The 57,534-nt window shown below is 58.7% G+C and carries 53 protein-coding genes, 1 tRNA gene and 2 riboswitches (2 of these 56 cut by a window edge); of the genes, 27 read left to right on the forward strand and 27 right to left on the reverse strand.

The features are described 5' to 3' along the window. On the reverse strand, positions 1-886 hold the 5' portion of the coding sequence (locus A6F69_RS00590) for a metal-dependent hydrolase family protein (RefSeq protein WP_067596478.1). It extends 392 nt beyond the left edge of the window; only the first 886 of its 1,278 coding nucleotides appear in the window; it begins with the start codon at positions 884-886; the stop codon falls past the left edge of the window. 137 nt (positions 887-1,023) lie between these two features. Between A6F69_RS00590 and A6F69_RS00595 the strand changes: the two genes are divergently transcribed. Next, complete coding sequence (locus A6F69_RS00595) at positions 1,024-3,093, forward strand: S9 family peptidase (protein WP_083984618.1); 2,070 nt, start codon at positions 1,024-1,026, stop codon at positions 3,091-3,093. Positions 3,094-3,169: 76 nt separating this feature from the next. Here A6F69_RS00595 and A6F69_RS00600 read toward each other — a convergent pair whose 3' ends face one another. After that, the gene (locus A6F69_RS00600) at positions 3,170-4,105 is read right to left on the reverse strand and encodes a MipA/OmpV family protein (RefSeq protein ID WP_067596479.1); all 936 of its coding nucleotides are present in this window, start codon (positions 4,103-4,105) and stop codon (positions 3,170-3,172) included. Positions 4,106-4,163: 58 nt separating this feature from the next. Further along, positions 4,164-4,754 (reverse strand): DUF2585 domain-containing protein, encoded by a 591-nt coding sequence (locus tag A6F69_RS00605; RefSeq protein WP_067596480.1) that lies wholly within the window; start codon positions 4,752-4,754, stop codon positions 4,164-4,166. A 113-nt stretch (positions 4,755-4,867) separates the two neighbouring features. Here A6F69_RS00605 and crtY point away from each other — a divergent pair, with 113 nt between their 5' ends. Genes crtY through A6F69_RS00635 form a run of 7 tightly spaced genes read left to right on the forward strand, consistent with a single transcriptional unit; the run spans position 4,868 to position 12,744 of the window. Continuing rightward, the gene (gene crtY, locus A6F69_RS00610) at positions 4,868-6,076 is read left to right on the forward strand and encodes a lycopene beta-cyclase CrtY (protein ID WP_067596481.1); all 1,209 of its coding nucleotides are present in this window, start codon (positions 4,868-4,870) and stop codon (positions 6,074-6,076) included. Then, positions 6,073-7,635 carry a phytoene desaturase gene (locus A6F69_RS00615; protein ID WP_083984620.1) on the forward strand — a complete coding sequence of 521 codons (1,563 nt, stop codon included), beginning with the start codon at positions 6,073-6,075 and terminating at the stop codon, positions 7,633-7,635. Before crtY ends, A6F69_RS00615 begins: the two co-directional genes overlap by 4 nt. An 8-nt stretch (positions 7,636-7,643) precedes the next feature. Then, complete coding sequence (locus A6F69_RS00620) at positions 7,644-8,225, forward strand: LOG family protein (RefSeq protein ID WP_067602122.1); 582 nt, start codon at positions 7,644-7,646, stop codon at positions 8,223-8,225. A gap of 14 nt (positions 8,226-8,239) precedes the next feature. Further along, a complete protein-coding gene (locus A6F69_RS00625) occupies positions 8,240-9,169 on the forward strand; it encodes a phytoene/squalene synthase family protein (RefSeq protein ID WP_425388056.1) in 930 nt (309 codons plus the stop codon). Between the two features lie 10 nt (positions 9,170-9,179). Then, positions 9,180-11,072, forward strand: coding sequence for an acetyl/propionyl/methylcrotonyl-CoA carboxylase subunit alpha (locus tag A6F69_RS00630; RefSeq protein ID WP_067602125.1), 1,893 nt, complete (start codon positions 9,180-9,182; stop codon positions 11,070-11,072). Next, positions 11,069-11,200 carry a hypothetical protein gene (locus A6F69_RS13230; protein WP_281179640.1) on the forward strand — a complete coding sequence of 44 codons (132 nt, stop codon included), beginning with the start codon at positions 11,069-11,071 and terminating at the stop codon, positions 11,198-11,200. Before A6F69_RS00630 ends, A6F69_RS13230 begins: the two co-directional genes overlap by 4 nt. After that, positions 11,197-12,744 (forward strand): acyl-CoA carboxylase subunit beta, encoded by a 1,548-nt coding sequence (locus A6F69_RS00635; RefSeq protein WP_067596483.1) that lies wholly within the window; start codon positions 11,197-11,199, stop codon positions 12,742-12,744. Before A6F69_RS13230 ends, A6F69_RS00635 begins: the two co-directional genes overlap by 4 nt. A gap of 9 nt (positions 12,745-12,753) precedes the next feature. Here the strand turns inward: A6F69_RS00635 and A6F69_RS00640 are convergent, their stop codons facing one another. Further along, entirely contained in the window at positions 12,754-14,016 is a 1,263-nt protein-coding gene (locus A6F69_RS00640) for a multidrug effflux MFS transporter (protein WP_067596484.1), read from the reverse strand. 112 nt (positions 14,017-14,128) lie between these two features. On the opposite strand from A6F69_RS00640, the gene dinB reads away from it, so the two are divergent. Next, positions 14,129-15,259 carry a DNA polymerase IV gene (gene dinB, locus A6F69_RS00645; protein ID WP_067596485.1) on the forward strand — a complete coding sequence of 377 codons (1,131 nt, stop codon included), beginning with the start codon at positions 14,129-14,131 and terminating at the stop codon, positions 15,257-15,259. Between the two features lie 5 nt (positions 15,260-15,264). Here dinB and A6F69_RS00650 read toward each other — a convergent pair whose 3' ends face one another. From A6F69_RS00650 to A6F69_RS00665, 4 genes are all read right to left on the reverse strand, one after another. Further along, positions 15,265-15,747, reverse strand: a complete 483-nt coding sequence (locus tag A6F69_RS00650; protein WP_067596486.1) for an NUDIX domain-containing protein — start codon at positions 15,745-15,747, stop codon at positions 15,265-15,267. Then, complete coding sequence (locus A6F69_RS00655) at positions 15,735-16,361, reverse strand: 6-phosphogluconolactonase (protein ID WP_067596487.1); 627 nt, start codon at positions 16,359-16,361, stop codon at positions 15,735-15,737. The genes A6F69_RS00650 and A6F69_RS00655 overlap by 13 nt, the downstream gene beginning before the upstream one ends. A gap of 82 nt (positions 16,362-16,443) precedes the next feature. After that, positions 16,444-16,908 (reverse strand): Dps family protein, encoded by a 465-nt coding sequence (locus A6F69_RS00660; protein WP_067596488.1) that lies wholly within the window; start codon positions 16,906-16,908, stop codon positions 16,444-16,446. A 148-nt stretch (positions 16,909-17,056) separates the two neighbouring features. After that, the gene (locus A6F69_RS00665) at positions 17,057-17,608 is read right to left on the reverse strand and encodes a hypothetical protein (RefSeq protein ID WP_067596489.1); all 552 of its coding nucleotides are present in this window, start codon (positions 17,606-17,608) and stop codon (positions 17,057-17,059) included. Between the two features lie 116 nt (positions 17,609-17,724). Between A6F69_RS00665 and A6F69_RS00670 the strand changes: the two genes are divergently transcribed. Genes A6F69_RS00670 through A6F69_RS00685 form a run of 4 tightly spaced genes read left to right on the forward strand, consistent with a single transcriptional unit; the run spans position 17,725 to position 21,404 of the window. Then, a complete protein-coding gene (locus tag A6F69_RS00670; RefSeq protein ID WP_067596490.1) occupies positions 17,725-18,519 on the forward strand; it encodes an SDR family oxidoreductase in 795 nt (264 codons plus the stop codon). After that, positions 18,516-19,556, forward strand: a complete 1,041-nt coding sequence (locus A6F69_RS00675) for a glutathione S-transferase family protein (RefSeq protein WP_067596491.1) — start codon at positions 18,516-18,518, stop codon at positions 19,554-19,556. The genes A6F69_RS00670 and A6F69_RS00675 overlap by 4 nt, the downstream gene beginning before the upstream one ends. Beyond that, the gene (locus A6F69_RS00680; protein WP_067596492.1) at positions 19,553-20,620 is read left to right on the forward strand and encodes an NAD(P)-dependent alcohol dehydrogenase; all 1,068 of its coding nucleotides are present in this window, start codon (positions 19,553-19,555) and stop codon (positions 20,618-20,620) included. The genes A6F69_RS00675 and A6F69_RS00680 overlap by 4 nt, the downstream gene beginning before the upstream one ends. Before the next feature lie 13 nt (positions 20,621-20,633). Further along, positions 20,634-21,404 carry an enoyl-CoA hydratase gene (locus tag A6F69_RS00685; protein ID WP_067596493.1) on the forward strand — a complete coding sequence of 257 codons (771 nt, stop codon included), beginning with the start codon at positions 20,634-20,636 and terminating at the stop codon, positions 21,402-21,404. 2 nt (positions 21,405-21,406) lie between these two features. On the opposite strand, the gene A6F69_RS00690 is transcribed toward A6F69_RS00685, so the two are convergent. Beyond that, positions 21,407-21,480 (reverse strand) — tRNA-Gly (locus A6F69_RS00690). A gap of 167 nt (positions 21,481-21,647) precedes the next feature. Here A6F69_RS00690 and A6F69_RS00695 point away from each other — a divergent pair. From A6F69_RS00695 to mmsB, 6 genes are read left to right on the forward strand one after another with little or no spacing between them, the layout of a single operon-like run. Further along, positions 21,648-23,144, forward strand: coding sequence for a CoA-acylating methylmalonate-semialdehyde dehydrogenase (locus tag A6F69_RS00695; RefSeq protein ID WP_067596494.1), 1,497 nt, complete (start codon positions 21,648-21,650; stop codon positions 23,142-23,144). A 16-nt stretch (positions 23,145-23,160) separates the two neighbouring features. Continuing rightward, positions 23,161-23,475, forward strand: a complete 315-nt coding sequence (locus A6F69_RS00700) for an I78 family peptidase inhibitor (protein ID WP_067596495.1) — start codon at positions 23,161-23,163, stop codon at positions 23,473-23,475. Positions 23,476-23,533: 58 nt separating this feature from the next. After that, positions 23,534-24,679, forward strand: a complete 1,146-nt coding sequence (locus tag A6F69_RS00705) for an acyl-CoA dehydrogenase family protein (RefSeq protein ID WP_067596496.1) — start codon at positions 23,534-23,536, stop codon at positions 24,677-24,679. Next, complete coding sequence (locus A6F69_RS00710; protein WP_067596497.1) at positions 24,676-25,719, forward strand: enoyl-CoA hydratase/isomerase family protein; 1,044 nt, start codon at positions 24,676-24,678, stop codon at positions 25,717-25,719. The genes A6F69_RS00705 and A6F69_RS00710 overlap by 4 nt, the downstream gene beginning before the upstream one ends. Continuing rightward, a complete protein-coding gene (locus tag A6F69_RS00715; protein WP_067596498.1) occupies positions 25,716-26,510 on the forward strand; it encodes an enoyl-CoA hydratase-related protein in 795 nt (264 codons plus the stop codon). Before A6F69_RS00710 ends, A6F69_RS00715 begins: the two co-directional genes overlap by 4 nt. Positions 26,511-26,548: 38 nt before the next feature. Next, a complete protein-coding gene (mmsB, locus tag A6F69_RS00720) occupies positions 26,549-27,415 on the forward strand; it encodes a 3-hydroxyisobutyrate dehydrogenase (protein WP_067596499.1) in 867 nt (288 codons plus the stop codon). Here the strand turns inward: mmsB and A6F69_RS00725 are convergent, their stop codons facing one another. Then, complete coding sequence (locus tag A6F69_RS00725) at positions 27,416-28,144, reverse strand: Nmad3 family putative nucleotide modification protein (RefSeq protein WP_067596500.1); 729 nt, start codon at positions 28,142-28,144, stop codon at positions 27,416-27,418. It abuts the gene before it with no gap. 75 nt (positions 28,145-28,219) lie between these two features. On the opposite strand from A6F69_RS00725, the gene A6F69_RS00730 reads away from it, so the two are divergent. Beyond that, on the forward strand, positions 28,220-29,020 hold the full coding sequence (locus A6F69_RS00730) for an NTP transferase domain-containing protein (protein ID WP_067596501.1): 801 nt from the start codon (positions 28,220-28,222) through the stop codon (positions 29,018-29,020). Between the two features lie 16 nt (positions 29,021-29,036). Then, complete coding sequence (locus tag A6F69_RS00735; protein WP_067596502.1) at positions 29,037-30,341, forward strand: lipopolysaccharide biosynthesis protein; 1,305 nt, start codon at positions 29,037-29,039, stop codon at positions 30,339-30,341. Here the strand turns inward: A6F69_RS00735 and gcvPB are convergent, their stop codons facing one another. From gcvPB to A6F69_RS00795, 12 genes are all read right to left on the reverse strand, one after another. Further along, a complete protein-coding gene (gene gcvPB / locus A6F69_RS00740) occupies positions 30,342-31,937 on the reverse strand; it encodes an aminomethyl-transferring glycine dehydrogenase subunit GcvPB (protein ID WP_067596503.1) in 1,596 nt (531 codons plus the stop codon). It abuts the gene before it with no gap. After that, the gene (gcvPA, locus tag A6F69_RS00745; protein WP_067596504.1) at positions 31,934-33,295 is read right to left on the reverse strand and encodes an aminomethyl-transferring glycine dehydrogenase subunit GcvPA; all 1,362 of its coding nucleotides are present in this window, start codon (positions 33,293-33,295) and stop codon (positions 31,934-31,936) included. Before gcvPA ends, gcvPB begins: the two co-directional genes overlap by 4 nt. Before the next feature lie 21 nt (positions 33,296-33,316). After that, entirely contained in the window at positions 33,317-33,688 is a 372-nt protein-coding gene (gene gcvH / locus A6F69_RS00750; protein ID WP_067596505.1) for a glycine cleavage system protein GcvH, read from the reverse strand. A gap of 3 nt (positions 33,689-33,691) precedes the next feature. Further along, positions 33,692-34,813 (reverse strand): glycine cleavage system aminomethyltransferase GcvT, encoded by a 1,122-nt coding sequence (gene gcvT / locus A6F69_RS00755; RefSeq protein WP_245638256.1) that lies wholly within the window; start codon positions 34,811-34,813, stop codon positions 33,692-33,694. Positions 34,814-34,864: 51 nt separating this feature from the next. Then, positions 34,865-34,967: riboswitch (glycine riboswitch) on the reverse strand. Next, positions 34,968-35,066: riboswitch (glycine riboswitch) on the reverse strand. 84 nt (positions 35,067-35,150) lie between these two features. Further along, positions 35,151-36,347, reverse strand: a complete 1,197-nt coding sequence (locus tag A6F69_RS00760; RefSeq protein WP_067596506.1) for a serine hydrolase domain-containing protein — start codon at positions 36,345-36,347, stop codon at positions 35,151-35,153. A 10-nt stretch (positions 36,348-36,357) separates the two neighbouring features. After that, on the reverse strand, positions 36,358-37,329 hold the full coding sequence (locus A6F69_RS00765) for a sulfite exporter TauE/SafE family protein (protein WP_067596507.1): 972 nt from the start codon (positions 37,327-37,329) through the stop codon (positions 36,358-36,360). After that, the gene (metH, locus tag A6F69_RS00770) at positions 37,305-39,932 is read right to left on the reverse strand and encodes a methionine synthase (protein ID WP_067596508.1); all 2,628 of its coding nucleotides are present in this window, start codon (positions 39,930-39,932) and stop codon (positions 37,305-37,307) included. The genes A6F69_RS00765 and metH overlap by 25 nt, the downstream gene beginning before the upstream one ends. Further along, positions 39,932-40,981, reverse strand: coding sequence for a homocysteine S-methyltransferase family protein (locus A6F69_RS00775; RefSeq protein WP_067596509.1), 1,050 nt, complete (start codon positions 40,979-40,981; stop codon positions 39,932-39,934). Before A6F69_RS00775 ends, metH begins: the two co-directional genes overlap by 1 nt. Beyond that, on the reverse strand, positions 40,981-41,907 hold the full coding sequence (metF, locus tag A6F69_RS00780; protein ID WP_067596510.1) for a methylenetetrahydrofolate reductase [NAD(P)H]: 927 nt from the start codon (positions 41,905-41,907) through the stop codon (positions 40,981-40,983). The genes A6F69_RS00775 and metF overlap by 1 nt, the downstream gene beginning before the upstream one ends. Beyond that, on the reverse strand, positions 41,904-42,890 hold the full coding sequence (locus A6F69_RS00785; RefSeq protein ID WP_067596511.1) for an ArsR/SmtB family transcription factor: 987 nt from the start codon (positions 42,888-42,890) through the stop codon (positions 41,904-41,906). The genes metF and A6F69_RS00785 overlap by 4 nt, the downstream gene beginning before the upstream one ends. 90 nt (positions 42,891-42,980) lie before the next feature. Next, complete coding sequence (ald, locus tag A6F69_RS00790) at positions 42,981-44,066, reverse strand: alanine dehydrogenase (protein ID WP_067596512.1); 1,086 nt, start codon at positions 44,064-44,066, stop codon at positions 42,981-42,983. 103 nt (positions 44,067-44,169) lie between these two features. Further along, positions 44,170-47,433, reverse strand: a complete 3,264-nt coding sequence (locus A6F69_RS00795; protein ID WP_067596513.1) for an amidohydrolase family protein — start codon at positions 47,431-47,433, stop codon at positions 44,170-44,172. Positions 47,434-47,565: 132 nt separating this feature from the next. On the opposite strand from A6F69_RS00795, the gene A6F69_RS00800 reads away from it, so the two are divergent. Next, positions 47,566-48,873 (forward strand): APC family permease, encoded by a 1,308-nt coding sequence (locus A6F69_RS00800; protein WP_067602131.1) that lies wholly within the window; start codon positions 47,566-47,568, stop codon positions 48,871-48,873. Between the two features lie 3 nt (positions 48,874-48,876). Here A6F69_RS00800 and A6F69_RS00805 read toward each other — a convergent pair whose 3' ends face one another. The 3 genes from A6F69_RS00805 to A6F69_RS00815 are packed head-to-tail and all read right to left on the reverse strand — an operon-like array spanning position 48,877 to position 52,950. Continuing rightward, the gene (locus A6F69_RS00805; protein ID WP_067596514.1) at positions 48,877-50,163 is read right to left on the reverse strand and encodes an acyl-CoA dehydrogenase family protein; all 1,287 of its coding nucleotides are present in this window, start codon (positions 50,161-50,163) and stop codon (positions 48,877-48,879) included. Between the two features lie 3 nt (positions 50,164-50,166). After that, positions 50,167-51,492 (reverse strand): phosphotransferase, encoded by a 1,326-nt coding sequence (locus A6F69_RS00810; protein WP_245638257.1) that lies wholly within the window; start codon positions 51,490-51,492, stop codon positions 50,167-50,169. Between the two features lie 27 nt (positions 51,493-51,519). After that, the gene (locus A6F69_RS00815; RefSeq protein ID WP_067596515.1) at positions 51,520-52,950 is read right to left on the reverse strand and encodes an aldehyde dehydrogenase family protein; all 1,431 of its coding nucleotides are present in this window, start codon (positions 52,948-52,950) and stop codon (positions 51,520-51,522) included. Between the two features lie 187 nt (positions 52,951-53,137). Between A6F69_RS00815 and A6F69_RS00820 the strand changes: the two genes are divergently transcribed. From A6F69_RS00820 to A6F69_RS00835, 4 genes are all read left to right on the forward strand, one after another. Next, positions 53,138-53,830 carry a glutathione S-transferase family protein gene (locus A6F69_RS00820; protein ID WP_067596516.1) on the forward strand — a complete coding sequence of 231 codons (693 nt, stop codon included), beginning with the start codon at positions 53,138-53,140 and terminating at the stop codon, positions 53,828-53,830. 81 nt (positions 53,831-53,911) lie between these two features. Then, positions 53,912-54,784 carry a phosphorylase family protein gene (locus tag A6F69_RS00825; RefSeq protein ID WP_067596517.1) on the forward strand — a complete coding sequence of 291 codons (873 nt, stop codon included), beginning with the start codon at positions 53,912-53,914 and terminating at the stop codon, positions 54,782-54,784. Between the two features lie 74 nt (positions 54,785-54,858). Next, positions 54,859-55,707 (forward strand): formate/nitrite transporter family protein, encoded by an 849-nt coding sequence (locus A6F69_RS00830; RefSeq protein WP_067596518.1) that lies wholly within the window; start codon positions 54,859-54,861, stop codon positions 55,705-55,707. 18 nt (positions 55,708-55,725) lie between these two features. Next, the gene (locus tag A6F69_RS00835; protein WP_425388057.1) at positions 55,726-56,706 is read left to right on the forward strand and encodes a quinone oxidoreductase family protein; all 981 of its coding nucleotides are present in this window, start codon (positions 55,726-55,728) and stop codon (positions 56,704-56,706) included. Here the strand turns inward: A6F69_RS00835 and A6F69_RS00840 are convergent. Both A6F69_RS00840 and A6F69_RS00845 read right to left on the reverse strand, forming a co-directional pair. Beyond that, positions 56,703-57,002: a YciI family protein gene (locus tag A6F69_RS00840; RefSeq protein WP_067596519.1), complete on the reverse strand. Its 300-nt coding sequence runs from the start codon at positions 57,000-57,002 to the stop codon at positions 56,703-56,705. The genes A6F69_RS00835 and A6F69_RS00840 overlap by 4 nt on opposite strands. 62 nt (positions 57,003-57,064) lie before the next feature. Beyond that, positions 57,065-57,301 (reverse strand): DUF6356 family protein, encoded by a 237-nt coding sequence (locus A6F69_RS00845; protein WP_067596520.1) that lies wholly within the window; start codon positions 57,299-57,301, stop codon positions 57,065-57,067. A 115-nt stretch (positions 57,302-57,416) separates the two neighbouring features. Between A6F69_RS00845 and A6F69_RS00850 the strand changes: the two genes are divergently transcribed. Then, positions 57,417-57,534, forward strand: partial view of an Lrp/AsnC family transcriptional regulator gene (locus tag A6F69_RS00850; RefSeq protein WP_144573556.1) — the 5' portion only. 359 nt of this gene lie beyond the right edge of the window; only the first 118 of its 477 coding nucleotides appear in the window; its start codon is at positions 57,417-57,419; its stop codon lies beyond the right edge, outside the window.

Genomic DNA, 57,534 nt, shown 5'->3' on the forward strand with positions numbered 1-57,534 from the left:
ATGCCATCAATGTCGGGATCAGGATCGTGCCATTTTCTCGCATCGCCTTGGCTGCATCTTCGTCAATATATGTGCCGTGCTCGATCGTCTGGACACCGGCCCGCGCCGCAGCCTCGATCCCGCGCGCGCCATGAGCGTGCGAGGCGACATTCAGCCCGAGCGAATTGGCAGTATCTACCATCGCGCGCATTTCTTCATCGGTGAAGTGTGCTTCCAGTCCGCGCCCTTGTTGAGACAGGACGCCACCGGTCGCAGGAAATTTGATCAGGTCCGCCCCGTATTTGGAGGCCATCCGAACCTTCTCCGCACATTCAACGGGACCGGTGCAGGTAAAACCTGGATCCAGAGCATCGGCGACGTGTTTGTGAAAGCCGTTATTCTGCTGCCCGTGTCCACCGACTATCGAAATCGTTCGCGCAGAAGTTACGATACGCGGACCAGGCACAACGCCTTCTGCGGTAGCGCGACGAAGCGATTGCGTAACCTGATCGGTGCGTGAACCCAGATCGCGAACTGTCGTAAAACCGGCCAGCGCGGTGATACGCGCGTTTTTGGCCGCAACCAGAGTATACCATTCGGCAGGATTTACAGTGACATCACGAAAGTCGCTGCCGGTTTCGCCTGACAAATGAGTATGCAAGTCAATCAGGCCAGGGATCACGACGTGTTCATCAAGGTGGATCATCGTTGCACCCTCAGGGGTGGGCGCAAAACCTTCCTCGATGCTGACGATCTTGCCATCAGTTACCGTGATTGTTGCAGGGCCGCTGGGGCTACTCTCCGCATCAGTCAGCACCGAACCTGCATGAATAATGGTCGTATCTGCCGCCGCCTGACTCGCCGCGATAGCGGCCAGCGCAGCTATCAGTCCCTTAATCGCTCGCATATTTCTCTCCTTTTCGGATCTTTGATGCGCGCTACTCTTTGTCGTGACAAGAGCGGATCTGACTCAGCTTTCGTTGAAATTCCCCACGCAGGCGCTATCACGCGCGCAACAGTCAAACACGAGAGGAAAATTTTCTTATGAATCGCATGGCACTTACTGCCGCGACTCTGTTCGCATCAGTCTCAATCGCTGCGACCGCATCAGCGCGCCCTATGACACCGGAAGATGTCGCCAAGATCGAAAGCATTGGCGCAATCGCTGTGTCTCCTGATGGCACGCGCGTTGCCTTCACCACAGTCAGCCTGCCTGATGTTACTGAAGGCGAAGAAAATGGCGGTTTCGAGCAAGTACTTAAAATCGCGACCGGACCGGACACAGCAACTGTATATCTTCCCGAAGACGTCAGCCCGTCAGGCGTTCAATTCAACCCCGATGGCAGCATGGTCAGCTTTGTCTGGGCAGCGGACGGTGAAGATCGGGCGGTTTGGGGCGTTCCAATTGCTGGCGGTACCTATCGCAAGCTTGCCGAAGTCGCTGACAGCGATGTCCTGTCCTATGTCTGGGGCCCGAACGGCGACACTATCTTCATGCTCGCCACTGCAGAAGAAGACGAGCAGCGCACAACGCAGCGCAAGGCCGGATTCAATTCTGTAGTTTACGAAGAAGAAGCACGCCTGCGCCGTCTGTTCGAAGCCAGTGTAGGTGAAGAATTGGACGCAGAACCACGCGAGATACCTGTCCCGGCCTATGTGACAGGCTTTGACATTACCCCTGATGGCAAGACCGGCATCGTGCAGAGCAAGCCGACCCCGCAGATCGATGACACGTACACATCGCTGCGTGTGCACATCATCGATCTGGCCGATGGTAATGTGAAGGCGATTGTCCCGACACCTGGCAAGCTGGGCGATGTCGAAGTGTCACCTGACGGAACACAGCTTTCCATGATCGCTGGCGTCGACAAAAACGATCCGGCAGAAACGACACTTCACCTAGTGGACGTGGCCACAGGCGAGTATCGCGCACTGAATGAAGGCGCTGCCGAAGCAACCGTAGACGCAGAATGGTTGGCCAATGGTCGCCTGGCCGCCGTAGTTCATGTAGGCGCACAAAGCGTACTGCGCATCTACAATGCGGATGGAAGCGTGCGCCGCGAAATCGACCCGGGCTCGCTAATCCTGACCAGTGTCGAGTCGGCAGGCGGCAAAGTCGCAGTCTCAGCAAACTCTCCAAAGCATCCGACCGAGTTGTTTGTATGGAACCCGCGATCACGCGAAAATGCGTTTGAGCGCTGGACTTCGCATAACCCATGGCTGAGCGAGATCACCTTCGGTGAGCAGCGCACATACACCTACACTGCGCGTGACGGACAGCAGGTCGAAGGCGTGCTGGTCCTGCCGGTTGGCGGCGTTCCAGAAGGTGGCGCTCCGACAATCATGAACGTTCATGGTGGACCGGAAGCCCACGAATCGAACGGATGGATTACCGCCTATTCGAAGCCGGGTCAGGTTGCCGCGGGCCAAGGCTATGCCGTGTTCCTGCCCAACTATCGCGGCTCAACCGGTTATGGCACCGCATTCTCTAAACAGCATCAGGGTAATTACACCGATCCTGAGTTTGCCGACATCGTCGATGCGAAGCGGGCATTGGTCGCAGAAGGCATCACCGATGCTGACCGTACCGGTATTACCGGCGGCTCATACGGCGGCTATGCATCCGCATGGGGCGCGACTTATCATTCAGACGAGTACGCTGCGTCTGTGATGTTCGTGGGCATCTCGAACCAGGTTAGCAAGTTCGGCACCGGTGACATCCCTTACGAGATGTACAATGTCCATAGCCGCGCTTGGCCGTGGGATGACTGGATGAAGATGCTTGAGGTTTCACCTGTCTATCACGTCGACAAGGCCAATACTCCGACGCTGATCATGCACGGCGAAGAAGATACACGCGTCGATCCGGGTCAAAGCCTTGAGCTTTATCGTGCGCTTAAGGTTCGCAAACCTGACGTGCCGGTTCGCCTGGTATTCTATCCCGGCGAAGGTCACGGCAATCGCATGGCGGGCAGCCGCTATGACTACAATCTGCGGATGATGGAGTGGTTTGACACTTATCTCAAAACCGGCGACCGCAAAGCGGATATGCCGGGCCCGCGCCCGCAATTGGCCGAAGGAGCCAAGGGCGCCACAGCGGACAGCGATGACTAAACCGCCTCTGCACAACTGAACTTTTGAAAGGGCCGCTATCAAGTGGCCCTTTCTTTTTGGAGAAACGGAAAGCAGCTCAGAAAACGTAGGCCACGCCAAATATGGCAGTAAACTGATCGGCATCACCACGAAGCGAAGTGAACGGCGTATCAGCGGCATCGCCCAACATCCGGCGATAGCCAATTGCCCCGCCCATGATCACTCCGCCATCACGAAAATCGCCGCTCAAGTCAAAACCCATCGCCAGGGTGGCCCCGGCCTTGTGCCAACCGCTATCGGCATCAAATTCGGGCAGTCCGCTGGCCGCAGACTGCTCGGGCGTGACCGAGTAATAGTAATCCGCAAAGTCCCCATCGACATATTGCGCACCCATACTCAGCGAAATGACCGCACCACGGCTGAGCGCGCTGGAATAGGATACGCCCGGATCGATGATCTTGCCGCCATGTGCTCCTGCTACATCGAACTGTACGTCAAGCCCGGCAGAGATGCGGTCGAAACGAGTGAATACTCGATTGAAAGAAACACCGGTTTGCAGTCCCAGCTCGAAAGCCGTGTCCAGCTTGCCGGCGGCCTCGACAGCCTCGTCCTTGAAATTGCCGGTGCGGTCGCCGCGGAAACGGAATATCGGACCGGCGGAGAAGGTCACATCTCCTCGCATACCCTCCAACAGGTTGATTGAAAGCCCGGCCGCGCGCGGCCTGATGCCAATCCCTTTGAAGTTGGCGGCCACGACCGGAACCGTCAGCACGCGATACTCGTCTGAACCGCTATAATTTGCAGCGACAACAAACCCGCCGCCGACCGCAAGCCAATCGCCGGAAAGGACCGAAGATCCTCGCGGTCGCTGCGATCCATATCTGTCGGTCGCGACATCAGCCGGCGGGCCTGCCGCCTCGGCGGACTGCACCTCAGCTGCTTGATCAGGATCGTCGTCGGTTTCCTGCGCAGCAAGAGGCGCGCCCACAAGTGCGAGCGCAAAGGGTACAAGCGAACTGAAATGACATTTCACGGCGATTGCTCCTGCTCCGCTATTGAAACGCGTTGTGACTGTACCTGTTCCGGCTTTCTCAGTGCCCGCCCGCCTGCCATTCCGCTATGGCATCAACCGGGAAAACCAACATGATGACTGTCAGCGTCAGTCCGTCCCGTACTACCAGCCCGGCAACAACCTCGCCAAGAATGGCCAAGGCGATAGTTACCTTGATCGGTAAGCGCATCGCGAGATAAAACCCGAAGGCCATCCAGCCGATGTCCGCGAAAGAATTGAGCACGCTGTCGCCCGAATACCCCCAATTGGCCGTGACCGAACGGAAACGGTCTATCACCATCGGTGTATTCTCCAGCACTTCCCATGCGGCCTCAAGAAAAACCGCCAATGTCAGGCCCCATTGCGTCGAGTTCTGTCCGCCCAGTTTCCATTTGCTGAAGAACAACCAGCCCAACGCATAGAATATCGGGCCGTGAATGATGTGGCTGGGCGTGTACCAATCGGCGATGTGCTGGCTATTGCCCATCGAGTTGATGTCGCCATGCCACAGCTTCACATATCCGCATTCGCAAATCGGTGGGCGATCCATGGCGAGCAGGATGATGACCGCTACGATTGAGATTGCGATCGACGCGATGATTGCCTTGCGGCTGGGGACCAAAGTTGCCATTGCGAGAGACTGAATAAGCTTAGCGATTGGCGCAAGGTGCGGGCGAACTCGCATGGGGGATAGTGCTGCACGCCATTGCCGCAGAGCGTGCGCTGCCCTAGGGCTTTCAAGTAATGGGCGGGCGCGAAACCGATGTAGCGATTGTAGGCGGCGGATTAGCCGGCGGCCTTATTGCGCTTGCGCTTCACCGCGCGCAACCGGACCTGCGTTTTCAGCTTATCGAAGCTGGCGAGACGCTGGGTGGCCATCACCGCTGGAGCTGGTTCGACAGTGACCTGGGACACGAAGGCCGCGCGCTCTTGTCACCCTTCACGTATGTCGCTTGGGACCAGGGCTATGAGGTTGCCTTTCCCCAATATCGCAGACCCATGCGCGCGGGATACCGCTCGCTTGCGTCGGCCGATTTTGACGCCGCCTTGCGCGAGATCCTGCCGGAAAGAACGCTCAGCCTTGGCCAGAGGGTCTGCGAACTGGACGCCAATGGTGTCACTCTTCAAAGTGGCGAACGTATCAATGCTCGCACAGTGATCGATTGCCGTAGCGTCTTGCCTTCGCAGCATTTGCTGGGCGGATGGCAGATTTTTGCCGGGCGCCATTTCAAATATGATCGCCCGCACGGCATCACCCAGCCGATGATCATGGACGCAAGCATTGATCAACATGCGCCGGCGGGCAATCGCAGTGCATATCGCTTCATGTATGTGCTGCCGCTGGCAGAAGACGAGCTGTTCTTCGAAGATACCTACTATGACGAGGCCCGGGCGCTGGACGAGGATTTGCTCAGTCGCCGGATCGATCAATATGCCGCCGACATGGGCTTCGCAGACGGTGTTGAGATCGGCCATGAGAGAGGCATTCTGCCCGTTATTACCGGCGGTAATTTCAAGGCCTATCGGGCCAGCATAGAGATTCCGGGTGTGGCCATGGCTGGCGCGCGCGGCGGATTCAGCCATCCGCTCACAAGTTACACCATGCCGATCGCAGTAGAGAACGCGCTGGCCATTGCATCCCATGCTCATTTGTCGGGACCGTTGCTGGCGCATTTCGTTCGCGGTCGTGCCAACGAACATTGGCGAAAGACTGCAATTTACCGCGCGCTTGGCCGGATGTTGTTTAAAGCTACGGAACCTGAACGGCGCGTAAACATTTTCCAAAGGTTCTATCAGCTGCCAGAAGAACTGATCGAACGCTTCTATGCGTGCCACACCACCTTGCCGGATCAAGTGCGCATCCTTTCGGGCAAACCGCCCGTATCTATCCCGCGTGCAATTCGCGCGCTTGCGAGCAAAGGAAAGCCTCTGCTCATGGAGAAAACCGAATGAACGCCGCTACGCCTGTTACTCCACCAGTCCGCGCACCGCAGATAGTCGATCCGGCCAAATATGAAGGCAAGACGGCTTGCGTCATCGGTTCTGGTTTTGGCGGCATGGCATTGGCAATCCGCCTGCAATCTGCCGGCATCACGACCACTGTCATCGAAGCGCGCGACAAGCCGGGCGGCAGGGCCTATTTCTGGGAGAAGGACGGGTTCACATTCGATGGCGGCCCGACAGTCGTTACCGACCCTCCCTGCCTGAAAGAGCTATGGGAAATCACCGGCCACGATATGGCCGAAGATGTCGAGCTGATGAAGGTGATGCCGTTCTATCGGCTCAATTGGCCTGATGGGACGAATTTCGATTACTCCAATGACGAGGATAGCCTGAACTCTGAAATCGCGAAGCTCGATCCAGGCGATGTGGCGGGCTATGCAGAGTTCCTAAAATATTCAGAGGGCGTGCACAGGGAAGGCTATCTCAAGCTAGGCACCGTGCCGTTCCTTGATTTCAAAAGCATGCTCAAAGCCGCGCCAGCACTTGTCAAGAAGCAGGCCTGGCGCAGCGTATATTCGATGGTGTCGAGCTATGTGAAAAGCGAGAAGCTGCGCGAAGCCTTGAGCTTCCACACACTGCTTGTCGGCGGCAATCCAATGAACACCAGCGCGATTTATGCGCTCATTCACAAGCTGGAAAAAGACGGCGGCGTGTGGTGGACGCGCGGCGGCACCAATCGCTTGATCGCAGGGATGGTGCGCCATTTCGAACGGCTCGGTGGCACCATGCGCGTCGGCGATGCTGTGACGCAGGTACACACCATCGGCAACAAGGCGAGCGAAGTCGAAACCGAAAGCGGCTGGAAACAGCGTTTTGACGCGGTCGCTTCGAACGCTGACATCATGCATTCGTATCGCGATCTGCTAAGCGGATCGAAACGCGGCAAGGACTATGCAAAGTCACTCTCGCGCAAGAGCTTCAGCCCTGGTCTGTTTGTAGTGCATTTCGGTCTAGAAGGCACTTGGCCCGGCATACCTCACCATATGATCCTGTTCGGTCCGCGTTACAAAGGGCTACTCGACGATATATACAAACAGGGCGTGCTGCCGCAGGATTTCAGCATTTACCTGCACCACCCGACTGTTACCGATCCCAGCATGGCGCCCAAGGGCAAGAGCACTTTCTATGCGCTGGTGCCCGTTGCGCATATGGGCAAGCTGGCAGTGGATTGGGACGAAGTCGGCCCTGTACTGGAGAAGCGCATTCTCGATGAGATCGGGCGTCGTCTGATCCCTGACATCCATGACCGGATCGTGACCAAATTCAGCTATGCGCCCAAGAATTTCGCGCATGATCTGAACGCGCATCTGGGCAGCGCTTTCAGCCTTGAGCCGGTGCTGTGGCAAAGCGCCTATCTGCGTGGCCACAACCGCGACGATGTAATCGACAATTTCTATCTTGTCGGCGCAGGCACGCATCCGGGCGCAGGCATCCCGGGCGTAGTCGGCAGCGCAAAGGCAACAGCAGGCTTGATGCTGGAAGACTTGGCGATAAAGACGACCGCGTGACTCAAGAACTGAACCGTCTCGCTGTTTATTGCGGCTCCGCTACGCCGGATGATCCGCGCTATATCGAACTCGCCACGGAAGTCGGTCGCGCGCTGGCTCTGCGCGAGATCGGCGTGGTCTATGGGGGTGGCCGGCTGGGCCTGATGGGCGCGGTTGCTCGCGGTGCATTGGATGCTGGCGGCGAAGTGATCGGCGTGATCCCCGAAGCGCTGTTCAATTCAGAGGTCGCTAATCACGATTGCACAAAACTTTACACCGTATCGGGCATGCATGAACGTAAGCAGCGTTTCACTGACCTTTCAGACGGTTTCATCACCATACCCGGCGGGGTCGGCACTATGGACGAGCTATGGGAAGCGATGAGCTGGGCGCAGCTTGGCTATCACTCAAAGCCTGTCGGACTGCTCAACACGATGGGCTTTTTTGATCACCTGATCGCGTTCAATGAAAAGATGGCCGAAGTTGGTTTTGTCCGCCCGGCGCATCAGAACATCCTGATCCATGACACGACCGTAGGCGGCCTGATTGACAAGATGGCCGCGTATGAACCGCACACGCCGATTTTCCGCATGAAAGCCGAGGATTTGTGAAAAGGGACGAGTTGGTGGAAGCAAGCCGCCTTGCGATCAAGCAAGGTTCGAAGAGCTTCTCTGCTGCCAGCCGCTTGTTCGACCGCACCACGCGAGAGCGCGTCTGGATGCTCTATGCATGGTGCCGCCGCTGCGATGATCTGACCGACGCGCAGGATATGGGCGGCGAGCTGGGCGATCAGTCCGATATCGCGGCCAGGGTGGAGCATCTGCGCCAGCTGACCGCTAATGCTCTTGCAGGCGAAGAGACGGGCGACATTGCATTCGACGCCTTCGGACAAGTCGCCCGCGAAGTCGGTTTGACCATGGAGGATGCGGACGCGGTAATCGCTGGTTTTCAACTTGATGCAGAGGACTGGCGCCCGCGCACCGAAGCCGATCTGATGCGTTATTGCTGGCATGTCGCGGGCGCGGTGGGCGTGATGATGGCGCAGGTCATGGGGGTAAAGCGCGAGGACGATGATACGCTGGATCGTGCGTGTGATCTTGGGCTTGCATTCCAGCTGGCTAATATTGCACGCGACGTTGTCGAAGACGACGCCGCTGCGCGCTGCTATCTCCCTGCTGAATGGCTGGTCGAGGAAGATATCGAGCCCGGTCAACACACCAAGCCTCATCACCGGCGGGAGCTGGCCGACATGGCGGCGCGGCTTGTGCGGCGGATGGAGGTGCATGCGGCCTCTTCACGGATCGGCGCAGCACGGCTGCCATTTCGTTGCCGTTGGGCAATCCTGTCCGCGGCGCGCATTTACACCGCCATTGGCCGCGAAGTTCTGGCCAAAGGCCCGGCCGCCTGGGACGCGCGTGTCTACACCTCCAAAACACAGAAGATCGGGCATGCGATGGCAGCGTTTGTTGAAGCGCTGGTGAACCGGCCGCCAAAGCTTGACGATGAGCCACGCTGGAGACGCTCTGATCTTGCAGAGAATGCCGCCAGCGCGTAGCGCTGAGCACATGATTTCAAAGCTCCTAATTGCCAATCGCGGCGAGATTGCCTGCCGTATTATTCGCACCGCGCGCGCGATGGGTGTGGCGACCGTCGCAGTCTATTCGGATGCCGATGCCAAGGCGCTGCACGTGCGTCAGGCTGACGAGGCGGTGCATATCGGCCCTTCGCCCGCTGCCGAGAGCTATCTAGTCGGCGAGAAGATCATCGCAGCGGCGAAGGAAACCGGCGCGGAGGCGATCCACCCGGGTTATGGCTTCCTTTCCGAGAATGCGGGCTTTGCGCAGGCGGTGATCGATGCAGGGCTGATCTGGGTCGGCCCGAAACCATCCTCTATCGAGGCGATGGGGCTCAAGGACGCAGCCAAGAAACTGATGCGCGAAGCAGGCGTGCCCGTGACACCCGGCTATGAGGGCGAGGACCAGTCGGTCGAGCGCTTGAAGAAGGAAGCCGACGCCATCGGCTATCCCGTGCTGATCAAAGCGGTCGCGGGCGGCGGCGGCAAGGGCATGCGGAAGGTCGATGCGGCGGAGGAATTCGAAGCCGCGCTCGAAAGCTGTCGGCGCGAGGCCAAGGCCAGCTTCGGCAATGACGAAGTGCTGTTGGAGAAATGGATCACCTCACCCCGCCACATCGAAGTGCAGGTGTTTGGCGATTCACACGGCAATGTCGTCCACCTGTTCGAGCGCGACTGCTCGCTCCAGCGTCGACACCAGAAGGTGATCGAGGAAGCCCCCGCCCCCGGCATGGACGAGGCGACCCGCGAGGAAATCTGCGACGCCGCCGTGCGCGCCGCGAAAGCGGTCGATTACGAAGGCGCAGGCACGATCGAATTCATCGCCGACGCCAGCGAAGGCCTGCGCGCCGACCGCATCTTCTTCATGGAAATGAACACCCGGCTGCAGGTCGAACACCCGGTGACCGAGGAAATCACCGGGGTCGATCTGGTGGAATGGCAGCTGCGCGTGGCGAGCGGCGAGCCAATTCCGCTCAAGCAGGAGGAGCTTTCGATCAACGGCTGGGCGATTGAGGCGCGGCTCTATGCCGAGGATCCGGCGAAGGGGTTTCTGCCGAGCACGGGGCGCCTACAACTACTCCAACTTCCCTACCACTCGCGGAATGAGTCGGGAGTTGAACAAGGAGCCGAGATCAGCCCCTTCTATGATCCAATGATTGCGAAGATCATTGTTGCTCGCACTGACCGCAGCGAAGCAATCGATTCGCTGCGTGACGCGTGCAAGCACTTCGCTGCTTTCCCGGTCAAGCACAACGCATGGTTCCTCGCGCGCCTAATGGAACTTGACGAATTTCGAACAGGCAAAATGACGACGGGCTCGATTGAAGCAAACATTGACCTTTTGTCTGAGCCACCCACCCCATCCGCAGGGCTACTATCTCTAGCGGCCGAGCTGGCATTCTTTGCCAATGTCGGCTGGGATGAAACGGACTATCAAAAAGGGATGATAGGATTCCGGTTGAACTCCGAGCCGAACAAAATCGCATCCTTCAACCTCAACGGTCAGCATTTCGAAGCAGAAGTAGATTTCGAGAACGCATCCAATTGGAGAGATAGCCAGACGGGTCAGATAGATTTCGAGAATCACCTACTAGTTGAGAACGGTCTCGCTTTCGCTCTCGAGGTAAATCGCCATGATGCAGGCGGGGCCGCCTCAGCCGCCGATGGTGCGATCCTCGCGCCCATGCCAGGTAAGGTCATCGCGGTCGATGTTGCCGAGGGTGACACGGTTTCGGTTGGCCAACGGCTGATGGTGCTCGAAGCGATGAAGATGGAGCACGCGCTCACCGCGCCGTTCGACGGGACTGTGACCGGACTGTCCGCCAACGAAGGCGGGCAAGTGCAGGTCGAGGCGGTGCTGTGCGTGGTGGAGCCTTCGGAATGACGGCTTTTTTTTCGCGCCAAACGGTTGTGCAGCAAACGCAAGGGCGACCGCCCGTCCGCAGCGACGCGACCTTTGATCGCATGAGCGAGGAAATCGCACGCCGGATCGCGTGCGGAGCACAAAGATGACCTGGGCCAAAGAACTCGAAGAACTGCGCCGCCGTGAGGAACTCGCCGAGCAAATGGGCGGGCCGGAAAAGGTGGCGCGGCAGCATGGGCGCGGCAAGATGGATGCCCGCGCGCGGCTCGCGGCGCTGGTCGATGAAGGTAGCTTCCGCGAAATCGGCAAGATCGCGGGCAATGCCACCTATGACGAGAATGGCGATCTGGTCAGCGTGCTCCCCGCGCCATTCCTGTTCGGCAAGGCAACGATCAATGGCCGCCCGGTGGTAGCAACAGCGGACGATTTCACTATCCGCGGCGGCGCGGCAGATGCGGGCATCAAGCGCAAGATGGTGCAGGCCGAACAGATGGCGCATGAGCTGAAGCTGCCGATCATCAAGATGATCGACGGCACCGGCGGCGGCGGATCAGTCAAGACACTCGAGATGATCGGCGCGACCTATATTCCTGCCGTTCCGGGCTGGGGTGACACGGTCAAGAACCTCGACACGGTGCCTGTTGTCGCGCTCGCTTTGGGACCAACCGCGGGCCTTGGCGCGGCACGGATCGCCGCCAGCCACTATTCGATCATGGTGCGCGGCCTCAGCCAGATTTTCGCCGCTGGCCCTGCCGTGGTCGACGGACTGGGCGAAAGCTACAAGGGCTCGACCGATCACCAACAGGCCAAGGAAGACCTAGGCGGATCGGACATCCACACCCGCAACGGCGTGGTCGATGACGAAGTCGCTTCTGAAGCCGAAGCTTTCGCCAGAGCGCGCCATTTCCTCTCCTTCATGCCCGAGCATGTCGGCCAACTGGCGCGCCGTTCCAACTGCACAGATCCCGTTCACCGCAAGGAAGAAGCGCTGCTCTCCCTCGTCCCGCGCGAAGACAAGCAAGTCTATTCGATGCGGCGCTGCATGGAGATGGTGTTCGACCAAGGCACCGTGTTCGAAATCGGCAAGATGTGGGGCCGCGCCGCGATAACGGCGCTGGCTCGGCTCGACGGATGGCCAGTAGCAGTGGTCGCAAGCGATCCCAGTTTTCTGGGCGGATCATGGGATGCGAAGACCAGCGAAAAGGTAGAGCGGTTCGTTAAACTGGCGGACCAGTTCCGGCTGCCGATCGTCCACCTGGTCGACAATCCCGGATTCATGATCGGCCGCGAGGCGGAGATGGCGGGCACGATCCGCTACGGCGTGCAGGCGATGAACGCGATCTACAAAGCGACTGTACCGCTGGCGAGCATCGTGTTGCGCCGCGCCTATGGCATCGCCGGCAGCGCAATGAGCAATGCGGACCTCTACCAATATCGTTTCTGCTGGCCGTCTGGCGATTGGGGCAGCCTACCTATCGCTGGCGGGCTGGAAGTCGCCTACAAGTCAGAGCTTGAAGCAGCCGAGGATCCGGAGGCGCTGCTGCAAGAGATCAAGGAACGACTGGGCAAAGTCACCTCGCCGTTCCGCAGCGCTGAACGCTTCAATGTCGAGGATATTATCGATCCGCGCGACACGCGCCCCTTGTTGTGTGAATTCGCCGATCTGGCCTGGCGCAAACTGCAGAGCGAGTAGCGCCTTGGCTCAACCCTGCATGATATCGTGCATTTCCAGATAGCGACGCGCCTGGTTGGGGCGGCGGAACAACTTTCCGCGCTCGCTGTAAAGCACCAGCACAAGCGCGGTCGACGCGCATAACGCCATTGCAATCCCAAGCGGCAACGCTGTGCCATCATAGGCCTGACCAATCAGCCCCCCGAGCACCGCGCCTGTCACCATCCGCACACTTGTTTGCGCAGAAGATGCCGCACCTGCAATCTGCTGAAAAGGCTGCATCGCGATGGAGCTGAAGTTCGCCCCGACAAAGCCAAGCATAGTCATGTTGAGAGCAATCAGCGGAACGAATTCCCATAACGTCTGGTCAGGTCTGCTGGCCGAGAGCACTTGCAGCAGACTGACAATAAGGAAGCCGATCAGAGCGGTATGGCTGACGCGGCGCGCGCCGAACTTTTCGACAATGCGCGAGTTGGTGAAGCTGGCGATCACCATGCCTATGATCGACGCGCCAAATATCAACGCGAAAAAATTGCCCGCCCCAAAGCTTTCCGCGATCAGCTGCTGCGATGAATTGAGAAAACCGAACAATGATCCGAACACCAACGCGCTGCCGATAACATACCCGACAGAGACACGGTTCGAGAGCGATTGCCCCATGTTTTTTAGTATGGTGACGGGATCGATCTGCTGGACGTTCTCTTCCGTCAGACTTTCTGGCAGTCGCAGCCAGGTCCACAGACCGATAATGACACCCATCAACGCCATGCCGTCAAAAATCGCGCGCCAGTCAAAGAACATCAGGATCAGCTGTCCAATGGCTGGGGCTACGATCGGAACCGCGAGGAAGATCATGATGATGAGGCTCATCATGCGTGCCATGCGGTCACCCCCCACGCGGTCACGCACAATTGCCGTGGGAACCACGCTCAGCCCCGCACAGGCAATGCCTTGGATCAGCCGCAGAACCAGCAGAGTTTCGAAATCCTGCACTCTGGAGCAGGCGAGCGATAAGACGATGTAGGATATCAATCCGACAAACAGTACAGGCCGACGTCCGAAACGGTCCGCAAAAGCGCCTGGAAAGAAGGCTCCGATACCTGCCCCCAGAAAATAGGCACTGATGACATACTGTCGGTCATTTCCGCTTGCGCCCAGATCTTCAGCCATCACGCCGAGCGCTGGCAGCATCGAATCGATCCCGAACGCCTGAAGGCTCATGAGCGAAGCCATGAGGACGATCAGTTCGCGTTCGCCAAAAGGTCGAGCAGATGAGGAAGCCTGAGCTGACATAGCGCCGCTCTTGCGCGCATAAACATGCTAAGGAAAGCGCGATTTTGATGAGCGCACAAATTTGCAGCCAGCGTGCTTTAGTTGCATCGCGCCCAAGCCTAAGGATATCCGCATGGCGGACTTGCATGAAAGCGATGACGACAGTGGTGACACACCAGCGCGCGGTCTGCGCAAGATCATCCATGTCGACATGGACGCTTTCTTTGCCAGCGTGGAACAGCGCGACAATCCCGAATTGCGCGGTAAGCCGGTTGCAGTGGGCGGTTCTGGCGGTCGAGGCGTGGTGGCGGCCGCAAGCTATGAAGCCCGCAAGTTCGGCGTGCGCAGCGCGATGCCGTCAGTCACAGCCAAGCGGCTGTGCCCCGACCTGATCTTCGTGCGTCACCGCTTCGATGCCTACAAGGAAGCAAGCCGGACAATCCGCAACATATTCGAACATTACACCCCTCATGTCGAGCCACTGAGCCTCGACGAAGCCTATCTTGATGTCACTGATGATCTGCTGGGCATTGGCTCTGCCACGCGCATCGCTGAACTGATCCGTCAGGAAATCAAAGCGAAGACGCGGCTGACCGCCAGCGCCGGGGTCAGCTACAACAAATTTCTCGCCAAGATTGCGAGCGATCAGAACAAGCCCGACGGAATGTGCGTAATACGCCCCGGCGAGGGCGCGGATTTCGTCGCTGGCTTGCCGGTACGACGATTTCACGGGGTTGGTCCCAAGGGTGCGGAGAAGATGGCGAAGCTAGGCATCGCGACCGGTGCCGATCTGGCGGCCAAAGACATTGACTTCCTGCGCGCCAACTTCGGCAGCATGGGCGACTATCTTTATCGCGCAGCGCGAGGGATCGACTTAAGGCCCGTTAGCGCGCATCGCGTTCGTAAATCGGTCGGCGGAGAGCGTACTTTCAGCGAAGACATCTCGTCCGGACCGGCGCTGCGCGAAACACTCGACAACATCATCGACATTGTATGGGATAGTATCGAGAAGACGCAGGCCAAGGGGCGAACCGTCACGCTGAAGATGAAGTATACTGATTTCCAGAATGTCACACGCGCCAGAACAGTCGATCATCCGGTCGCGGACAAGCAGGAATTCGGGCAAATTTCGCGCGCGCTGCTCGACGAATTGCTGCCGCTGCCGCTGCCAATCAGGCTGATGGGGCTGACACTGTCCAAACTGGATGGAGAAGAAGGGAAACAAGAGGCACCGCGCGACGATGCGCAGCTGTCGCTGCTCTAGAGGCCTCAACCTTTGTGTGACCGCCAATAGTCAAGTTGCAACCGTGTTATACTGCTCATCGGCTCAGGGAGTGATTGCGGGGGGTAGAACCGCGCCTCGATAACTTCGCGTCTGTCAGGCCGCGGATTCTTGTCGACCTTCAGTTCGAACAGATACATGGTATGCGCGGATCCGGATATCACATTATGCAGCTCGCCGACCGGTTTGGGCAGAGCGTTCGAGAAGCCCAACTCTTCCTCCAGTTCGCGCGATACGGCTGCTGCCGGGTCTTCCCCGCGTTTCACACCCCCACCAGGCAGGCTCCAACCCGCCGGTCCATAGCTGTGCCGTACCATGAGGATTTCACCCTTGAGATCGGTGATGACTACATTGCAGCCCGCGATTGGAGCTTTGCGAACGCTGCGCCAGTGATGGCGGACGCGAAAAGCCACACGCAGCGCCGCTCTGTGCAAGGGGCGTGGAGTCAGACGTTCGATCAGGCGAAGCATGTGACTGGCTGAGTTGCCGCACCTAGCAGCCGCGCAATCGGGAGGTCATGCCCGGCTGCGGCAGCGCTCTCAAACACATCTCGCTTATCAGCCGCCCCGCCAAGGGTGAACAGAAGCGCATCCGAATTGAGCAGTGCCGGGATTGTTAGCGTGATCCGGTCAAATGGCGCATGCGGCGGCAATGGATCAGGTGTCAGCCGCCGGACCACTTGCGGATCATCCACTTTGGGGTCAGTGTTCGGAAAGAGCGATGCGATATGTCCATCGCCGCCCATGCCCAGCCATGCCAGCGCGAAGCGCGGCGGCTGCGCATCTTCGCTCAGCGCACATACCTTCGCTCCGGCGGGCTCGAATATCGCTCGGACCTTGCCGGTGTTGGATGCTTCGTGATCTTCCGGAACTATCCGGTCATCACCTGGCCACACTGCAACGCGCGACCAATCCAGTTCGCGCTGCACCAATTGTTCCATGATCGGAAACGGCGTTGAGCCGCCGGGAACTGTGATCGCAACCCCCTCGTCGTCTGCCTTGAGCAGCGCCTCCAGCAGCACTTGCGCAATGCGCTGAGCAATCTCGCCAGCGGATACGTCCTCGATGATCGTCACATCTGCCATGCCACCTTGATAGCAAAAGGGCCGCTCCCGGCTAGCGGAAACGGCCCATGCATATGTATTTGTCTTATTTGCTCCGGCGGAGTTAGCCTTCAAGCAATGAGTTCAGGAACCACACGCGCTCTTCAGCGATATCGGTCCAATCATCGATCAACCCATCAGTCGCGTTGTCATTCGCATCTTCGGCGAGCTGTTTCATGGACTTCAAACGCTTAACCATCTTGCGGTTGTCATCACGCAGCTCTGTGATCATGTCTTCAGCGCTCAGAGACGTGCTGTCCTGATCCTTGATCTGCGTGTGCTGGGCAATGGCGCCGACCGATGTCAGCGTTTCGCCACCGTTCTTGCGCACGCGTTCCCCAATCGCATCGATCTGGCCTTGGATTTCCAGCGCCTGCTCGTCAAACAACAAGTGCAAATCACGGAAGCGCGGGCCCTTCACATGCCAGTGGAAATTCTTGGTCTTCAGATAAAGGGCGAAATGGTCTGCCAGCAGCGCATTGATCTCAACATTCAGTGCGGTGATCGAATTGTTATTGGGGTCCAACATAAATAAACTCCTTTACATTGAAGCGCGATCAATCCGACTCATTTCGGAGATCGCTGCCTCGTGAACACTCATGTATATAATGACTTAGATCGTTTTTTGTTCCGAGGAATACGGGTTAGAGTAATCGCCTAGATCACTCAAACATGAATTATTGAGTGATAGATCCGATAAATAACCCAGCCAGTAACAATATTACGGCCAAGGTGATGCGTGCGGAATATAGTGTCTTCGCGTCGAACTCGCGTCCGGAAAAAATCCAGACCATTGCAGCTGCCAATACAGCCCCGATACCCCCGCCCAGCACTGCGTGGTCCATATTGGCCAATGCCGCAGCAGATGCAAAAATGCACAAGCGCGGCGCGTCGATCAGTTGCCGGGCGAACAGGACAAGCGCAATCGCGCCAAGTGATCGCGTGGGCTCTCGCGGGTGCGCCAAAGTCACCGGTACGGCCAGTTCAATCGCTGCCAACAGCAGCGCGCCGACGACGATCATCTGACGGGCCTCGCCGACAAATTGTCCAGATACGGCTGCGCCCAATGCAGCCGCGATCAAGGTCGCAAGGAGAGCTGTGGCTGCGGAAACGACCAACAGACCCGGTGATCTACCGAGCGAACCAGAAAGCATCCTGATCGTCAAATGTGCACGCCCACCAAATGAAGTGAGCAAGCAAGCAGCGAGGGCGATCAGCGCGGCATCCATTCCGCTCGCCTATCAGCATGGCACCGGGCCCGCCAGTATCCTTCATTTGGGCAGGCGCATGAAACATGTCATGAAGCCTAGATAGACATCACACAGGATTTCGATGGGAGCAGGACATGAAACTCGAAAGTGGAATGGCGGCTGTGGTGACAGGCGGAGCCTCTGGCCTTGGCCGCGCAAGCGCGCAGGCGCTGGCCGATCAAGGGCTGAAGGTCGCAATTTTCGATATCAATGATGAAGACGGCGAAGCGCATGCCAAAGCGATCGGCGGCACGTTCCACCATGTCGACATCATGGATGAGCAATCGGTCGAAGATGGTTTTGCCGCGGCTCGCGACGCGAATGGCCAGGAACGCGTGACAGTACACTGCGCCATGGCCAGCCGACGTGGCAAGACACTGGGCTGGGACAAGGAGAACGGTTGCTACAAGCGCTTGCCAACCGACGACTATGCCTTCGGTGCAGAGGGTATTCTGGTCGCAAGTTACCGCATCGCCAGCATTTCAGCGCTGGGCATGGCAAACAGCGAGCCGCTGAACGAAGATGGCGAGCGCGGGTGCATCACGCTGACCGCCAGTGTTGCCGCACAAGACGGACAGATCGGGCAGGTGATCTATGGCAGCTGCAAATCAGGCGTAAACGGTTTGGTCCTGCCGATGGCGCGCGATCTGATGGATATCGGCATCCGCATCAATTCAGTCATGCCGGGCATCTTTGCCACGCCGCTGATGCTGGGGATGAAAGATCGCAATCCGGCAATGTGGGCACAGCTGAACGCCAGCGTGCCTTTCCCGAAGCGACTAGGCCATCCAGAGGAGTTTGCGTCGCTGATCTGCGAGATTGCACGTAACAGCTACATCAACGGGCACCAGTTTCGCCTCGATGGCGCGATCAGAATGCCGCCCAAATGATGCCAACCGAACCGCTCCGTTTTTACGGCAATCCCTCTTCGCCATACTCGCGAAAGATGCTTGCCTTGCTGCGATACCGGCACATCCCGCACACGATCATGTGGGGATCGCCCGGCGCCGCACCGCCTCATTTTCCCAAGCCGAAGGTGGGGTTGCTCCCCACCTTTTATTTCCCGACTGAGGGTGGCGGTTTGGAGGCAGTCATCGACTCGACCCCGATCGCGCGCAGACTTGAGCGCGAATACTCTGGCCGAAGCGCGATCCCAGCCGATCCGGAACTCGCGTTCTACATGGATCTGGTAGAGGACTATGCCGATGAGTGGCTAACGAAGCCGATGTTCCACTACCGCTGGCACCATCAGGCCGATCGGGATCATGCCGGGCGGTTTCTGGCCTTCACTGCGAATATTGCGCTGGACAGCGATTCAGCGCAGTCTGCCGCAGCAGCTTTCACCAAGCGCCAGTTCGAACGCCTTTACGTTGTAGGTTCGAATGATCAGACTGCAGACGCGATTGAAGCCAGCTACAAGCGCTTTCTGGCTATCCTTGATGACTTGCTGACCGCGCGCACGTTCCTTTTGGGTGATCGTCCCAGCGTCGCCGATTTCGCTATTTATGGTCAAATGACCCAGCTTGGACTGGTCGATCCAACACCGCGGACCTTGATGCTGGAAAGCACGCCGCGCCTCGAAGCCTGGATCTGGAAGACGGACGATCTTGCTGGCCTCGACCCAGGTGATCAAGGCTGGATAGACGGTGCAACCGCCAGGACAAGTCTTGCTCCGCTTTTCGCGGAGATCGCCGAAACATATCTGCCTGTATTGCTGGCGAACGCCAGCGCTGTAGCGAATGGCGAAAAGCAATTCACAACCGAAGTGAGTGGCAGCGAATGGACTCAGCCTACATTTCCTTACCACGCCAGATGCTTGACCAACCTGCGAAGGAGCTTCTCTTCGCTTGAAGGGGAGGCAAAAGAAGCGGTGGTCGCGACCTTGATCGCCAATGGCTGTGAATCACTGACCGAGAGAATAGAATGACAACAGCTACCAATGAGTACCCGACCAAAGCCTACGGCACCTCGGCTCCTGACGCTCCTGTCGGGCCAATGGACATCACCCGCCGGGGGTTGCGCGAAGACGACGTTCTAATCGACATCACGCATTGCGGAATTTGCCATTCGGATTTGCATACTGCCCGCAATGACTGGGGTCGAACGACTTATCCTGTTGTGCCGGGCCATGAAATTGTCGGCACAGTTGCGGCCATAGGCGAAAAAGTGACCCGGCATGAGGTAGGGGATCGGGTGGCTATCGGCTGCATGGTCGATAGCTGCATGGAATGCCGGCACTGCGACCAGGATCTTGAGCAGTATTGCGTGAACGGGATGGTCGGCACCTACAACGGCAAGGACTTGCGCGATGGCGCTCCTACCTTTGGCGGCTATTCCGAACGCATAGTGTGCCGCGAGGAATTCGTGCTCAAGGTACCGGATGCGATGCCTATGGCTGAAGCAGCTCCATTGCTGTGTGCAGGCATCACAACCTATTCTCCGCTACGCACCTGGAAAATCGGCCCGGGCAGCAAGGTAGCTGTAGCTGGGCTTGGCGGGCTGGGCCATATGGGTGTGAAACTGGCCGCCGCGACGGGCGCGGAAGTTACAGTGCTGAGCCGAAGTGAGAGCAAGCGCGAGGATGCCGAAAAGCTGGGCGCGCACGCGTTTCTCAACACGTCAGACAAAGACGCGATGAAGGCCAAGACCAGTTACTTTGACATGGTCTTGAACACTATCCCGGTACGCCATGACATCACTCCGTATCTGCACCTGCTGAAGATCGACGGTGTTCAGGTGCTGGTGGGCGTGATCGACATGCTGCCAGAAATGCATTCCGGCATACTTCTGGGCCGCAAGGTGTTGACCGGCAGCGGGATTGGCGGGTTGGCAGAGACGCAAGAGATGCTCGATTTCTGCGCTGAGCATGATGTCCTGCCAGAGATCGAGATCATTCGCATGCAGGAAGTGAACGATGCCTATGACCGGATGGAAAAAAGTGACGTGAAATATCGCTTTGTCATCGATATGGGCAGCCTCAAAGAAACTTGAGGACCCCCCTTTCATGACTGACCATATCCGCATCGAACAAAGCGACCGCCTGATTACGGTAACGTTCAACCGCCCTGACAAACGCAATGCCATCACGCAGGACATGTACCAAGCGATGGCGGATGCCGTGAACGCATACGCTGCCGATGATAAAAGCCGCGCGCTTATGATTACAGCGGACGGTGCTGGGGACGGGGCTTATTTCACTGCCGGCAACGATCTGCAGGACTTTGCCATGGGGCCGCGCGGTGAGAACAATCCGCCGGTGATTCAATTTCTCCACGCGATCAAGGATTGCCCCAAACCCTTGATCGCTGCGGTAAACGGGCCAGCGATTGGTGTTGGCCTGACACTCACCCTTCATTGCGATCTGGTTTACGCCGCGCAATCGGCGACGTTCAGCGCGCCCTTCGTGAAGTTGGGACTCGTACCCGAAGCAGCCTCTTCTATGCTGCTGCCAGAAGCCATTGGCATGGCCGCAGCGATGGACGTGTTCATGACCGGGCGCACGCTGACATCGGAAGAGGCCTTGAGCATGGGATTGGTCTCACGCGTGTTTGATGACGGCGAATTCCACTCACAAGCGCGCGAGCTGGCTCATGTGGTTGCCAACGCTGCACCCAATGCAATGCGCCATGCAAAGGCGCTGGTCAGGGATCGCAATGCGCAAATCACCGATCGCATGGCAGCCGAAAGCGTGCATTTCGCCAACCAGCTTCAATCACCGGAGTTCGGTGAAAGCGTTGCGGCGATGATGGCGAAGCGCCCGGCGGTCTATCCCTAATCTGGAGCGGGTGAAGGGAATCGAACCCTCGTCGTCAGCTTGGGAAGCTGCTGCTCTACCATTGAGCTACACCCGCGCCCCGATGCGGGCTTGCGCATTGCCGCAAAGGCCAAAGATGGTCAATCAGATAGGTGAAGCGGACATACGCGGCTAGTATCACGCACATCAACACGGCTCTGCTTGGATTCGCCCCGGCGACAGGGTAGGGCGCGCGAAAGATTCGAATATTCGAGAGGAATAATCATGCGGCAGGTTGATCATTTCATTGTTGGTGGCGCGGGCGGCGGGACAGGCCGCAAGCATCAGATCTGGAACCCGTCGACCGGCGAAGTTCAGGCCGAGGTCGCATTGGGCGATGCAGCTTTGCTAGACAAGGCAGTTGCCACCGCAAAGAAAGTCCAGCCGGACTGGGCGGCGACTAATCCGCAGAAACGCGCGCGTGTCATGTTCAAGTTCAAGGAACTGATCGAGCAGAACATGCAAGAACTAGCCGAGCTGCTCTCAAGCGAGCACGGCAAAGTCATCGACGATGCCAAAGGTGACGTGCAGCGGGGGCTTGAAGTCATCGAATACGCTTGTGGCATTCCGCAGGCGTTGAAGGGCGAATACACTCAGGGAGCTGGCCCGGGCATTGATGTCTATTCGATGCGCCAGCCGCTGGGCATCGGTGCGGGCATTACGCCGTTCAACTTCCCCGCGATGATCCCCATGTGGATGTTCGGCATGGCGTGCGCGGCAGGCAATGCCTTCATCCTGAAACCTTCGGAACGCGATCCGTCCGTGCCTGTCCGTCTGGCAGAATTGTTTCTTGAGGCTGGCGCGCCTGAAGGGCTCTTGCAAGTCGTTCACGGCGACAAGGAAATGGTCGACGCAATCCTTGATCACCCGGACATTCCGGCAATCAGCTTCGTCGGCAGCTCTGACATCGCGCAATATATCTACTCGCGCGGCGCGGCCAATGCGAAGCGCGTACAGGCGTTCGGTGGCGCGAAGAACCACGGTATCGTGATGCCGGATGCCGATCTGGATCAGGTCGTCAACGATCTGGCAGGCGCGGCATTCGGTTCCGCAGGCGAACGCTGCATGGCGTTGCCCGTAGTGGTACCCGTCGGCGAGGACACCGCCGAGCGTTTGAAGGAAAAGCTTATCCCGGCGATCCATGCATTGCGCGTGGGCGTCTCAACCGATCCCGAAGCGCACTACGGCCCGGTCGTCACGCCCGAGCACAAGGCGCGGGTCGAAAGTTGGATCGACAAGGCAGAAGCAGAAGGGGCGGAAATCGTGATCGACGGGCGCGGTTTCAGCCTGCAGGGGCACGAGAAAGGCTTCTTCATCGGCCCGACGCTGATCGACCGCGTGACGCCGCAGATGGAAAGTTACCAGGAAGAGATTTTCGGCCCTGTGCTGCAAATCGTGCGTGCCAACGATTTCGAAGATGCCGTACGCCTGCCGAGCGAGCACCAGTATGGCAATGGCGTTGCAATCTTCACCCGCAATGGCCACGCTGCGCGCGAATTCGCCAGCCGGGTGAACGTGGGCATGGTCGGCGTAAACGTGCCGATCCCTGTTCCCGTCAGCTACCACAGCTTTGGCGGATGGAAGCGCAGCGGCTTTGGCGACATCGACCAATACGGGATGGAAGGCCTCAAGTTCTGGACCAAGAACAAGAAGATCACGCAACGCTGGCCGGACGGCGGCGGAGACGGATCGAATGCCTTTGTCATTCCAACGATGGGCTAAATTGAAGGTAGGACCTATGAGACTGATTGCGACTCCACTATTCGCACTGCCGCTTACGGCTTGCGCCGGCTACGCTGAACCAGAGACCGCACCTCCTGCGCCACCTGTTCCCGCCGCACCACCAGAGTACGTCTGCAATGCAGCGCCCGCACAATACCATATCGGCCACGATGCAACGCAGGGAATGGGGGCAGCCATACTCAAGGAAAGCGGCGCCCGCACTTTGCGCTGGGGCCCACCCCGCACCGCGTGGACAATGGATTATCGCCAAGATCGCGTGAATGTACGCTATGGCGATGACATGAAGATAACCGAAGTCAGCTGCGGGTGAGCAGCGCCATTGAGCAGGACGCTTTCCCAAGCCGTTGAGAGGGGCTATTGCGCGCGCCATGACAGGACAATTTGCACTAACTGACGACCAACTCGCCATTCAGGAAATGGCGCAACGGTTCACCGCCGACAACATCACGCCCTTTGCTGGCGAATGGGACGAAAAGCATCATTTCCCCAAGGATGTGATCAAACAGACTGCAGAGCTTGGCTTCGGCGCGATCTATGTATCGGAAGAATCGGGCGGGATCGGCCTTGGCCGACTTGAGGCCGCGCTGATCATGGAGGCAATGGCCTATGGCTGCCCGACTACCAGCGCCTTTATCTCAATCCATAATATGGCAGCCTGGATGATTGACACTTTCGGCGGCCAAGAAGTGAAGGCGAAATACCTGCCTGACCTCGTCACCATGGACAAGATCGCCAGCTACTGCCTTACCGAACCGGGCTCTGGCTCCGACGCAGCTGCGCTAAAGACCAGCGCCAAACTGGATGGCGATCACTATGTGCTCAATGGCACAAAACAGTTCATCTCAGGTGGCGGCGTGAACGATGTTTACGTGTGTATGGTGCGCACCGGAGAGCACAAGACGAAGGGCATCACCTGCCTCGTCATCGACAAAGATACGCCCGGGGTCAGCTTTGGTGCGCCAGAAAAGAAACTAGGCTGGAATGCATCGCCAACCGCGCAAGTGATCTTTGAAGATGCACGCGTGCCTGTGGCTAATCGTGTGGGCGCCGAAGGCGAGGGGTTCCGCTTTGCAATGGCCGGACTAGACGGCGGGCGTATCAATATCGGCGCATGTTCGCTGGGCGGCGCGCAACGCTGCTTGGATGAGGCGGTGAATTACACCAAGGAGCGCAAGCAATTCGATACGCCTGTGGCCGATTTCCAGAACACGCAGTTCATGCTGGCCGATATGGCGACCGAGCTGGAGGCGGCACGCGCGCTGCTCTATCTCGCGGCGGCGAAGGTCACCGATAATGCGCCGGACAAGACGCGTTTCTCAGCCATGGCTAAACGGCTCGCGACTGATAGCGGATCGAACGTCGTCAACAACGCGCTGCAACTGTTCGGCGGCTATGGCTATCTGAAGGATTATCCGATCGAGCGTTTCTGGCGCGATCTGCGCGTGCATTCGATCCTGGAAGGCACCAATCAGGTCATGCGGATGATCGTCGGACGGGACTTGCTGCGGCAATGACAGATGAAGTTTTAATTTCGACCGAAGGAGCGGCAGGCAAGCTCTCGCTCAATCGCCCGAAGGCGCTGCATTCGCTGACGCTCGACATGTGCCATGCGATGAGCGCGGCACTTTCTCAATGGGCGGAAGACGAGGCTGTGAAGGCCGTGATCCTCGACCATGCCGAAGGGCGCGGTTTCTGTGCAGGTGGCGACATTAACCTGCTGCGTGAAAGTGCGCTGAATGATGGCGGGGTGTCTGGCCGCAAGTTCTTCCACGACGAATATCAGCTGAACCATCAGATGTTCACTTATGAAAAGCCGATCGTGGCCTTCATGGACGGCATCACCATGGGCGGCGGCGTGGGTATCTCACAGCCGTGCAAGTATCGGGTTGCGACAGAGAATACGCGGTTCGCCATGCCTGAAACGGGCATCGGCCTGTTCCCCGACGTTGGCGGTGGCTGGTACCTGTCGCGGCTTGGAGGTCGCTTGGGTCAATTTCTTGCGCTCACGGGTGCACGGCTCGACGGCGCAGAATGCCTGTGGACCGGCCTCGCGACCCACTACCTGCCCAGCGACAAGCTGGAAGAAGCGAAAGAGCGCATTGCAGCCGGGCATGAGCCAGGCGGCGTCCTGTCTGCCCTGTCAGAGAAGCCACCCGAAGCGCGAATCGAAGACAACGCGAGCCTGATCCGCAAGCATTTCGCATCAGATCGCTATGAAGACATCCTTTCCAGCCTTGAGGCTGATGACACGGAATGGGCGGCGAAGGAGTCAGCGACACTGCGCACAAAGAGCCCGCAAACCTGCAAGGTGGCGCTACGCCAGTTGGCCGAAAGCGCACAGCTTAACGACTTCGCTGACAATATGCGTATGGAATACCGCATTGCCTCACGCGTGCTCACCCGCCCCGATTTTGCTGAAGGCGTGCGCGCAGTAATCGTTGAGAAAACGCACGATCCCAAGTGGGATCCCGCTACTCCTGAAGGCGTGAGTGACGAGCTGATCGATCAGATTTTCGCGCCCTTGCCTGCCGATGAGGAATGGAAACCCCTATGACCTACGAAACCATTACCACTGAAAAAGATGCCCACGGCACCAAGGGTGTCACGCTGATGACGATCAACCGTCCTCAGGCGCTCAACGCACTGAATTCCAAGGTTATGGAAGAGCTGATCCAAGCTTTCGCCGACTATCAGGCGGATGACAGCCAGCTGTGCGCCATCCTGACCGGGTCCGGCGAGAAAGCCTTCGCGGCTGGCGCAGATATCAAGGAGATGAGCGAGAAGGCGGCGGCTGATTTCTATCTCGACGATTTCTTTGCGCCCTGGACCAGCGAGATCGTGAAGAAGACCCGCAAGCCTTGGATCGCAGCGGTCAACGGTTTTGCGCTGGGCGGCGGGTGCGAGCTTGCCATGATGGCAGACTTCATCATCGCCTCGGACAATGCGAAGTTCGGGCAGCCTGAGATCAAGCTGGGCGTTGCGCCCGGCATGGGCGGATCACAGCGGCTCACCCGCGCAATCGGCAAATCGAAATCGATGGAAATGTGCCTGACGGGCCGGATGATGAGCGCCGAGGAAGCCGAGCGGTCGAACCTGATCGTGCGCGTCGTGCCTCAAGCGGATTTGATCGCCGAGGTGTTGAAGACCGCAGCGACAATCGCCAGCATGCCGCCGATGGCTACCATCGCGAACAAGGAGATGGTCAATTCGGCTTTCGAAATGACACTGGATCAAGGCTTGATCGTTGAGCGCCGCATCTTCCAGATTCTGACCGCCTCCGAAGACAAGGCGGAAGGCATGGCCGCCTTTATCGAGAAGCGCGAGGGCCAGTGGAAGGGACGCTAGTTTTGGATTGAACCGAGCCCCCCAAAGGAGAGGATTCCATGAAAATCGCATTTATCGGACTTGGTAATATGGGCGGCGGGATGGCCGCGAACTTGGTGAAGGCCGGGCACCATGTCCGTGCGTTCGACCTGTCCGAAGAGGCGCTCGCCCGCGCTAAGGAAGCCGGCTGCGAAACATTCACCAGCGTCCGCGACGCTGTGAAAGATGCCGAAGCGGTTGTCTCCATGCTGCCTAACGGCGCAATCGTGAAATCGGTCTACACCAGCGATGTGATCGGCCACACCCCGCATGCCGCAACGCTGATCGATTGTTCCACCATTGATGTCGCCACCGCGCGTGAAGTCGCCGATGCAGCACATGCGGAAGGCTACAAGATGGTCGATGCGCCCGTTTCTGGCGGCATCGCGGCGGCGAATGCTGGCACGCTAACCTTCATGGTCGGCGGAGAAATTCACGCGTTTGAGGCAGCCAAGCCGGTGCTTGAAGCGATGGGCAAAGCCGTGATTCACGCAGGCGGCATCGGCAATGGTCAGGCTGCAAAAATCTGCAACAATATGCTGTTGGCGATCCACATGATCGGCACCTGCGAAGCCTTCAGCATGGCTGAGAAGTTGGGCCTTGATGCACAGACATTTTATGACATCTCCAGCGTATCTTCGGGCCAGAACTGGTCGATGACCAGCTATTGCCCGGTTCCGGGTGTCGGCCCGCACTCACCGTCTGACAATGACTATCAGGGCGGCTTTGCCACCGCGCTGATGCTCAAGGACCTCAAGCTCGCGATGGAAGCGGCGGAAAGTGCAGGCGCAACAACCGCGCTGGGGCGCCACGCCAAGGATATCTACGAAGCCTTCGCCGAGCAGAACGGCGCGGTTGACTTCTCTGGCGTGATCAAGACGCTCTAGTCAGTTCTTTCGGATTTCGTCCAGAATTCCTGCAAGCCAATCACGCGGCGCTTGCCTGCGTCCGATATCAGCGACGAATTCCTGACCACGCGCGACACTTTTGAGCTTGCCGCCTCTGATCCAGCGCTCGGGCCTGTCATGATAGCTTAGCCCGCCACGCTTCAGCCAATCGGGCCTGTTCCAAAGGGTCACCGGCCCGCCGGGGACGGTTAGCCGCAGGGTATCGCTTGCGCGCGATGCCTGCACACCCGGCCCGCGATAGATGACATCGTTTTTGTGATGCATCGCTAACGCATGAGGATGCGCCAGATCTGTGAGCTCTTGCGCTGAGCCACGAGCAAGCGGGATCACCTGTTCAACCTCAAGATAGGCAAAGATCCGATGGTGCGGCTCGCCGCCCTGCTCCCAGTCTCGGAACAGCCCGAAAAACAGGAAAATATCACCTTCGCGAACCCCTTGCCGCTCAAGATGGGTTTGCGCTGCCCCGCATTGTCCGAATAGACACTCTCCGCCTTCAACGAACATCGGATCATGGTGGCAAAGATCTCCTGCGCCGAGCTTTCCGCGACTTGAACGAGCGGCGTAATTGCCCAATCCCAGATCGCCATAAGTCGTGCGCGAAGCAGCCCCCGCCGGGATCGGCAATGTCACCGGCCGACCATCAATGATCGGCGAGGGTCCGCCGCCCGAGCCGCTGTCAAAACCCTTGCGAGAGAAGATGATACGCATCGCTTCGTCTGCTGCACGGCTCTTTATCGCATGACAAGACTTTGCGTTCTGACAATTCGCGCCTATTTGCGCTGCATGGACGGGAAAATCACTGCACTCATTATGGCCGGCAAACGTTCCGGCATTATGGATCCACTCGCCACGCGCGCAGGCGTATCGCAGAAATGCGTAGCACCTGTGCTGGGCGTGCCGATGATTGAGCGTGTGCTGAAAGAAGTCGCAGGATGTGACCAGATCGGCGCGATTCACATCGTCGCGCATGAAGCGGATGAGATCAAAGCTTTGCCCACTGCACAGGCGCTGAGCGCTGAAGGCCGACTGCACTTCAAGGAAGGCAAGTTCAACATCGTCGACAGCGTATTTTCAGGCGCCGAGGGGGCGAGTTTCCCGCTGATGATCACCACAGCGGACAATTGCCTTGTTACGTCAGACGGATACGCCGAATTCATCGATAAAGCGCTCAGCGCTGAAGCCGGAGCTGCGGCAGCGCTCGCCCGCAAAGAGGATGTGCAGGCGGCGGATCCAGAAGGACAAAAGAAGTTCTACGAATTTTCGGACGGCGGCTATTCCAATTGCAACACGTACTGGATCGGCAGCGACGAAGCGCTCAAAGCTGCTGAGATCATGCGTGAAGGCGGACAGTTTGTGAAATTCCCCAAGCGCATCGCCAAGGCTTTCGGCTGGATGAATCTGGTTCGCTTCTACTTCGGGTGGGGTACGAAGGAGATGATCTTCGAACAAGTCTCAAAACGGTTCGGGTTCAAGCTTGTGCCGATTGTCATGTCGAGGGGCGAATTCGCAATCGACGTCGACAATGAACGCACGTTCGAAGTGACTGAACGACTGCTCAAGAAACGCGCAGCGGCTGCAGGCTAAGCGCCGGAAGAAGGTCATGAAACGCCTCTGGCAAAATATAGGTTGGCTTCTGGGCGGACGCGGTTTCAATGCCGTGATGAGCCTTGTCTATCTCGCGTTGGCGACGCGAACCTTAGGGCTCGAAGGCTTCGGTTATTTTGCGATCATAATCGCACTGGGCCAGGCGGTTACAGGCCTTGCCAATTTTCAGACCTGGCAATTCGTCGTGCGCTGGGGCTCCAATGGCGACGGGCCGGCTGACGCAACAGGCTTTGCCATCGCACTCGACATGTTGTCCGTGCTTATGGGTACGATCGCCGCCGCTGTTCTGGTTTGGACCGCGCAACTGTGGCTTCCACTGCCAGACGAACTGCTATGGCTGACCTTCGGTTATTGCGTGGTGTCGCTGCTATCCATTCGCACAACTCCCACCGGACTGCTCAGGCTTCGCTTTAAATTCGCAAAAGCTACTGCGGCTGAAGCTGTCCAGCCCGCAATCCGGGCGGCAGGGGCAATACTTGCATTCTTTTTCATGCCGACAGTCACCGGGTTTGTGCTCGCGTGGGCCGCCGCCGAAATCGCGGTGGCCTTAGCGCTTTGGATCATCGCCGCGAGCGAAGAAAAGATCGACCTGTCGCGCGTAAGCTTGAAGCGAATACCAGCCGCACACCCCGACGCATGGCGCTTTGTCTGGTCAACCAACATGTCAGGCACGCTGACGATCGCAGGCAAACAGGTGATGATCTTGATGGTCGGCTCATTGGGTGGTGAAGCGCTCGCAGGCGGCTTCCGCGTTGCAAGTCAATTGGGCCAAGCCCTGGTTGTGCTGGCGCAAACCATTTCCAAGGCCATCTATCCCGAACTTGTGCATGCCAAAGACGAAGCTTTGCTGATGGCGCGCCGCATGGCGAATATCGCATTGATAGGCGGAGTGATGGCAGTTCTGGTTGCGCTTTTTGCCGGACGGTGGGGTCTTACAACTGTCGCAGGAACTGAGTTCGCGGGCTTTTATTGGGCGATGGTCATATTGGCGATTGCTGGCGCGGTTGAATTGGTGGGTGCCAGTCTGGAATCGCTGCTGGTCAGTGCGGGCAAAGCGCACACTGCGTTCATCGTTCGCGCAGTGCCGACGGTGCTGGCGCTAGTCTTGCTGGATGCCGCGATTGACTGGAATGGTGCGAAGGGTGCTGCCTTTGCGGTACTCGGCTCAAGCTCGCTTGCGGTAATCGGTTTCTACGTTGCGATCCTGAACCTGCAGCAAATCCGCATCCGGATTGAAACCGAAGAGCCTGTGCCGCAGCCGGATTCTGCGGCAACCGCTCCCGTCACCCAACGCGACTGATCAGGTATTCTCCGGCTCGGTCCACGCCAGCTTCGGCTTGCGCGCCGCCAGCGTTTCATCAAGCCTACGGCGCGGCGCATAGTAAGGCGCTTGCTTCATTGTCTCGTCGCCGGCGTTGGCACGTTCTGCCAGCGATCGGAACGCCGCGATGAACTGATCAAGCGTTGCCTTGCTTTCAGTCTCGGTTGGCTCAACCAGCATCGCGCCGTGCAGCACGAGCGGGAAATACACCGTCATCGGGTGGTAGCCTTCATCAATGAGAGACTTCGCCAGATCGAGCGTCGAAAGATCACCCCCAAAGCCTTTGTCGCCGAACAGCGCTTCATGCATGCATGGGCCGCTTGCCGCATAGGGAGCGTGCAGCAGATCCTCCATGCTGCGCAGGATGTAATTGGCATTGAGTACCGCATCTTCGGCAACCTGCCTCAGCCCATCCGCACCGTGGCTGAGAATGTAAGTCAGTGCGCGGGTGAACATACCCATCTGGCCGTGGAACGCAGTCATCCGGCCAAAGCTCTGCATCACCCCGCCAAAATGCTCTTCTGAGAACGCATCTGCGCTTTCTTCCTCCACCAGATGCACCACACCGTCTGCGGTACGCGCGGTGTAAGGCAGCGGGCCAAACGGCGCGAGCGCTTCAGACAGCACCACCGGGCCAGAGCCGGGGCCACCGCCGCCGTGCGGGGTGGAGAAGGTCTTGTGCAGGTTGATGTGCATCGCATCGACGCCGAGATCTCCCGGCCGCACCTTGCCAACGATCGCGTTGAAATTTGCCCCGTCGCAATACACGAAGCCGCCTGCCTCATGCACCGCATCAGAGATCTTCTTCATATCGCGTTCGAACAAACCGCAGGTGTTCGGGTTGGTGATCATCACTGCCGCCACATCGGGCCCAAGCCGCGCCTTGAGCGCTTCCAGATCGACGCGCCCTTCGTCAGTTGTCGGAATGTTTTCCACGCGATAACCGGCAAAGGCTGCTGTCGCGGGGTTCGTGCCATGCGCGCTGTCCGGCACCAACACGACTTCACGCGCATCACCGCGCGCTTCCAATGCGGCCCGGATACACAGAATGCCGCACAACTCGCCATGCGCGCCTGCCTTCGGGCTCATTGCGACGCCGTGCATTCCTGTTAGCGCGATCAGCCAATGCGCCAACTCGTTGATCACTTCGAACGCGCCTTGCACCGTTTCGCGCGGTTGTAACGGATGCACATCGGCAAAGCCGGGCATCCGCGCGACTTTCTCGTTAAGTCGCGGATTGTGCTTCATCGTACAGGAACCAAGCGGGAAGAAGCCCAGATCAATACCGTAATTCTGGCGGCTAAGGCGCGTGTAATGGCGCACCGTTTCCGGCTCTGTCAGGCCGGGCAAGTCGATGGGTTCTGCGCGATCAAGCCCGCCCAAACGGTTGGGCGCGTCATCCGCCGGCTCAGGCAAATCGACACCGGTCACATCGGCGCGGCCGATCTCGAACAGCAACGGTTCTTCCAGCATCAACCCACGATTTCCGGTGACAATTGCGGGGCCATTATGAAGGCCGTCTTCGCTTGCGGGTGTCATTTCAGGCTTCCACCCGGACTGATTAGGCGCGTTCATGACAACACCTCCTCAAGAGCCGTTGCAAGGGCTTCGATTTCCTCTTCGCTGGTCGTCTCTGTAACCGCGACCAACAAACCTTCGCTCAAGCGTTCAACGCCCGGATACAGGCGCCCGAGCGAAACGCCGCCCAGCACGCCTTTGGCTGCCAGCTTATGCACCACGTCGCGCGCATCCTGCCCCACCATCAGTGTGAATTCGTTGAAGTAATTGTCATTGAGCACGGAAACGCCGGGCACCTTCGCAAGCCTGTCTGCCGCGAGACACGTCAAGCGATGGTTCTCTGCCGCGAGCTGCCGCAGTCCCTTCTCGCCCAGCAATGTCATGTGCACGTTGAACGCCAGCGCGCACAACCCGCTGTTAGTGCAGATGTTGGAGGTCGCCTTTTCGCGCCGAATATGTTGCTCACGTGTCGATAGCGTCAGCACAAAGCCGCGCTTGCCCTCTGCATCGACAGTTTCACCGCACAAGCGGCCCGGCATCTGGCGCACATGCTTGGGATCGCGCACAGCAAAGAGGCCCAGATAGGGCCCGCCGAATTGCAGTCCCACGCCCAACGCCTGACCCTCACCGACGACGATGTCCGCACCCATGTCGCCGGGTGCCTTGATTGCGCCCAGCGCGACCGGCTCTGTATTCACCACTACCAGCAGAGCGCCCTTGGCATGCGCGGCATCGGCAATTTCAGTTAGGTCGGTGATGCGGCCCAGAATGTCGGGATATTGAACCACCACGCAGCTGGTCTCTTCATCGATGCGAGCGATCAGTCCGGCATTGTCCGGCGTGGACTGAATCGCCGGTTCTGCTCCGGCAATCTCGTCATTGGTGAACTTCGCCATCGTCTTGACGACTTCGGCGTAGTGCGGGTGCAACGCGCCTGACAGTACGACGCGATTCTTGCGCGTGACACGGCTCGCCATCGCCACCGCTTCCCAGCATGCAGTCGAGCCATCGTAAAGCGACGCATTCGCCACTGCACAGCCATACAGCCGCGCTACCTGCGTTTGAAATTCGAACAGCATCTGCAGCGTGCCCTGCGCAATTTCCGGCTGATACGGCGTGTATGCCGTCAGAAATTCACCACGCTGGATGATCGTATCGACGCTGGACGGCACGTGATGGCGATAGGCCCCTGCCCCCAAGAAAAACGGCGCGTCCGCTGCCGCCAGGTTCTTCTTGGAAAGCCGCCGCATATGCTTTTCGACCGCCATTTCGCTGGCATGCATCGGCAGCCCGCGAATGGGACCATCAAGCCGCGCTTCTTCAGGCACATCTACAAACAAATCGTCGATGGTGCTTGCACCGATTTTGGCAAGCATTTCGCCGCGATCGGCATCAGTCAGGGGTAGGTAACGCATCAATCAATTCCCTTTAGGGGTTTAGAGCCCGTCGACAAATGCCTTGTAGCCCTTGTCGTCCATCAAACCTTCGAGTTCCGATTTGTCGCCGATGGTCATGCGGAAGAACCAGCCGTCTTCCTCTGGCGAGGTGTTTACCAGTGCCGGGTCATCTTCGAGCGCGCTATTGGCTTCGGTTACTTCGCCGCTGATCGGCGCATAGACGTCGCTGGCAGCCTTGACGCTTTCGACCACGGCCGCATCGCCCGCTTTGTCCAGCATGGTTCCAACATCGGGCAGCTCAACAAACACGATGTCACCCAACTGTTCTTGCGCGTAATCGGTGATACCAACCGTGGCGGTATCGCCTTCAACGTCGATCCATTCGTGTTCATCAGTGAAAAAACGCGGCATCAATCAGCTCCCTCTATAATAACGGTGCGGCACAAACGGCATGGGTGAAACGGTTGCGGCGAGGCGTTTGCCCCGCACTTCGATTTCCAGAGCAGAGCCCTCATCGGCGTGCGCGATGTCAACATATGCCATCGCTATAGGAACGCCGAGCGTCGGCGAGAATCCGCCGCTGGTCACTATACCAACTTTTGTCTCGCCGGAAAAAACCTCTGCACCTTCGCGAGCGGGCATACGGCCATCCAGAGTAAGGCCGACGCGTTTGGTCGCCGGGCCATCCGAGAGCACCGGCACCAATGCGTCATGGCCCATCCAGCCACCTGCTTCGCGACGCTTTTTTGTCAGCGCGAACATCAGGTCGGCGCTGACCGGGTCAGTTTCCGTCGTGAGATCATGTCCGTAAAGCGGCAAGCCGGCCTCCAACCGCAGCGAGTCTCGCGCGCCCAGCCCAACCGGCTTGACGTGTTCATCCGCAACCAGCGCTTCAGCAAGCTGCGTGACGTGCGTCGCAGGCACGGAAATCTCGAACCCGTCTTCGCCGGTATAGCCAGCCCGACTGACCCAGAGGTAGGCACCTTCCCACTCAAACAGACCAGCCGTCATGAAGGTGAGCACTCCTGTGCCAGGCAGCAGTGCTTCAAGAACTTCACCAGCCTTCGGGCCTTGCAGCGCGAGCAATGCGAAGTCGTCGTGTTGTGTAAGCGTGATTTCATCGGGTAAATGTTCACGCAGATGCGCAATATCATCCCACTTGCACGCGCCATTCACCACCAACGCAAAATGCGGCCCGGTGTTTGTGACCATCAGGTCATCAATGATCCCGCCATCCTCATTCAGCAGCAGCGAATACCGCATACGCCCGTCTTTCAGGCTGGTGATTGCACCTGGCAGCAGTTTTTCCAGCTCTTCGCCCGCGTTCTCTCCTTTCACGGTGAGCTGCCCCATGTGCGACACGTCGAACAGGCCAGCGCTTGTCCGTGTCCAGTTATGTTCGGCCACGATGCCCTCATATTGGATCGGCATTTCATAGCCAGCGAACGGCACGATGCGCGCGCCCTGTTCACGGTGCCACGCATCAAGCGGCAGCTTGCCCAAAGGCATGTCTTCGATGGTTTGGTCGTCGCTCAAATCATTAGTCCCCGCACAGAAGGCGCAACGCTTCGACTTGAAGCCTTGTTCCATACCCCCTCTGTCGGGTGACCTGAGAGCTTAGCCGGGCAAATGCCGGGCCTTCCCCTTCGGTGGCCTCAAACGATCAGTCTAAGGCGCTTTCCAGAGTGCCGATCACAGCGCGGTCCCTGTGCCTGAGAGTTTCCGGGGTGGTTGCTCCTTCGGCGTCGTTTGGCCCGGAGGCTTCACGAACTCTCCCGCTGATGTGTCTGCAGAATCGCTCCCGCAGCAGCGGATTTTCTCTGCGCTATTCAGGGGAAAGCGTCAATTGCGCAATTGTGCGGTGCAGCGTTTTTCACCGATCTTCGACGAGAAGTTCCTCTGCCAGTTTTTGCGCTCTGGCCATCAACTCGATCTCGCGCGGGTCAAACCCGCCTTCATCCTCGGCCGACTGGCGCGGAGGAACAGCGGTGGTAAAATAGGCAAAGCCCTTGTTGGTCGCGCGCGAATACCACAGTCCGGATCGCAACCCATAGGCTTCGCCGGCATGGCCGATGCGTGCAAGTCCGTCGCTGAATAGCCTGTCCTGACACTCAACATCCGATACCTCAATCTGATGCATGGCAAGGCCATAATCGCAAAAGAATTGCTGCCCCACCGGAGCATTGAAAACGATGTGCATGGCAATCTCGTTTTGCGCTGCTTCCGAGAGAAATTCCGAGTTGAGCGGTAGAAAGGCCTGCCCGATCTTCGCCAGATCCATCATCCCGATGCGCACGCCGCCTTGCGGACTAAAGACAGAGGCGTTGGTGCCCGGCGCGTAATCTTCGAGGCTGCATTCCAAGCCTTTGGCAACGGGTATCGTGCAATTGGGCGGCAGGTCAGCTACATCGTCGCGCGCGACCTCACCCGTATCGCGGTAGAGGACAACGGCCTTGGCGATCTGCTCTTCGCTGCATCCTATCCAGTTGAGGCACGCCTCGATACCAAGCGGTGCGAAGACCGTGCGCTCCATGATCCGGTCATACCGCTCCCCCGTGGCCGCTTCAAGTACGGTCGCTACCACCGGAGAGCCGAGATTGGCGTACTCAAATGGCGCTTCGCCCGGCGGCGCATCGGCGTACCAAGCTTCAGGCTCTGCCAGCTTGGCCTGCAAGCTCTCGCCCAGCGGAATGACATAGCCCGCATTGTCACGCAGACCTGAGCGGTGACTGAGCAATTGCGCCAGTGTCACCTTGGCCTCGGGGAAATTGGGCGATCGCACCTCCCATCCAAGATACTCAGAAACATCTGCGTTTAGATCGACCTTGCCCTCGTCGACCAGTTGAAGAGTTGCGAGGGCCATGATCAGCTTGGAGATGCTGGCGATCCGCACCGGGTCATAGGCCTCGACCATGCGGCCACTCGCACGATCCGCTATGCCCTCTACTACCAGAGGCCGGATATTCTCGCGATCAAATGCGACGACCACTGTCGCTGGCTGGGGTGCTTCTTGAGCGCTGGCGCATACCGCCAATGCGAAGAGAGGTGCTGCAAGGAATTTCCTGAACATCGTCAACCTCTTACCAGTTCAACCACAGCAGATACAGTGCTGAACCGACAATCCAGATCGCACCATAGGTTTTCAGCTTTCGCGGGCCGAGCCAAAGCGCAATCGGCCGGGCAAGGAACGCGCCCAGCATGGCGCCCGGCGCGGCGAGCAGCACCACTTCCCATTGCACTGTACCGACATCGATATGCCAGATGAGGCCTGCGGCGACGCTCACTGCAGAGATGACGCAGGCCGTCCCGACGCTGAGCAATATCGGATAGTGCCGCAGGAAGAGGTAGAATGCGACAAGCTCACCAATGCCGACCGAGAACAGAGCCGTGATCGCACCACCGGGGATCGCAATCAGCGCCAACACGACGATGTCGACAGGCTCCAACCGCGTACGCTCAGGAACATCGCGATTGAAGGTCCAGGTGGCAATCAGCAGCGCGATACCGAGCACAATCGAGAAGCTCTTGTAGCCCAGCAGGATCGCTTGCCCGTCAAAGGCGAACAGTCGCTGGGTGGCCAGCAAGGCAGGTACGGACAGCACCAGAACCAGCCCGCAAACAAGCCAGTAATCGCGCACCTGCGTTTGCGCTTCAAGCGGCGCAGGTACCCTTTGGTGATATAATCGATCCGTCCAGCGCAGCGCGCCCACACTCATCCCGAACGCCTGAATTCCCATGGACACCGCAGTGACTCCGAGCGGATCGAGATCCATCGCCCCAAGGTCACGCATCGCATTGAAAACAGGCACAAAAACCACGCCGCCGCCCGTTCCGCTGGCATTAGCAATGATCGCGCCGGTTACGCCAACTCCGGGTAAAAACCACAGTTGGCGCAGCAAATTGCCCTCTGTCGGGACAATAATCCAACATAACGCATATGTAACGAGAAGTAGCGCCCCGCCAATCAAGGCAAAGCGCGATGTATGTGCCAGCGAAGGCTGGACTCTGTTGAGTCCAATCTCCGGGTTCAATCCAGATTCGGGCGTAGCCATCGTTCAGCCGTCGCCATATCGACCCCGCGCCGCTTCGCATAGTCTTCCAGCTGATCGCGCCCAATCCGCGCGACCCCGAAGTACTGGCTTTCAGGGTGACCGAAATAGAAACCGCTGACCGCCGCGGTCGGATACATGGCGAAATTCTCCGTCAGCGTCAGGCCGACGTTCTCTTCCGCATCGAGCAATTCGAACAGGATCGCCTTCAAGGAGTGGTCGGGGCAGGCCGGATAACCCGGCGCCGGGCGGATACCGCGATATTGCTCTTTAATCAGCGCGTCATTGGTGAGCTGCTCATCGGGCGCATAACCCCACAGATCGATGCGGGTATGCTGATGCAGCCGCTCGGCAAAGGCTTCCGCGAAGCGGTCTGCCAAGGCCTTCAGCAAAATGTCCGAATAGTCGTCCTTGTCTTCAAGGAAGCGCTGCGAATGCGGCTCAATCCCGTGAATACCGACCGCAAATCCACCGATCCAGTCACCTGCGGGATCGATGAAGTCTGCAAGGCACATGTTCGCGCGATCCCGGCTTTTCTTCACCTGCTGGCGCAAGAATGGCAGCACGACGTGCTCTTCACGATTCACCCGGTGGATCGTGACATCATCGCCGTCGCGCGCGCACGGCCAAAAACCTGCAACGCCGCGTGCAGTGAGCCATTTCTCGGCCACGATCTTGTCGAGCATGGCATCCGCATCGGCTTTCAACTGCCGCGCGGTTTCGCCCACCACGTCATCGTCAAGGATCGCCGGATAATTGCCGTGCAATTCCCATGCGCGGAAGAAAGGCGTCCAGTCGATATACTCGCGCAAATCCGCCAGATCCCAGTCTTCGAAGGTATGCACGCCGGGTTGCAGAGGTGGCGCAGGTTTGTCGCTGAGATAGGCATCGTAATAATTGGCGCGCGCTTCTTCCAGACTGAGCAGCACGCTCGCCGATTTGCCTTCCCGCGCTTCGCGAACCTTGGCGTATTCGCTAGCGGTTTCACTCACAAATTCGTCGCGTTGTGTATCCGACAGCAGGCGGCTCGCCACACCCACCGCGCGGCTTGCATCAAGCACATGCACCACTGGCCCCGGATAGGCGGGATCGATCTTCAGCGCGGTATGCACCTTGCTGGTGGTCGCCCCGCCAATCAGCAGTGGCATCGACATTTCTGCGCGCTGCATTTCTTCCGCCACCGTCACCATCTCATCGAGCGACGGTGTGATCAGTCCTGAAAGACCGATCATATCCGCCTTGTTGTCATTGGCCGATTTGAGAATGTCCTGCCACGGTACCATCACGCCCAGATCGACGACGTCATAGCCATTGCACTGAAGCACTACGCCAACGATATTCTTGCCGATATCGTGAACGTCACCCTTGACCGTCGCCATCACGATCTTGCCTTTGGCCTTGCGCTCTTCCTCGGGCAGCAGATCCTTCTCGGCCTCGATAAAGGGGATGAGATGCGCGACCGCTTTCTTCATCACGCGCGCGCTTTTGACCACTTGCGGCAAGAACATCTTGCCGCTGCCGAACAGGTCACCAACAACGTTCATCCCGTCCATCAGCGGGCCTTCGATCACTTCGATCGGGCGGCCGCCATTGGCAGCGAGCGCGGCGCGGGCTTCTTCCGTGTCTTCGACGACATGCGCGTCGATGCCTTTGACCAGCGCATGCTCAAGCCGCCTCTCGACTGCCCAGCCGCGCCATTCTTCGGCGGCTTTTTCGTCCGCGACGGATTTGCCTTTGTAGCTCTCAGCTAGGTCAATCAGCCGCTCGGTCGCGTCAGGGCGACGCATCAGGATCACATCCTGGCACGCCTCGCGCAGCTCACCGTCGATATCGTCATAAATGTCGAGCTGGCCCGCATTGACGATTGCCATGTCGAGCCCGGCGGGGATCGCGTGGTAGAGGAACACCGAATGCATGGCCCGGCGAACGGTCTCATTGCCACGGAAGCTGAAAGAGAGGTTCGACAGCCCGCCGCTGGTTTTGGCATGCGGACATGCCGCCTTGATCTCTTGCACCGCTTCGATGAAATCGAGCCCATAGCGATCATGCTCTTCGATCCCGGTCGCCACCGCGAAGATATTGGGGTCGAAAATGATGTCTTCAGGCGGAAAACCTATCCCGGTCAGCAGTTTGTAAGCGCGGGTGCAGATCTCGACCTTGCGCTCCTTGGTATCGGCCTGACCTGTTTCATCGAAGGCCATGACCACCGCCGCCGCGCCATAAAGCATGCACAGGCGCGCGTGACGCAGGAACTCTTCCTCACCTTCCTTCATCGAGATGGAATTGACGATCGGCTTGCCTGATACGCACTTTAGGCCTGCCTCGATCACTTCCCATTTGGAACTGTCGATCATCACCGGAACGCGCGCGATGTCCGGCTCGGCAGCGATCAGCTTGAGGAAAGTGGTCATCGCTTCGACCGCGTCGAGCAGGCCTTCGTCCATATTGACGTCGAGCACCTGCGCGCCGTTCTCGACTTGCTGTCGCGCGACTTCGACAGCGGTGGCGTAATCGCCCGCCATGATCAGCTTCTTGAACCGGGCAGAGCCGGTCACATTTGTGCGTTCGCCGATATTGACGAAGCGTGCTGTTGTTTGATCAGTCATCAGGCCGCAATCGTAAAGGGTTCGAGTCCGGCCAGCCGCATACCGCTATCGAGGGCCGGTACGGCGCGCGGTTTGTAGGGTGCCACAGCTTTGGCAACCGCTGCGATATGTTCGGGCGTCGATCCGCAGCAACCGCCCAGGATATTCACCCTACCGCCTTCGGCCCATTGCTTGACCAAATGAGCGGTGGTCTCGGGCAGCTCGTCATATTCGCCCAGCTCGTTGGGCAGCCCTGCGTTGGGGTAAGCCATCAGCAGCGTGTCGGCGATGCCGCTAAGCAATTGCACATGCGGGCGGAGCTGATCCGCACCGAAACTGCAATTAAGCCCGATGGTGACCGGCTTGGCATGGCGCACAGCGTGCCAGAACGCCTCCACCGTATGGCCAGACAGGTTGCGGCCGGACAAGTCGGTCAACGTCAGCGAGATCATCAGCGGTATGTCTTCGCCTCGCTCTGCCTCCAGCTCCTTCACCGCCATGATCGCAGCTTTGCAGTTGAGCGTGTCGAATACAGTTTCGATCAGGATGAAATCTGCGCCACCTTCAATCAGCGCCGCTGCCTGTTCACGATAGACGTCTTTCACTTCATCAAACGTGACTTCGCGAAAACCCGGGTCTTCGACATTGGGGGACAGAGAGAGGGTCTTGTTGGTCGGACCCATTGCGCCGCAAACGAAGCGCGGTTTGCCGTCCCTTGCTGTCGCTTCTTCGCAGGCCTCGCGGATGATCTTGGCTGCGGAGACATTGATTTCATGCACCACTCCCTCCGCGCCATAATCCGCCTGGCTGATGCGATTGGCGTTGAAGGTATTGGTTGCCAGCACGGTTGCGCCCGCCGCAATGTATTGATCACAGATAGCGCGGATCACGTGTGGCTGAGTCAGGTTGACAAGGTCATTATTGCCTTTCTGATCCTGCGTCAGACCGGTATCGCCTGCGTATTCTTCCGCGCTCAGCTTCGCATTCTGGATCGCGGTGCCATAGGGGCCATCCTTGATCAGGATGCTCGCGGCAGCTGCTTCCTCCAGTCTTTCTTTTGCGTTTGCCATTACAGGCCTGCCTTCGGGCGCATGCCCAGCATATGGCAGATCGCATAGCTCAGCTCTGCCCGGTTCAAGGTGTAGAAGTGGAACTGACGCACACCACCCGCATAAAGCCTGCGGCACAATTCAGCCGCGATGGTTGCGCTGACCAGCTGGCGCGCTTCGGGGCGGTCATCCAGCCCTTCGAAAAGTCCCTCCATCCAATGAGGGATATCCGTGCCGCACAGCCCGCTCATCCGCTGGACCGCGGCAAAGCTGACGACCGGCATGATTCCCGGCACGATTTCGCCTTTGATGCCCGCTGCCGCCGCCTTGTCACGGAATTCGAAGAAGCATTTGGTGTTGAAGAAAAACTGCGTGATCGCACGGGTCGCCCCGGCGTCAAACTTCGCCTTGAGATTGTCCAAGTCGCTTTGCGCGTCGGGGCTGTCCGGGTGAACCTCTGGGTATGCCGCGACCGAGATCTCGAAATCAGCTACCTCTTTCAATCCTGCGATCAGCTCGACCGCATTGGCATAGCCGCCCGGATGCGGGGTGTACTGACCGCCGCCATCGGGTGCATCTCCGCGCAGCGCAACGATATGCCGAATGCCGCTCTCCCAGTAATGTCGTGCGACCTCATTCACTTCTTCCTTGGTCGCGGCAACGCAAGTGAGGTGGGCAGCGGCGGGAATGCCTGCTTCAGTCTGGATTCGCACGACTTGCTCGTGCGTACGTTCACGCGTTGAGCCACCTGCGCCATAAGTGACCGACGCGAAGCGCGGGCCAAGCGGCTTCAGCGTTTCGACACTCTTCCACAGTGTTTCGCCCATCTTCTCCGTCTTGGGCGGAAAGAATTCGAACGACACGTCGATATCGCCCGGCAGCCCTTTGAACAGCGGGCTGTCGAGCGCGGTGCGCGCTTCATGCATTTGATCAAGCGTCGGGCTCATGCCGTGTGTTCCTTAGGTTGTACCTTGGCCGTCTGCGCGCCTTTGCGTTGACCAATCCAGATCTTCACCACCAGTTCCCCGCCTTCAAGCGCGACCGGCGCTTTCGCGGTGTAGCCTGCGTCGCGCAGCATCTGCTTGATCTGGTTATCCGCAAAGCCAAGTCTGGCGTGAGCATAGAGGGTCCGCAATTCCTCATGGTTGTGCGCCGCGAAATCCACGATTGCGATCCGTCCGCCGGGCCGCGTCACCCGTGCCGCCTCTTGCAGTACAAGCTCCGGCTCCTGTGCGAAGTGCAGCACCTGATGCAGCACCACCGTGTCAAATTGCGCTTCAGCAAAAGGCAGATCGGTGAAGTCACCTGGAACAAGCTCTGCCTTGCCGGCCGGCAGATGCTGCAGCTTGGCGCGCGCGAGCTTGAGCATCTCAAGGCTTTTGTCGAGCGCGGTGACCTTGCTGGCACCATCTGACAGCAGCTCTGCGATCCGCCCGGTGCCTGTCCCGATATCGAGCAGGTCCCCCAGATTCGCCTCGGCCAAGGCTTCGACCAGCGCTTTCTCGACCTGCGCGTCCGAACTATGCAACTGACGCAGTTCGTCCCATTCACCGGCGTGGCGCGTGAAGTATGCTTGCGCGGTCTTTTCGCGAGCGGCGCGTATCGCGGCTAACTGACGTCGGTCTTCAAGGCATTGCCTGGCAAAACCCGCATCCTCTCGCTCGGCGGTCGCAAGGAGGTGGATAATCGCATCAAGCAGCGCGTTGTCTTCAGCTATGCTGGGCGTATGAAGGAATACCCAGCTGCCTTCGCGGCGGCGCTCTGCCAAACCGGCATCGCACAGAATACCAACATGGCGCGAGACGCGCGGCTGACTTTGCTCGAGCACTTGAGCCAGCTCGCCCACCGCCAATTCCATCGCCGCCAACAGGCGCATGATGCGCAGGCGCGTGGGGTCAGCAAGTGACTTGATGATGGCCTCGATCTGCATCGAAACCGAGGATATAAAGATTCTTTTATATCTGTAAATGCAGTTCAGTTATTGGCGGGCATAGAACGCCTTGCCCGCACGCCCCAAGCATCAGCTGAAACCGAGGCTTTCCGCAACCGCTTCATTGACGATTCTGCCGCCGTGCACGTTCAGGCCCGGCTTCAGGTGCGGGTCACGCTCGCACGCTGCGATACCGTGCTGGGCCAGAGCCAATCCGAACGGAAGTGTCGCGTTATTGAGCGCATAGCTGGAGGTGTGTGGAACCGCACCTGGCATGTTCGCGACGCAATAGTGGATGATGTCGTCTACCAGATAGGTCGGGTCTTCATGCGTGGTCGGCTTCGACGTTTCAAAACATCCGCCCTGATCGATCGCCACATCGACCAGCACCGCGCGGTGCTGCATCAGGCCAAGCATGTCGCGGGTCACCAGTTTCGGCGCAGAGGCACCGGGGATCAGCACCGCGCCCACCACGACGTCTGCGTCGGTAATCGCGTTCTCAATCGTGCCAGCGTTGGAATAGCGTGTTGTGACGCGGCCCTGAAACATATCGTCAAGCTCGCGAATGCGCGGCAGAGAACGGTCGAGGATCTCGACATTCGCGCCCAGGCCCACCGCCATGCGCGCGGCTTGCGTCCCAACAACGCCGCCACCAATCACCACGACCTTTGCCGGCAGGACGCCCGGCACGCCGCCCATCAGAATTCCGCGCCCGCCATTGACCTTGTGGCTCGCCTGCGCGCTCGCTTCGATCGAGAGACGTCCGGCAACTTCGCTCATCGGAGCGAGCAGCGGCAGTCCGCCGTCGCGATCCGTTACGGTCTCATATGCGACCGCTGAAACGCCGCTTTCCATCAGGCCCTTGGCCTGCTCGGGATCTGGCGCAAGATGCAGGTAAGTGAACAGGATTTGCCCTTCGCGCAGCTGCACCCATTCATTCGGCTGCGGTTCCTTGACCTTCACCACCATCTCGGCGCGTGCGAACACCTCTTCGGCACTGTCGACGATGTCTGCCCCGATGGCGCGATAGTCATCATCGGTCTTGGTGATGCCCAGTCCTGCGCCGCTTTCGACGATGACCTGGTGCCCGCACACGATGTATTCGCGCGCCGCCTCGGGCGTCAGGCCGACACGGTATTCGTGGTTTTTGATTTCCTTTGGGACACCGACGAGCATGGGGGAACCTCTTCAAAAGACTCGAATGACGTACAACAGCCTCCATACCGCAGCGGCAAGAAAGTTACAACGGAAACTAATTTTGTTTTGTAGCGGGAGCCACTCACTCCCACCAGTATGTGCGGCGTTCGCTGGTCCCCGTCTCGACCTCGTTCATGGTCTTAGCGTCGTACAAACGTCCTCCCAGCATGACCTGCTCGATGTCGTCCGAGTTCTGTATATCAACACTCGGATCAGCGGTCAGCACCACAAGATCCGCCAGCTTCCCTGCTTCGATTGAGCCGATGTCATCTGCCATGCCCAGCGAATGCGCCGGCTCAATCGTGCCCGCGCGCAAGGCTTCAACTGCGCTCATTCCGCCGCGGGCAAAGCTCCACAGTTCCCAATGTGCAGCGGTCCCGGCCTGCTGGCCGTGCGCACCGATGCTGACCCGCACCCCGCGCTTCGCCAACTTGGCCGCTTCGCGCGCGGCATCGTCATCCACAAATGCCCAGTCAGGCGCCTTGGTGCGGCGCGCTGTGGCTGCCAGCAACTGTTTGGGCGGGGTGTGGACCATCAACGGGTTGGCAAACACGTCAGTCGCCTGACGCCAATAGGGATCACCTGCCAAGCCGCCGTAAGTCACCGTCAGAGTCGGGGTGTAGTTTGTTTGCGACTGGCCGAAGAATTGCAGTACATCCTCGTAGAAATATTCGCCCGGCACATTGTGCTCGACGGTGGAGTTGCCGTCCGCGACCAGATTCATATCCATCCCGAACAGCGAACCACCTTCGGCCACCACCAGCATGCCTTCCTCTGCCGCGGCTCGCGCCACCATCTGGCGCTGCTCGCGACGTGGCTGGTTATAGTTTTTCACCGAAATGCCGCCTTGCGCCTTGATCCGGCGGACATGGGCCAGGGCATCATCATAGCTATCAATCCGGGCGTAAAATCCCGGCGCCTTCGCGCCGTAGATAATCTCTCCGGTCGAGAAGATGCGGGGAGCGGTGATCAGACCGGTCTGCTGGCGCTCCGCCGCCGCAAAGACCATGCTGGCGCTGGAAGACGGGTTGTGGATCGTGGTGACCCCCATCGCCAGATCCTGAAGCAAGGTCCAGTTTTGCTGCGGGATCAGATCGCCGGTGCCGTATGGACCGTGCGCATGCGCATCGACCAGGCCCGGCATGATCACCTTGCCTGTAACATCGACCACTGTCGCGCCATCGGGGATCGCGGTTTCGCCCGCTGGGCCAACCGCGCTGATCCGGTCACCGCTGATGACGATAGTCGCGTTATCGATCGCTCCCGCGCCTTCGCCCGTCATCGTCAACACGCGCGCGCCAGTCAGTGCAACTGTGCCATTTGGCTTCGCCGCATCAACCGTCAGCGCCAGTGGAACGCCGATATCTGGTGGGGAGAATCCTTCGCTGTCATCGTCGTCGCTCTTGGGCGCGTCGCGGAACAGGTCCGCCACTTGCGCGGTCTTCAGCATCGGGCCGATTGACCAGTTGATCATCGCGCCACTGCGTGACCAGCCGATGTAATCTGCGCCGCCTTCGCTGACCTTGGTGACCGGGACGGAGCCGCCCTTTTCGCTGACACTGACGGGTTTGCCGCCTGGCATCAGCGGCATCGCAAAAACTTCGTAATTCTGGCGAAATGCTACAGTTTGCCCGTCGGGCGATACGCGGAATTCGCTGGCCAGATCACCCTCGGCATGGGTTCGCTCGTCCTCGCCATCCAGGTCCATTGAAACCAGCGACAATTTGTCACCGCCGAAGCGGGTCAGGAACAAGCGGTCATTGGCGTCGCCGAATTGCGGGTCGGACCCGCTGCGGGTGACCAGCGTTGGCATGCCGCCACTCGCGCTGACCGCATAGATACCGGGGTTCTCCGAGTATTCGGGAGCGGTCAGATAGCCACCGCTGCGCTTTTCAAACACAACAGTACGGCCATCGGGGCTGAAACGGGGCACCGCATAATGTCCGGGCTGGCTGGTAATCACCCGTGGATTGCGGCCATTCGCATCGGCAACCACGATTTCGCCCAGCCCTTCATCGCTCCAACTCACATAGGCGAGCTTGCTGCCATCGCGGCTATAAGCAGGCCATAACTCAAGCTTGTCACCGCTCTCGCGGGTCAATCGGGTGGGGTAGTCGCGCCCGCGGAAGCTCTTGGTATAGAGTTTGCCCAGGCTTTCGAAGACCACATGGCCGCCGTCTGGGCTGATCGTAGCAAAACGCGGCATAGTGGTGGTGAAACGGTCTGGAGACACTTCGATCGCGGGATGCGGCGCATCAGCTACTCCGCGTGTATCATTGATCGCAAACGGGATCACGGCAGCGCCGCTGCCGTCTACATTGACCCGGCGGATCTTGCCACCAGCCCAGAATACGATGGAATTGCCGTCGGGTGTCCAGTCCATGTTGGGATAGACCCCGGTCACCGCCCAGGTTTCCTGCATGTCCATGTCCAGCTCGCCATAGATCATACGCTCTTCGCCGCTGGCGATATTCTTGATCCACAGCTGGCTCTGGTCCTTGTCGCGCCGGACAAAGGCGATTTCCTTGCCATCCGGCGAAGGTGCCGGGCGCACCGCGCCGCCATAACCGTCGACCGCTGTCGTCACTTCACCTGTCGCGATGTCATAGCGCTCAATTGCGAAGATGCCGCTGTTGGAATCCTGCGCGTAGATGAAGGTGTTTCCCGGGGTGGTGTTGCGCGTGTAGTAAATCGTGCTGCCATCGGGCGCGTAAATCGGCTCGCCCAGTTCCTTTTGCAAAGCTTCGCTGGCACGCTTGACCAATTGCACGCCACCGCCGCCAGAGACGTGGTACATCCAGATCTCGCCCGTGCCGAGCGAGCGTCCGGTGGTGAAATGCTTTTTCGCGACGATAAAGCGCCCGTCGGGGCTCCATGTCGGCTGGTTCAAGAGGCGGAAATCCTCTTTCGTGACCTGCCGCTTGTCCGACCCGTCGGCATTCATCACCCAGATATTATCACCGCCGCCACGGTCCGAAGTGAAGGCAATTCGGCTGCCATCGGGGGAAAAGCGCGGATGCACTTCCCATGCCATGCCTTCGGAAATTCGCGTCGGCGTGCCACCGGAAATCGGCATGGTGTAGATATCGCCCAACATGGTGAAGGCAATCGTCTGTCCATCAGGAGAAACATCGACATCCATCCAGGTGCCCTCGTCAGTATTGATCGCGACTTGGCGGATCGTCGCACCGTTAGGTGCGCTGATGTCCCACTTGGGGTCCTGTTCTTCAGCGGCCTCTTCGCTGGCAGCATCCGCCTCTTGCGCGGTGAGCGGGCTTGCAGCCATCGCAGCTCCGGCCAGAAGTGCGGCGGTAAGAGTGCGGGTGGTGGTGAAATGACGGCGCATCGGTGAGTCCCCTTTTTTGTTGGGCGGGACACTAGCGGGCCGGAAAGATTATTCCAGCGCGAAGACACGAAAGACCTGATTGACTCGACGAAGGTTTGCGTCACTGTGCGATGCGCAGGGAGAATGGCGCGCATGTCGCAAACACAGTTGGCAACACCGCCGCGCGCAATCGGGCTTGCAGGCGCGGTACTGATCAATATCAACGCCGCGATTGGAGCCGGGATCTTTGCGCTGCCTGCCTTGCTCTACGCGGGTGCGGGCAGTTTCGCCCCCGTTGCCATCATCGGCTTTGCGCTTGCCTATGCCTGTCTCGCCAGCATCGTTGCCAAGCTATCGACCATGTTCGAACAATCGGGCGGGCCGCAGCTCTATGCCGAGCACGTCTTCGGGCGTTTCGTCGGCTTTCAGGTTGGCTGGTTCGTAGTCTGTGCGAATTTTGCTGGCCGCGCGGCCAATTTTCACGTGCTGGTTGCGTATCTCGCCGCGCTGTTCCCGGTCTTTGGTGGTGATGTGGTCCGGCCGGTAACCGTCATCGCCCTGATTGCGCTGACAACACTGGCAACTGTCATCGGAATGCGGCGCACGATCGGCGCCATGTGGGTGGGGACGGTGCTCAAGCTCTCACCGATCCTTTTGCTCACCATCTACGGCCTTGCCACCACTGGCGTTCCCGCTGGCGTCAGCTTGCCCGAGTTCAGCCAGGTGGAATCGATCGCAATCCTGCTCGCCTATGCTTTTTCGGGCGTCGGACTTTCGGCAATTTCGGCTGGCGAGACGAAGGCGCCGACCACCACGATCTATCGCTCAATATTTCTCAGCCTTGGTTTTGTGGCCGTGCTCTATGCGATGATTCAGCTGGCGTATGCCGGCACAGCGATCCCGCAGGCCGACTCCGATATTCCGCTCGCGGCGATGGGCGAAGCCTTGTTCGGGCAGGCCGGCATCACGATGATCAGCCTGGCAGCGATCTTCTCGATCGCGACCAACCAGCTGGCGGGTTTCCTGGTCATCCCGCGCGTCTTGTTCGGCATGGGGCGGCGGGGTCTTCTGCCGCCGGTCTTCGCCCATGTTTCACCACGATTCCAAACGCCGTCGATGGCAATTGTCTTCTTTGGCAGCGTCGTCGCGGCGCTGGCTGCGTCAGGCACATTCGCGGATCTCGCGACCATGCTGGTGGCGTCTGAGCAGATATTCATCATCGCCTGTATCCTGGCGCTGATCATCCTGTGGCAGCGCGGCGAAGGCCGGGTGGCGCAATCGATGGGTGTACGCTGGTACGCGATCATCGCCGTGGCAGGCATCGGCACGATCTGGATGACCTTGCAGGTGCCGCTCGACGCCGCGCTGTCGACCGGGATGCTGGCAGGGGTGGGGACGCTGCTTTACGTGCTCGCCAGGGCAGGCACCCGCGAAGGCGAAGCGACACGCTTTGTGGGTTAGCGTCTAGCCGAACTGCCCCCGTTTCGGCCCGAGATAGCCGAACAGATAGGCCGCCACCTTGCGCATCTGGATTTCCTCCGCGCCTTCGGTGATGCGATAGCGGCGGTGGTGGCGATAAATATGCTCGAACGGTTTGTGCCGCGAATAGCCGATCCCGCCATGCACCTGCATCGCGCGGTCCGCTGCCTGACACACCAGCCGGTTCGCCCAGTAGTTGCACATGCTGACCTTGTCAGAGATTGTCTTCTCGATCTCCTCATGCGGCATATTGTCCATTTCCCACGCGGTCTTGTAGATCAGCAGACGCAGCATCTCGCATTGGGTCGCCAGCTCTACCAGCGGGAACTGGATCGCCTGATTCTTGGCCAGCTCTTCGCCGAACGGCTTGCGCTGCCGCGCATATTTCACGCTTTCATTGACGCAGAATTGCGCCGCACCGAGCGATGATGCGGCCTGACGGATGCGGTTCTGGTGGACGAAGCTTTGCGCCAAGGCCAGCCCGCGCCCCTCGATGCCCAGCATCGCGCTTTCGGGCACCCAAACATTGTTGACGCTGAGGCGCGGGTGATCGGTGGGCATGTTGAAGGTCCACATCCACTCTTCGATCTCCAGTCCCTCGGTCGGGTTGGGAACAAGCAGGCAGGTGATCCCGCTGGCATCGCCATCTTGGCCGCTGGTGCGGCAGAACATCGCGCAATGCGTCGCGACATGCATTCCGGTGATCCACATCTTCTCGCCATTGATCAGCCAGCCATCGACCCCGTCGCGCGTCTCACGCACAGCGCGGGTTTCCATATGCGTTGCATCGGATCCATGGTTCGCTTCGGTCAGGCCAAAGGCCACCCGCCTTGTCCCTTCGAACCCACCGAGGATGAACTCCTGTTTCTGCTCCTCAGTGCCCCATTGCTCGAACATCTCGACGAAGGGGAAATTACCAACAATGCTATGCTCGTTCTGCAAGTCGTTGTGCAATCCCAGCCCGCGCTGCGCAAAACGGTCACGGATCACCGCCATCCACAGGTTGGTGCCGTCCTTGCCGCCGTATTTCTTGGGCGCGGAAAACCGCCAGTGCCCGGCTTTATCCGCGCGGCGCTTGGCTTCGATCAGCAGTTCTTCCCACTCGTGACGCGGCAAGCCACCTTCCTCGAAATTGGTGCGCGCCCATTCTCGGCGGTGATCGAAGAAGCGAATGTTGTCATCCTGCTGCTCAAGCGGGGTGATTTCGTCCGCGATGAATTTCTCTAGCTCGGCGTAATAGTCTTCGAGCGCCTGCGGGATAGTGAAATCCATGGGTTACTCCTCTCCAGTCCATTTCTTCATGGCGACTGCAAGCGCCGGATACTTCGGAACGTCCGCCATTACCTTTTCCAGCGCCGCCTCCTTGAGTTCGCGCAGCAGGCCAGGGCTAGCAAGCGTTTCTTCCCCGACGAGAATGGCTTGAGCGAGGTCAGGCTCAGTCACTCGCGGGACGATATCATCATCGCGCGCAATCATGCCCAATGCATTGCGTGCTACCGCGAGTTGGAAGCGGTTATGCCCTTGCATGAGAGGTTTGAGCATTTCGAGCCATTCGGAAATCGCAACCGCAATCTCTCCGCTAGTTGCTTCACCGTGGGTCTCACCAGGCTCGATCATCGGTTCCGCGGGTAGCGCACGTTCTTCCTCAGGCGCATCTTCCTCCAGCAGCATCAGCAGATCCAATTCCTGCTCGCTCGTGCGCCGCGAGATCACCACCCGTTCGAGCATCCGGTCGGAGCCATCGCGCCATACCTTGGCGCAGCGCAGGCAACCCATCGCCCACCATACGGTGCGATGGATCAGCCAGTAACGGAAACGCTCGCGGTCAACAGTCCGCCCGCTCTCGGCTTCGTAGGCAGCGAAGTAATCCTCCAGCGATCCCAATCCTAGCGCAGGCCGGTCATATCGCGCGAAACGCCACACCGCCATGCAGCCGAAAGCGAGGTCCTCATGTGGATCGCCGAAATGCGCCAGCTCCCAATCGAGCACGCCCGTCAGTTGGTCATTATCGGCCAGGATATTGCCCATGCGGTAATCGCCATGGTTGAGCACTGGCTCGCAAGGCTCAGGGCAATTGTCCTCCAACCATTTGAGGCCCAGCGCGATGATCGGGCGGTCGCCGCCCGCTTCCTCGAACTGCGCGCGCAAATCGGCAATCGCCGCGCGGTAATCCATCACCGGCACATCGGCGGGCAGGTCCTCGCGCTTCAATGAATGGATGCGAGCGAGGTCGCGTGCGGCTTGGCGCAAGATTGTGTCTGCGCCCTCCATTGCCAGTATCTCTTTGGGATTGGGCGTGCCGGGCAGCGCGCGCATGATGAACCCGCTCCCGATCCCGTCACTTTCTTCGAGCACCGTCAGCACTTCAGGCGCCGTCACACCAGCTTTGCGGGCAGCCTCGATCACCGCCGCTTCACCGGCATGGCTCATCGGGCGTTCGGCAATAAATTCCAGGCTGGGCGCGCGGCGCAGGACATAGCCCTCACCGCTCGTTGAGAACCGCCAGCTCTCCATCGTCGCGCCGCCGGTCAGCCGCGCGAGGCCCGAAGGTGCAGAGAGCCCAACCCGTGCCAGTGCACGGGTCAGGCCCCCTTCAATCACAGTGATGTCTCCCCCACTCACCTCGGCTTAAGCGGGGACATTGTCCTTCTTGACGGTGATCACCTGCGGATAGGTGAATTCCTTCAGGCCATCGAGCCCGTACTCAGCGCCGAAGCCCGATTGCTTGTGCCCGCCAAACGGCGCGAAAGGAGACAGGTGGAGGTATTCGTTGACCCACACTGTGCCTGTCTCGAGCTTCTCTGCAATCTCGACACCTTTCTCAGGGTTTGCAGTCCAGACCGCCCCGGCAAGACCGTAGTCCGAGTTGTTAGCGCGTTCGATCACTTCCTCTTCTGAAGAGAATTTCATCAGCGGCATGACCGGGCCAAACTGCTCCTCTGCCACGATCCGGGCGTCCTCCGGCGGGTTATCGAGGATTGTGATCGGCACGTAATAGCCGGTGCCTGACGGATCGCCCGCGTCACCGCCAACCAGGAAATTATAGCCATTGTCTTTCGCATCCTGGATCAGTTCCAGCACGCGATCATATTGCTTCTTGTTCTGGATCGGTCCGACACCGGTGCCTTGTTCCGATCCGTCACCCACCTTCACGGTCTTGGCGTACTCTGCCAGAGCTGCTGCCAGTTCGTCATAGATATCCTCATGGATATAGATGCGTTTGGCCGCGACGCAGATCTGACCTGCGTTTGAGAAGCTTGACCAGAAGATCTGCTCGGCAATTTTCTTGGGGTCCGCGTCCGGCATCACGATCGAGGCGTCATTGCCGCCCAGCTCAAGCGTAATCCGCTTCAGGTCAGCGCTCGCGCCTTCCATGATCTTCTTGCCCGTTGCGGTCGAACCGGTGAACGTGACCTTGTCGATATCCGGATGGCTGGTGATCAGCGGCCCAAGCGACTCTTCACCCGTGATGATGTTGACCGTGCCCGCTGGCACCTTGTCCGCGATCAGCTCTGCAATGCGTAGCGTGGTAAGCGGGGTGAAGGGCGACGGCTTGAGCACAATGGTGCAACCGCTCATCAGCGCTGGCACAATCTTTTGCACCGCCATCATGACCGGGAAGTTCCACGGCACGATGCCGCCAACCACGCCCACCGGTACGCGGCGGGTGCGGCTCAGCCGTTCGTCAGAGTCCTCGTTGATTACGTCTTCCAACTTCAGCGTCGATTGCGCAGCCGACATGCCAGCAGCCCCGAAAATCTCGCCCTTGGCTTGCTCATGCGGTTTGCCCTGTTCGCTGGTCAGCAAACGATAGAGCTCTTCCGCGTTTTCCTTGATCGCGCCTGAAATCGCCATGCACGCAGCCTGACGTTCTTCAAAACTGGTATTCTTCCAGGTCTTGAATGCTGCACGCGCAGCGGCAACCGCCTGGTCCAGCTCGTCTTTACCGCATTTCGGCACCTGGCCGATAACCTCTTCATTCGCGGGATTGACGACATCGCACCACTCACCGGTTTCGATCATCTGTCCGTTGATCAGGTTCTTATATTGCGTAGCCATTTGAGGGCCTCTCTCCATTAGCGAATTGAAAGTCTCGAGTCGCCAAGATGGGACGTCCCTGTCCCAAGGGCAAACGAATTCGGACAGAATAGACTGCGACGGCGCGTTGCGCTCCTATCCATTGCGCTATGCAACTGAATGTCGCAGAGTGGCGATCACGCAATGGAGCAAGAGAGGAATTTTTTCGATGGCCGATCTCGTCATCTACGGCAGCCCCGTTTCACCCTTTGTCCGCAAGGCCGCAGCGGTCTGCATCGAGAAGGGTGTCGATTTCGAGTTGGAATCGGTAAACGTCTTCGATCCGCCTGACTGGTTCCGCGCAATTTCGCCATTGAAGCGTATTCCGGTGCTGCGCGACCGCTCTATCGCTGAAGAAGGCATTCCGGGCACAATCGCCGATAGTTCCGCGATCTGTGGTTATATCGAGAAGAAGCACCCGGACGTCCCGATTTACCCGGCTGACCCCTATGCCTATGGCCGCGCATTGTGGATCGAGGAATATGCCGACAGCCATCTGGCTGCGACTGGTGGATTGGGCATATTTCGCGCGATCGCCTTTGCTGCCATGAACGGAAAAGAGCCTGACCTCGACACAGCGCGCGCGACCTGGGCGGAAAAGATGCCGCCCATCCTTGCCTATCTCGACAGCGCACTGGGCGACGGTGAATTCTATGCCGGAGACGCGCTGTCGATCGCGGATATCACCGTCACGACCTGCTTGATGCAGATGACATTGGCGGCGCACGCGCCGCTTGACGCTTATCCGGCGCTGGCGGCTCACCAGAAACGCATGCAGGCGCGCGAATCGATTGCCGGTCCCTTTGCGAAGGCGGAAGCTTTCATCCGAAAAGCGGTGCCTAAACCCCTTGATATCGCCTGATAGCCGTTTGCTAACTTTATCTTTGCCTTCGCGCGGCATAGCGCCTTAAACCATATGCCAAGGCGTGCAGGGGAAGACTAAATGACCAGCCCGTGGACAATCGGGATCATCGGCGGATCGGGGCTATATGCCATCGAGGGGCTTGAAGACGCACAGTGGATTGCGATCGAAAGCCCTTGGGGCAAGCCATCGGACGAAGTGCTGTGCGGCCGTATCGGCGATGTGCGGGTGCGGTTCCTGCCACGCCATGGCCGTGGTCACCCGATCAGCCCGGGCGAGCTTAATGCTCGCGCTAACATCGACGTTCTCAAGCGTGCGGGCTGCACCGATATCCTGGCGATCTCGGCAGTCGGATCCCTGCGCGAAGAAATCGAACCGGGCCGCTTCGCCATTGTTGAGCAATTCATTGATCGCACTAACCGCCAGCCGAACAGCTTTTTCGGCACCGGCCTGGTTGCGCATGTTTCGATGGCTGATCCGGTTTGTGCTCGCCTTTCCGAAATGGCCGCCAAGGCGTTCAAATCAGCCAAAGGCAAGGTTGCAACCGGATCGACTTATCTCGCAATGGAAGGGCCACAATTCTCGACCCGCGCAGAAAGCCGCATGTACCGAGAGTGGGGCGCGGATGTGATCGGGATGACCGCGATGCCTGAGGCCAAGCTCGCGCGTGAGGCGGAGCTGCCTTACGCGCTGATTGGCATGGTAACCGACTATGATTGCTGGCGAGACGGCGAAGCAGTCGACGTGGGGCAAGTGGTTGCGCAGATGCAGATCAACAGCCAGATAGCACGCGATGCGATTGTACGTTTCGTCAACGCATTGCCCGATGGCCGGCAGGCTTCGCCGATTGATTATGCGCTGGAAGATGCGGTCATCACAGCGCCTGACAAGCATGATCCAAACCTGATTGCCAAGCTGGATGCGGTCGCCGGGCGCTTGCTCAACCAAGGGTGATTCTCGGAACATTTGCCCATCCCAACGCTTGAATGCATGAGGCGCAGCTTTGAGCGTCGCCAGCACGGATATGCATGCAAGAACAGGAAATCATTGAAGAAGGCGAAAGCGAGTCACTCTCTTCGCCCGAAATCTATATCGAAGTGGCGCGTGAAGGCATTGAAGAAATGCAGCGTCCGTCGATCTCGTTGTTCTGGTCAGCCATCGCTGCGGGCTTTTTGATCAGCTTTTCACTCATCGCCAAGGCCGCGCTGCATGTCGAAACCTACGATCTGCCCGCTGGCTATGCGATTGAAAGTATGGGCTACACAATCGGCTTCATACTGGTGATCTATTGCCGGCTGCAGCTTTTTACAGAGAACACAATTACCCCGGTTCTGCCCACAATCGCAGCCCCCAGTGCGCGAAATCTGGGTAATTTGGGGCGTGTCTGGGGGATCAGCCTGAGCGCCAATTTTATCGGCACTGCGATCATGGCCGCTTTGTTCGCCTTCACACCGGTCGTGACGCCGGAGACGCTGGAGGCGATGATCTATATCAGCGAGAAAGTGGCTGCGATGGGCTTCATGGAATCGTTGGTCAAAGGATTGCCTTCAGGTCTGTTGATCGCTGCACTGGTATGGATGCGACCCAGCTCTGGCGAGAGCTTTCTGGGGCTGGTTTTCCTGATCATTTATGTCATTGCCATCGGCGATTTCACGCACGTGGTTGTGGGATCATGCGAAATCTTCCTGCTTGCATGGTCGGGTCAGGGCGCTCTGGCAGAGATGGCGCTGACTAACATTTTACCCACTTTGCTGGGCAATGTGATTGGCGGCACAGTGTTGTTCGCCTTGATCGCTTGGGTCCAGATCCGGCGCGAGCTCCGCGCAACAGTAACCAAATTGCGCGAAGAGGCGGACGCTGATCAGACCCGTATGTAGCCTTTAGAAAGGGCAGAAATGATGACCTGTTTGCGCGCTGAAATTCGCCAGCTCGGTGGCCCCGAAGTAATCGAATGGGTTGAAGGGGACATCCCGAACCCCGGCCCGGGCGAAGTCCTGATCCAACACAGCGCTATCGGGCTTAACTTCATCGACACCTATCATCGCGGCGGACTTTACCCGATTGATCTGCCCAGCGGGCTGGGCCTTGAAGCAGCCGGCACGATTACCGCACTGGGCGAAGGGGTAGCAGGTTATGCCGAAGGTGATCGCGTCGCTTACATGGGGCCAGGTCTGGGAGCCTACGCAACACACCGGGTGATGCCGGCCGATGCGTTGTTCAAACTGCCGGATGACGTGTCAGACGATGTTGCTGCGGCAGCGATTCTGAAGGCCGCGACGACAGAAGGGCTGGTCGAACGCTGCGCCGATGTAAATGCGGGCGACACCGTGCTGGTTCACGCAGCGGCAGGAGGCGTTGGCCTGATCATGGTCCAATGGCTGAAAGCACTGGGTGTGAATGTGATCGGGACAGTCTCTTCCGATGCAAAGGAAGTTTTGGCGCGCGAGGCCGGAAGTGACCATGTGATCCGCTATGACCGCGAGGAAATCGCGCCCTTGGTTCGGGACATCACCGGCGGAAAAGGCGTGCCGGTGGTTTTTGACGGAGTCGGAAAGGCTACTTTCGAAGCCTCACTCGACAGTATGAGCCCACGCGGACTCTTGGTGAGTTTCGGGAACGCATCAGGCGCAGTCGAAGGCGTAAACCTTGGTATTCTGGCGCAGAAAGGATCGCTGTTCGTTACACGCCCCACGCTGATGCATTACTACATGACGCCTGAGGATCGAAGCGCAGGCATCGCCCGTGTCTGGGACATGCTCAGCACCGGCAAGGTAAAGATCACTATCGGTCAGACCTATGCGCTGAAGGATGCGGCACAGGCGCACATCGATCTGGAAGCGCGCCGCACCACTGGCTCGACTATACTTCGGCCTTAGGGATCCAGCCTTTTTGACCAATCGCCAAAACGCGGCTGGAATTCATCAGCGCGGATCGATTGCCATACGCCAATCTCGAAATAGGGGATCGCTTCAAGCTTTTCGCGGGCGCTGGCTTCATCCTCGGCCTTGATCACCAATAATGAGCCAACGATCTTATCGCCCTTCACCATTGGCCCTGCGACCGCGAAATCATCACCATGTTTGTCAAAATGCTCGAGCAAGGCTTCATAGCCATGCTCGCGAAACATCGCGCTGTGTTCCCCGTCGCGGCAGTAGAATGCAAAAAGCTTCATCGCGCCACTGTAGCGTTTCTGCTGCGAAGTGGGAGAGTTTCTTTTCCGCGCGAAGGTATGGGTCAGATCACGAAATCGATCGGAGCAGGCAGCTTGCTGCGATTGACCACCATCTTGCCATGCAATGTTTCGATCTGCTTGCTGCCTGTTTTCACAAACAGGAACGGCAGCAGTCCATGTAACATGCAGGCGAAACCGCCCAACACCATGCGCACACCAAAGCCGGAAGCATGCATCAGATGCTGAAAGTATGTCTCGCCAACGCTGGCGGGATGTTCGGTAAATGCTTTCCTGATCATGCGCTGACCCGGCCCCTCTATTCGATTTTCTAGCGGGCAAGCTATCACTGTTGCTGCTAAATGAAATCCCAAACTTTGATGGATTCAGAACCCAGATTGGGATAAAAACACTGTCATGGCACAAGACATGGAACTCGACACCAAGGATTGGGCAATCCTTGCATTGCTTCAAAAAGACGCTTCGCTTTCAGTGCAAGCGATTGCCGACAAAGTGGGTCTGTCGACCAATCCGT

The sequence above is a fragment of the Altererythrobacter ishigakiensis genome, assembly GCF_001663155.1.
Classification (GTDB): domain Bacteria; phylum Pseudomonadota; class Alphaproteobacteria; order Sphingomonadales; family Sphingomonadaceae; genus Erythrobacter; species Erythrobacter ishigakiensis.

Coding starts and splice junctions, on each gene's coding strand:
- A6F69_RS00595 (WP_083984618.1), top strand. CDS start 1,024: ATGAATCGCATGGCACTTACTGCCGCGACTCTGTTCGCATCAGTCTCA.
- A6F69_RS00605 (WP_067596480.1), bottom strand. CDS start 4,754: ATGGCAACTTTGGTCCCCAGCCGCAAGGCAATCATCGCGTCGATCGCA.
- crtY (WP_067596481.1), top strand. CDS start 4,868: ATGGGCGGGCGCGAAACCGATGTAGCGATTGTAGGCGGCGGATTAGCC.
- A6F69_RS00615 (WP_083984620.1), top strand. CDS start 6,073: ATGAACGCCGCTACGCCTGTTACTCCACCAGTCCGCGCACCGCAGATA.
- A6F69_RS00630 (WP_067602125.1), top strand. CDS start 9,180: ATGATTTCAAAGCTCCTAATTGCCAATCGCGGCGAGATTGCCTGCCGT.
- A6F69_RS13230 (WP_281179640.1), top strand. CDS start 11,069: ATGACGGCTTTTTTTTCGCGCCAAACGGTTGTGCAGCAAACGCAAGGG.
- A6F69_RS00635 (WP_067596483.1), top strand. CDS start 11,197: ATGACCTGGGCCAAAGAACTCGAAGAACTGCGCCGCCGTGAGGAACTC.
- A6F69_RS00640 (WP_067596484.1), bottom strand. CDS start 14,016: ATGTCAGCTCAGGCTTCCTCATCTGCTCGACCTTTTGGCGAACGCGAA.
- dinB (WP_067596485.1), top strand. CDS start 14,129: ATGGCGGACTTGCATGAAAGCGATGACGACAGTGGTGACACACCAGCG.
- A6F69_RS00650 (WP_067596486.1), bottom strand. CDS start 15,747: ATGCTTCGCCTGATCGAACGTCTGACTCCACGCCCCTTGCACAGAGCG.
- A6F69_RS00655 (WP_067596487.1), bottom strand. CDS start 16,361: ATGGCAGATGTGACGATCATCGAGGACGTATCCGCTGGCGAGATTGCT.
- A6F69_RS00660 (WP_067596488.1), bottom strand. CDS start 16,908: ATGTTGGACCCCAATAACAATTCGATCACCGCACTGAATGTTGAGATC.
- A6F69_RS00665 (WP_067596489.1), bottom strand. CDS start 17,608: ATGGATGCCGCGCTGATCGCCCTCGCTGCTTGCTTGCTCACTTCATTT.
- A6F69_RS00670 (WP_067596490.1), top strand. CDS start 17,725: ATGAAACTCGAAAGTGGAATGGCGGCTGTGGTGACAGGCGGAGCCTCT.
- A6F69_RS00675 (WP_067596491.1), top strand. CDS start 18,516: ATGATGCCAACCGAACCGCTCCGTTTTTACGGCAATCCCTCTTCGCCA.
- A6F69_RS00680 (WP_067596492.1), top strand. CDS start 19,553: ATGACAACAGCTACCAATGAGTACCCGACCAAAGCCTACGGCACCTCG.
- A6F69_RS00685 (WP_067596493.1), top strand. CDS start 20,634: ATGACTGACCATATCCGCATCGAACAAAGCGACCGCCTGATTACGGTA.
- A6F69_RS00695 (WP_067596494.1), top strand. CDS start 21,648: ATGCGGCAGGTTGATCATTTCATTGTTGGTGGCGCGGGCGGCGGGACA.
- A6F69_RS00700 (WP_067596495.1), top strand. CDS start 23,161: ATGAGACTGATTGCGACTCCACTATTCGCACTGCCGCTTACGGCTTGC.
- A6F69_RS00705 (WP_067596496.1), top strand. CDS start 23,534: ATGACAGGACAATTTGCACTAACTGACGACCAACTCGCCATTCAGGAA.
- A6F69_RS00710 (WP_067596497.1), top strand. CDS start 24,676: ATGACAGATGAAGTTTTAATTTCGACCGAAGGAGCGGCAGGCAAGCTC.
- A6F69_RS00715 (WP_067596498.1), top strand. CDS start 25,716: ATGACCTACGAAACCATTACCACTGAAAAAGATGCCCACGGCACCAAG.
- mmsB (WP_067596499.1), top strand. CDS start 26,549: ATGAAAATCGCATTTATCGGACTTGGTAATATGGGCGGCGGGATGGCC.
- A6F69_RS00725 (WP_067596500.1), bottom strand. CDS start 28,144: ATGCGTATCATCTTCTCTCGCAAGGGTTTTGACAGCGGCTCGGGCGGC.
- A6F69_RS00730 (WP_067596501.1), top strand. CDS start 28,220: ATGGACGGGAAAATCACTGCACTCATTATGGCCGGCAAACGTTCCGGC.
- A6F69_RS00735 (WP_067596502.1), top strand. CDS start 29,037: ATGAAACGCCTCTGGCAAAATATAGGTTGGCTTCTGGGCGGACGCGGT.
- gcvPB (WP_067596503.1), bottom strand. CDS start 31,937: ATGAACGCGCCTAATCAGTCCGGGTGGAAGCCTGAAATGACACCCGCA.
- gcvPA (WP_067596504.1), bottom strand. CDS start 33,295: ATGCGTTACCTACCCCTGACTGATGCCGATCGCGGCGAAATGCTTGCC.
- gcvH (WP_067596505.1), bottom strand. CDS start 33,688: ATGCCGCGTTTTTTCACTGATGAACACGAATGGATCGACGTTGAAGGC.
- A6F69_RS00760 (WP_067596506.1), bottom strand. CDS start 36,347: ATGTTCAGGAAATTCCTTGCAGCACCTCTCTTCGCATTGGCGGTATGC.
- A6F69_RS00765 (WP_067596507.1), bottom strand. CDS start 37,329: ATGGCTACGCCCGAATCTGGATTGAACCCGGAGATTGGACTCAACAGA.
- metH (WP_067596508.1), bottom strand. CDS start 39,932: ATGACTGATCAAACAACAGCACGCTTCGTCAATATCGGCGAACGCACA.
- A6F69_RS00775 (WP_067596509.1), bottom strand. CDS start 40,981: ATGGCAAACGCAAAAGAAAGACTGGAGGAAGCAGCTGCCGCGAGCATC.
- metF (WP_067596510.1), bottom strand. CDS start 41,907: ATGAGCCCGACGCTTGATCAAATGCATGAAGCGCGCACCGCGCTCGAC.
- A6F69_RS00785 (WP_067596511.1), bottom strand. CDS start 42,890: ATGCAGATCGAGGCCATCATCAAGTCACTTGCTGACCCCACGCGCCTG.
- ald (WP_067596512.1), bottom strand. CDS start 44,066: ATGCTCGTCGGTGTCCCAAAGGAAATCAAAAACCACGAATACCGTGTC.
- A6F69_RS00795 (WP_067596513.1), bottom strand. CDS start 47,433: ATGCGCCGTCATTTCACCACCACCCGCACTCTTACCGCCGCACTTCTG.
- A6F69_RS00800 (WP_067602131.1), top strand. CDS start 47,566: ATGTCGCAAACACAGTTGGCAACACCGCCGCGCGCAATCGGGCTTGCA.
- A6F69_RS00805 (WP_067596514.1), bottom strand. CDS start 50,163: ATGGATTTCACTATCCCGCAGGCGCTCGAAGACTATTACGCCGAGCTA.
- A6F69_RS00815 (WP_067596515.1), bottom strand. CDS start 52,950: ATGGCTACGCAATATAAGAACCTGATCAACGGACAGATGATCGAAACC.
- A6F69_RS00820 (WP_067596516.1), top strand. CDS start 53,138: ATGGCCGATCTCGTCATCTACGGCAGCCCCGTTTCACCCTTTGTCCGC.
- A6F69_RS00825 (WP_067596517.1), top strand. CDS start 53,912: ATGACCAGCCCGTGGACAATCGGGATCATCGGCGGATCGGGGCTATAT.
- A6F69_RS00830 (WP_067596518.1), top strand. CDS start 54,859: ATGCAAGAACAGGAAATCATTGAAGAAGGCGAAAGCGAGTCACTCTCT.
- A6F69_RS00835 (WP_425388057.1), top strand. CDS start 55,726: ATGATGACCTGTTTGCGCGCTGAAATTCGCCAGCTCGGTGGCCCCGAA.
- A6F69_RS00840 (WP_067596519.1), bottom strand. CDS start 57,002: ATGAAGCTTTTTGCATTCTACTGCCGCGACGGGGAACACAGCGCGATG.
- A6F69_RS00845 (WP_067596520.1), bottom strand. CDS start 57,301: ATGATCAGGAAAGCATTTACCGAACATCCCGCCAGCGTTGGCGAGACA.